Source organism: Ruegeria sp. TASC047 (assembly GCF_059612445.1).
The window spans coordinates 1-57671 of the sequence record NZ_JBXWQP010000054.1 but is presented as its reverse complement, the minus strand read 5'-3'; the positions used below and the strand labels follow the sequence as shown (position 1 = coordinate 57671).

Annotated in this window: 45 protein-coding genes, 1 tRNA gene and 1 pseudogene (1 of these 47 running past the window's edge); 21 read left to right on the top strand and 26 right to left on the bottom strand. The window is 58.6% G+C overall.

All coding sequences use genetic code 11. The features are described 5' to 3' along the window. The 5 genes in view from AC2FLO_RS19210 to AC2FLO_RS19190 are tightly spaced (each overlapping or abutting the next) and all read right to left on the bottom strand, a layout consistent with a single transcriptional unit that may run on beyond the window. Nucleotides 1-679: the 5' portion of a mandelate racemase/muconate lactonizing enzyme family protein gene (locus AC2FLO_RS19210; protein WP_496752111.1), read on the bottom strand. It extends 425 nt beyond the left edge of the window; only the first 679 of its 1104 coding nucleotides appear in the window; its start codon is at nt 677-679; its stop codon lies off the left edge, out of view. Beyond that, entirely contained in the window at nt 676-1782 is a 1107-nt protein-coding gene (locus AC2FLO_RS19205; RefSeq protein ID WP_496752109.1) for a mandelate racemase/muconate lactonizing enzyme family protein, read from the bottom strand. The genes AC2FLO_RS19210 and AC2FLO_RS19205 overlap by 4 nt, the downstream gene beginning before the upstream one ends. Beyond that, the gene (locus tag AC2FLO_RS19200) at nt 1779-2357 is read right to left on the bottom strand and encodes a dimethylsulfonioproprionate lyase family protein (RefSeq protein WP_496752107.1); all 579 of its coding nucleotides are present in this window, start codon (nt 2355-2357) and stop codon (nt 1779-1781) included. Before AC2FLO_RS19200 ends, AC2FLO_RS19205 begins: the two co-directional genes overlap by 4 nt. Beyond that, entirely contained in the window at nt 2354-3436 is a 1083-nt protein-coding gene (locus tag AC2FLO_RS19195; protein ID WP_496752105.1) for an alcohol dehydrogenase family protein, read from the bottom strand. The genes AC2FLO_RS19200 and AC2FLO_RS19195 overlap by 4 nt, the downstream gene beginning before the upstream one ends. Next, nucleotides 3436-5889: an FAD-dependent oxidoreductase gene (locus AC2FLO_RS19190; protein WP_496752103.1), complete on the bottom strand. Its 2454-nt coding sequence runs from the start codon at nt 5887-5889 to the stop codon at nt 3436-3438. The genes AC2FLO_RS19195 and AC2FLO_RS19190 overlap by 1 nt, the downstream gene beginning before the upstream one ends. 68 nt (nt 5890-5957) lie before the next feature. On the opposite strand from AC2FLO_RS19190, the gene AC2FLO_RS19185 reads away from it, so the two are divergent. The 3 genes from AC2FLO_RS19185 to AC2FLO_RS19175 all read left to right on the top strand — a co-directional run bounded on the left by AC2FLO_RS19185 (nt 5958) and on the right by AC2FLO_RS19175 (nt 8550). Continuing rightward, complete coding sequence (locus tag AC2FLO_RS19185) at nt 5958-6845, top strand: MurR/RpiR family transcriptional regulator (RefSeq protein WP_496752101.1); 888 nt, start codon at nt 5958-5960, stop codon at nt 6843-6845. After that, the gene (locus AC2FLO_RS19180) at nt 6842-7930 is read left to right on the top strand and encodes an aromatic ring-hydroxylating oxygenase subunit alpha (protein ID WP_496804018.1); all 1089 of its coding nucleotides are present in this window, start codon (nt 6842-6844) and stop codon (nt 7928-7930) included. The genes AC2FLO_RS19185 and AC2FLO_RS19180 overlap by 4 nt, the downstream gene beginning before the upstream one ends. Nucleotides 7931-8166: 236 nt before the next feature. After that, a complete protein-coding gene (locus AC2FLO_RS19175) occupies nt 8167-8550 on the top strand; it encodes a carboxymuconolactone decarboxylase family protein (RefSeq protein ID WP_480482962.1) in 384 nt (127 codons plus the stop codon). A 6-nt stretch (nt 8551-8556) separates the two neighbouring features. Here the strand turns inward: AC2FLO_RS19175 and AC2FLO_RS19170 are convergent, their stop codons facing one another. After that, nucleotides 8557-10176, bottom strand: a complete 1620-nt coding sequence (locus AC2FLO_RS19170; RefSeq protein WP_496752097.1) for a hypothetical protein — start codon at nt 10174-10176, stop codon at nt 8557-8559. A 32-nt stretch (nt 10177-10208) separates the two neighbouring features. After that, nucleotides 10209-10520 carry a hypothetical protein gene (locus AC2FLO_RS19165; protein WP_496752095.1) on the bottom strand — a complete coding sequence of 104 codons (312 nt, stop codon included), beginning with the start codon at nt 10518-10520 and terminating at the stop codon, nt 10209-10211. Nucleotides 10521-10588: 68 nt separating this feature from the next. Between AC2FLO_RS19165 and AC2FLO_RS19160 the strand changes: the two genes are divergently transcribed. Further along, complete coding sequence (locus AC2FLO_RS19160; RefSeq protein WP_496811742.1) at nt 10589-11530, top strand: YcaO-like family protein; 942 nt, start codon at nt 10589-10591, stop codon at nt 11528-11530. A gap of 8 nt (nt 11531-11538) precedes the next feature. Here AC2FLO_RS19160 and AC2FLO_RS19155 read toward each other — a convergent pair whose 3' ends face one another. Both AC2FLO_RS19155 and AC2FLO_RS19150 read right to left on the bottom strand, forming a co-directional pair. Next, entirely contained in the window at nt 11539-12747 is a 1209-nt protein-coding gene (locus tag AC2FLO_RS19155; protein ID WP_496752092.1) for a DUF8225 domain-containing protein, read from the bottom strand. A gap of 184 nt (nt 12748-12931) precedes the next feature. After that, a complete protein-coding gene (locus tag AC2FLO_RS19150) occupies nt 12932-14914 on the bottom strand; it encodes a phosphatase PAP2 family protein (protein WP_496752090.1) in 1983 nt (660 codons plus the stop codon). A gap of 432 nt (nt 14915-15346) precedes the next feature. Here AC2FLO_RS19150 and AC2FLO_RS19145 point away from each other — a divergent pair. Continuing rightward, nucleotides 15347-15436 (top strand) — tRNA-Ser (locus AC2FLO_RS19145). A 300-nt stretch (nt 15437-15736) separates the two neighbouring features. Here the strand turns inward: AC2FLO_RS19145 and AC2FLO_RS19140 are convergent. From AC2FLO_RS19140 to AC2FLO_RS19110, 7 genes are all read right to left on the bottom strand, one after another. Then, a complete protein-coding gene (locus tag AC2FLO_RS19140) occupies nt 15737-16669 on the bottom strand; it encodes a hypothetical protein (RefSeq protein ID WP_496752038.1) in 933 nt (310 codons plus the stop codon). Next, the gene (locus tag AC2FLO_RS19135) at nt 16669-18468 is read right to left on the bottom strand and encodes an AAA family ATPase (protein ID WP_496752036.1); all 1800 of its coding nucleotides are present in this window, start codon (nt 18466-18468) and stop codon (nt 16669-16671) included. Before AC2FLO_RS19135 ends, AC2FLO_RS19140 begins: the two co-directional genes overlap by 1 nt. A gap of 9 nt (nt 18469-18477) precedes the next feature. Then, nucleotides 18478-19620, bottom strand: a complete 1143-nt coding sequence (locus AC2FLO_RS19130; RefSeq protein ID WP_496752034.1) for a restriction endonuclease subunit S — start codon at nt 19618-19620, stop codon at nt 18478-18480. After that, nucleotides 19617-21143, bottom strand: coding sequence for a type I restriction-modification system subunit M (locus AC2FLO_RS19125; RefSeq protein ID WP_496752032.1), 1527 nt, complete (start codon nt 21141-21143; stop codon nt 19617-19619). The genes AC2FLO_RS19130 and AC2FLO_RS19125 overlap by 4 nt, the downstream gene beginning before the upstream one ends. After that, complete coding sequence (locus AC2FLO_RS19120) at nt 21143-24538, bottom strand: DEAD/DEAH box helicase family protein (protein WP_496752030.1); 3396 nt, start codon at nt 24536-24538, stop codon at nt 21143-21145. Before AC2FLO_RS19120 ends, AC2FLO_RS19125 begins: the two co-directional genes overlap by 1 nt. Beyond that, a complete protein-coding gene (locus AC2FLO_RS19115) occupies nt 24535-25392 on the bottom strand; it encodes a BrxR family helix-turn-helix transcriptional regulator (RefSeq protein WP_496811741.1) in 858 nt (285 codons plus the stop codon). The genes AC2FLO_RS19120 and AC2FLO_RS19115 overlap by 4 nt, the downstream gene beginning before the upstream one ends. Nucleotides 25393-25509: 117 nt before the next feature. After that, nucleotides 25510-25908, bottom strand: coding sequence for a hypothetical protein (locus AC2FLO_RS19110; protein ID WP_496752027.1), 399 nt, complete (start codon nt 25906-25908; stop codon nt 25510-25512). Between the two features lie 44 nt (nt 25909-25952). Here AC2FLO_RS19110 and AC2FLO_RS19105 point away from each other — a divergent pair, with 44 nt between their 5' ends. From AC2FLO_RS19105 to AC2FLO_RS19065, 9 genes are all read left to right on the top strand, one after another. Further along, entirely contained in the window at nt 25953-28142 is a 2190-nt protein-coding gene (locus AC2FLO_RS19105; RefSeq protein ID WP_496811740.1) for a phage tail tape measure C-terminal domain-containing protein, read from the top strand. Next, nucleotides 28142-28768 (top strand): phage distal tail protein, Rcc01695 family, encoded by a 627-nt coding sequence (locus AC2FLO_RS19100; RefSeq protein WP_496752025.1) that lies wholly within the window; start codon nt 28142-28144, stop codon nt 28766-28768. The genes AC2FLO_RS19105 and AC2FLO_RS19100 overlap by 1 nt, the downstream gene beginning before the upstream one ends. After that, nucleotides 28765-29649, top strand: coding sequence for a phage/gene transfer agent baseplate hub protein (locus AC2FLO_RS19095; RefSeq protein ID WP_496752024.1), 885 nt, complete (start codon nt 28765-28767; stop codon nt 29647-29649). Before AC2FLO_RS19100 ends, AC2FLO_RS19095 begins: the two co-directional genes overlap by 4 nt. Continuing rightward, nucleotides 29646-30080 carry an NlpC/P60 family protein gene (locus AC2FLO_RS19090; protein WP_496752022.1) on the top strand — a complete coding sequence of 145 codons (435 nt, stop codon included), beginning with the start codon at nt 29646-29648 and terminating at the stop codon, nt 30078-30080. Before AC2FLO_RS19095 ends, AC2FLO_RS19090 begins: the two co-directional genes overlap by 4 nt. 9 nt (nt 30081-30089) lie before the next feature. Continuing rightward, nucleotides 30090-34058, top strand: a complete 3969-nt coding sequence (locus tag AC2FLO_RS19085; RefSeq protein ID WP_496752020.1) for a baseplate multidomain protein megatron — start codon at nt 30090-30092, stop codon at nt 34056-34058. A 7-nt stretch (nt 34059-34065) separates the two neighbouring features. After that, the gene (locus AC2FLO_RS19080) at nt 34066-35142 is read left to right on the top strand and encodes a DUF2793 domain-containing protein (protein ID WP_496752018.1); all 1077 of its coding nucleotides are present in this window, start codon (nt 34066-34068) and stop codon (nt 35140-35142) included. 19 nt (nt 35143-35161) lie between these two features. Beyond that, entirely contained in the window at nt 35162-35452 is a 291-nt protein-coding gene (locus tag AC2FLO_RS19075) for a DUF6127 family protein (protein ID WP_037207576.1), read from the top strand. A gap of 73 nt (nt 35453-35525) precedes the next feature. Next, nucleotides 35526-36200 carry a D-Ala-D-Ala carboxypeptidase family metallohydrolase gene (locus AC2FLO_RS19070; RefSeq protein ID WP_496752016.1) on the top strand — a complete coding sequence of 225 codons (675 nt, stop codon included), beginning with the start codon at nt 35526-35528 and terminating at the stop codon, nt 36198-36200. After that, nucleotides 36197-36454: a hypothetical protein gene (locus AC2FLO_RS19065; protein WP_496752014.1), complete on the top strand. Its 258-nt coding sequence runs from the start codon at nt 36197-36199 to the stop codon at nt 36452-36454. Before AC2FLO_RS19070 ends, AC2FLO_RS19065 begins: the two co-directional genes overlap by 4 nt. 194 nt (nt 36455-36648) lie before the next feature. Here the strand turns inward: AC2FLO_RS19065 and AC2FLO_RS19060 are convergent, their stop codons facing one another. Together AC2FLO_RS19060 and AC2FLO_RS19055 are read right to left on the bottom strand one after the other, a co-directional pair. Then, a complete protein-coding gene (locus tag AC2FLO_RS19060) occupies nt 36649-37314 on the bottom strand; it encodes a hypothetical protein (RefSeq protein ID WP_496752011.1) in 666 nt (221 codons plus the stop codon). Between the two features lie 22 nt (nt 37315-37336). Next, a complete protein-coding gene (locus tag AC2FLO_RS19055; protein ID WP_496752009.1) occupies nt 37337-38320 on the bottom strand; it encodes a helix-turn-helix transcriptional regulator in 984 nt (327 codons plus the stop codon). A 105-nt stretch (nt 38321-38425) separates the two neighbouring features. Here AC2FLO_RS19055 and AC2FLO_RS19050 point away from each other — a divergent pair, with 105 nt between their 5' ends. The 3 genes from AC2FLO_RS19050 to AC2FLO_RS19040 are packed head-to-tail and all read left to right on the top strand — an operon-like array spanning nt 38426 to nt 46254. Next, complete coding sequence (locus tag AC2FLO_RS19050) at nt 38426-41710, top strand: TM0106 family RecB-like putative nuclease (RefSeq protein WP_496752008.1); 3285 nt, start codon at nt 38426-38428, stop codon at nt 41708-41710. After that, a complete protein-coding gene (locus AC2FLO_RS19045) occupies nt 41711-44941 on the top strand; it encodes a DUF8426 domain-containing protein (protein WP_496752007.1) in 3231 nt (1076 codons plus the stop codon). It abuts the gene before it with no gap. After that, entirely contained in the window at nt 44941-46254 is a 1314-nt protein-coding gene (locus AC2FLO_RS19040) for an McrC family protein (RefSeq protein WP_496752006.1), read from the top strand. The genes AC2FLO_RS19045 and AC2FLO_RS19040 overlap by 1 nt, the downstream gene beginning before the upstream one ends. Before the next feature lie 238 nt (nt 46255-46492). On the opposite strand, the gene AC2FLO_RS19035 is transcribed toward AC2FLO_RS19040, so the two are convergent. From AC2FLO_RS19035 to AC2FLO_RS19005, 7 genes are all read right to left on the bottom strand, one after another. Further along, nucleotides 46493-47233 (bottom strand): outer membrane protein, encoded by a 741-nt coding sequence (locus tag AC2FLO_RS19035; protein WP_496752005.1) that lies wholly within the window; start codon nt 47231-47233, stop codon nt 46493-46495. A 210-nt stretch (nt 47234-47443) separates the two neighbouring features. Beyond that, nucleotides 47444-48199 carry an ABC transporter ATP-binding protein gene (locus AC2FLO_RS19030; protein WP_480585330.1) on the bottom strand — a complete coding sequence of 252 codons (756 nt, stop codon included), beginning with the start codon at nt 48197-48199 and terminating at the stop codon, nt 47444-47446. A gap of 1 nt (nt 48200) precedes the next feature. Further along, the gene (locus AC2FLO_RS19025; protein ID WP_209598734.1) at nt 48201-49049 is read right to left on the bottom strand and encodes an ABC transporter ATP-binding protein; all 849 of its coding nucleotides are present in this window, start codon (nt 49047-49049) and stop codon (nt 48201-48203) included. Next, nucleotides 49046-49957 (bottom strand): ABC transporter permease, encoded by a 912-nt coding sequence (locus tag AC2FLO_RS19020; RefSeq protein WP_480545830.1) that lies wholly within the window; start codon nt 49955-49957, stop codon nt 49046-49048. The genes AC2FLO_RS19025 and AC2FLO_RS19020 overlap by 4 nt, the downstream gene beginning before the upstream one ends. After that, nucleotides 49954-51012, bottom strand: a complete 1059-nt coding sequence (locus AC2FLO_RS19015) for an ABC transporter permease (RefSeq protein ID WP_480506613.1) — start codon at nt 51010-51012, stop codon at nt 49954-49956. The genes AC2FLO_RS19020 and AC2FLO_RS19015 overlap by 4 nt, the downstream gene beginning before the upstream one ends. Continuing rightward, entirely contained in the window at nt 51013-52608 is a 1596-nt protein-coding gene (locus AC2FLO_RS19010; RefSeq protein ID WP_480558694.1) for an ABC transporter substrate-binding protein, read from the bottom strand. Nucleotides 52609-52642: 34 nt separating this feature from the next. Continuing rightward, nucleotides 52643-53698, bottom strand: a complete 1056-nt coding sequence (locus AC2FLO_RS19005) for a dipeptidase (RefSeq protein WP_480486513.1) — start codon at nt 53696-53698, stop codon at nt 52643-52645. Between the two features lie 121 nt (nt 53699-53819). Between AC2FLO_RS19005 and AC2FLO_RS19000 the strand changes: the two are divergent. From AC2FLO_RS19000 to AC2FLO_RS18990, 3 genes and pseudogenes are all read left to right on the top strand, one after another. Beyond that, nucleotides 53820-54011, top strand: a pseudogene (locus AC2FLO_RS19000) (helix-turn-helix domain-containing protein); the annotation flags it as partial. 24 nt (nt 54012-54035) lie between these two features. Further along, complete coding sequence (locus AC2FLO_RS18995) at nt 54036-54731, top strand: LysR substrate-binding domain-containing protein (RefSeq protein WP_480623005.1); 696 nt, start codon at nt 54036-54038, stop codon at nt 54729-54731. Between the two features lie 296 nt (nt 54732-55027). Next, complete coding sequence (locus AC2FLO_RS18990) at nt 55028-55426, top strand: cupin domain-containing protein (protein ID WP_480585319.1); 399 nt, start codon at nt 55028-55030, stop codon at nt 55424-55426. A 435-nt stretch (nt 55427-55861) separates the two neighbouring features. Here AC2FLO_RS18990 and AC2FLO_RS18985 read toward each other — a convergent pair whose 3' ends face one another. Continuing rightward, entirely contained in the window at nt 55862-57040 is a 1179-nt protein-coding gene (locus AC2FLO_RS18985) for an alpha/beta hydrolase (protein WP_496752002.1), read from the bottom strand. 112 nt (nt 57041-57152) lie between these two features. Here AC2FLO_RS18985 and AC2FLO_RS18980 point away from each other — a divergent pair, with 112 nt between their 5' ends. Further along, entirely contained in the window at nt 57153-57389 is a 237-nt protein-coding gene (locus AC2FLO_RS18980) for a hypothetical protein (RefSeq protein ID WP_480585314.1), read from the top strand. The last annotated feature ends 282 nt before the right edge of the window (nt 57390-57671 follow it).

Below are 57671 nucleotides of genomic sequence, written 5' to 3'. Positions count from 1 at the left end.
AGTCTTCCAGTGTTTTACAGGGCTGTTCCAGCATCACATCCAGATGCGCCACCGCGCGCCCGGTTCGCGTTGCCTGAAGGCGCGATGCGCCGCAGTTCCAGTCGCCATACACAAGCGGTCCGGTTCCCACGGCTTCGCGCACTTTGATCAGCCGCTCGGCATCGGCTTGCCAATCACCCTCGACACCCAGCTTGACCTGGAATTGCCGAATGCCCGTCTGGAAGGCTGCCTTTGCAATGCGCGCCATTTCGTCCGGCGCGATACATGTGATCGAATGATAAAGTGGCATATCTGCCCGTGTCCGCCCGCCCAGCAACGCGTAAACCGGCACCCCTGCCACGCGGCCGAACAGATCCCACAGCGCAATGTCGACGATCGATTTCGCGTAGCTGTGGCCTTGCAGAAATCCGTCCAGCTTTCGCATCGGTGCGTCAACCCCAATTGGCGAAATCCCGAGAATCTCGGGACCCATTTCAGCGATGGCCCCCGGTACTCCATTTGCATAGGCGGGCAGATAATGCGGGATCGGGCAGACCTCGCCCCAACCTGTCAGACCTGTATCCGTCTCAAGACGCAGGATATGAGACGTCACGGTCGCGCAGGTCTTGCCGCCGGCCATGTGATAGGTTTCATGGCTGGTCAGATCGACGGACCAGAGCGTTATCTTGTCAATTCTCAAGCATATTCTCCTACTGGATCACCCAATGCGGCTTCGTCCGGATGAACGCCAAGCCCGGGTTCTTCTGGCAGGTGCAAATGGCCATCAACATTCCGAGGCCCACGCCCCCCGGCAATATCGACCGTGATCATGTCCTGACAGGCCCATACTGCAAGGCAGGTGTCATCCGGGATGGTCGCGGCCAGATGCAATGCTTCGGTATCGGCCAGAACCGTACCGCCTGTGGCCATTACAAACATGTCTATCCCATGGGCCAGCGCGATATCCCGCATGCGTGCAGCCTTGGTCAGCCCGCCGACGCGGTTCAACTTGATCCCGAAAATCTGAGCCAGACCATCGCGGGCAATACGGGCCGCATCCTGCAAAGTCACGAGGCTTTCGTCCACTGAAACGGGTGACGTGTGAAGCCCCGAGATTGCAGCAATGTCATCCAGCGTCTCACAAGGTTGTTCGAACATGACATTCAGGTCCGCGCAGGTGCTCATCACGCGCAAAGCTTGCTGACGCGTCCAGCCACGATTGACATCATAAAGAACGATCTCGCCGGGTCGCCGAATACTCTCGACATCGCGAACACGCACGATGTCCCGGTCAACGTCACCACCAATCTTCACGGAATGGGCGATGTAGCCCCGCTGGCGGTACCGCTCTATGACCGCGCGCGTTTCGTCGACGGATTTCGCCCCGACCGAGGACGCAATTGGGCGCGGTGTCCGCGATCCACCCCCCATCAGATCGGCAATCGGCACGCCCGCCGCCTGACCCGCGATATCCCAGCAGGCCATATCAATTGGGCTTTTGGCATAAAGGTGTCCGGGCAAGGCAAGATCCATCGCCCGTTCCACATCCAGAACCCGCCGCGGATCCAGGCCCAGAATGAACGGCGCCATCGTTTCAATTCCGGCGCGGATACCCGGACCATGCGCGGGCACATAGGTATGGCCCCATGGGGTCCCTTCACCCCAGCCAACAAACCCCGCATCGGTTTCGATTTTCACGACTGTCGCGTCAAGCGTTTCGAATTTCAACCGCCCGCCCGACAACCAATATGGATGCTCCAGTGGGAGGTCGACGTGAAATACTGTGATAGATTTGATCTTCATGCGATATCCATCCGGGGCAGATCACCCATGCCTTCACCGCGCCACAGAACATAAGTCAGGATCTGCTGATCTGTGGTGACCATGGCATGACTTTGCCAGCTTGCGTGCAAGCGTGTTTGATTGGCGCCAAGATATGTTTCGTTCCCATTGACCTTGAACAACGCACCTCCGCCAAGAATGAGGTAGAGTTCTTCGGCCTGATGGCTGTGCCAATCGTAATTCAGGCCAGCCCCCCAATATGCGATGTAGCCACGCAGCTGGGTCGAGTGAAAATGTCCGGTAGGACCGAACAGCTCATAATAGCCGTATCGATTCAGGAAATCCGCACCAACTTCGTCTTCGGTGTAGGTATGTTTCCAATGTGCCAGATGCGCCGTCGCATTGACCGCCGCGATCAAGTCACGGGTTGGCGTGTCTTCAACAAGATCGAAGGCTGCCACCAGCCTCGTTGCGGGAATGGGTGCGGCATCCAACCCCGTCGGGATCAGATCACCCGGCCAAGGCGCGAACGCAGCAAGGCCCGGATGCGCATGGTGCATTTGACGGGCAGCTTCGAGAACATCGTCAAGCGTCATGGCATCACCACGATGTTGCCGGTGTGCTCTTTCGCGATGAACGCGGCTTGTGCTTCTCGGAGATCCTCCAGCGCGTATGTCGCGGCAAGCGCTGGCTTGATCTCACCAGCCTCGATGTATGTTGCGAGGTTCTTCATGACCTGAGGGTCAATGACGGTCGAACCGATGAAGGTCAGGTCGCGCAGGTAGAATGTGCGCAGATCAAGTTCGACGATCGGGCCTGCAATAGCGCCCGAACAGGTATAGCGGCCACCCCGTTCCAATATGTCGATCAGGTTCGGCCAGTATGGTCCGCCCACGACATCTGCGACCACACTGATCTTTTCCACGCCCAGCGCCTCGCGCAGGTTCGCAGGAGCGCGTGGCAGAATGACGTCAGGGCCAAGCCTGGCCACGTCCGCGTGTTTGGATTCGGATGCCATCGCGATCACACGCGCGCCGCGCCGTTTGGCCAGTTGCACAAGCGCACCGCCCACACCGCCGGAAGCACCTGGAACCAAAACCGTATCCTCGCCGGTCACATTGGCACGGGTCAACATGCCTTCGGCGGTGGAGTAAGAGCAGGAAAAAGTTGCCAGTTCAGCATCCGTCAGATTCGAGGTGATTGCCACAGCATTCACCGCCAGAGTTGTCGCGTATTCGGCAAAACCACCATCCCGTTCCGAGCCGAAATAACCAGTCTTGTCCATATTGTCGGGTTCCACCGGATCGCGCAGCCAGCCATCCGTGATGACACGCTCGCCAATACGCGCCTGGTCAACACCTTCGCCGACGGAAACGATATGCCCGCAGATATCGGCCCCTTGAATTCGCGGGAAGGTGATCGGATTGCCGCCCCAGGTGGGATCTTCTTCGCCAACCTCTTCAAACGCACCACCGGTCGTTGCGGCTGTGACCGTCTTGGAGTACCAACCCGACCGCGTGTTGACGTCCGTATTGTTCAGGCCACATGCCGCAACCTTGATCAGCACCTCACCCTCCGCAGGTTCAGGACGCGGCCAGTTATCGTGCCAAACTATCTGCTCTAAACCTCCATGGCCCATCGTGACCATGGCTTTCATTGTGGCGGGCAGGCTCATCAGGCGGTCTCCATTACTGCGTCTGTGCGGGGCAGCAGGCTGTCTGGATCGTAGGCGGGCTTATCCAGTACTCGGGCCGAACGCGGCTTGCCGTGAATCACGACCTCCAACTCGGTTCCCGCTTTTGCTGCTTCGGGTTTGATGTATGCAAAGGCCAATATCTTACCTACCGTGTGGCCGAATACGACCGAAGCTGTCGAGCCTATGACACGCCCGTCCAGCGTCACCGCCTCGCCTCCATGGCCATCAATTTCGCCATCCGACTCGACTTGCAGATAGGCACATACCCATGGCAAATCGGTGTTCAACGTCTTGTCCTTGCCCAGGTAATCCTTGTCCGTACGGGCAAAGCGCAGCACATCAGCGTCTGCCAGCGTGACTTCGTTTGTCAGCTCGCCTGCCCCTTTGAAGCCCTTCTCCATCCGCATCACGTTCATGGCGAAACTGCCGTAGTCCGCGATGCCATACGCCTCGCCCGCAGCCCATAGCGCATTGTAGACGTCGAGGCAGGAAGCGTTGGGCATATGCAGCTCCCAACCCAGTTCGCCCGCATAAGACATGCGAAACGCCCAAAGTTTATGATCGGCAATGGTGACCTCTTGCGCCGACAGCCAGCGGAACCCGGCATTGCTCAGATCGGTAGCCGTACAGCGCGCCAGGACTTCGCGTGATCTGGGGCCGTTAAGCGACAAGGCCGACCATTCGGAAGACAGCGCGTTGATCCGCACATCTTCGCCCTTGCGATGATGCGCCAGATGATCAAGCAAGCGCTGTTCGAAGAACGCTGCACAGACCAGATAGAAGCGGTCTTCGGCCATGCGGACAATCGTTGTCTCCAACTCGATCCGGCCACGGCGGTTCAACATATGGGTCAGCGTGATCGAGCCAACCTTTTGCGGCATCCTGTTAGCAGTCAACCGATCCAACAGGGTATAGGCATCGGGCCCCGATACTTCGACTTTGGTGAAGGCGGTGACATCCATTATGCCGACACGTTCGCGCACTGCCTTGACCTCGGCCGCGACCATGTCGTCGGCAGGAGTGCGGCGGAAGGAATAGTGATCGCGTTGTTCCACGCCGTCCCGGGCGAACCAGCGGGGGCGTTCGAAGCCATAGACCTCTTCATGTACCGCGCCCTTGGATTTCAGCAACTCATACAGTGGCGACGGCTTGATCGGACGCCCTGCAAGTCGATTGAAGTGTGGAAACGGGATTTCGTGCCGCAAGCAGTAATCTTCTTCCGCCTTGATCACTTGCCAGTCTTTGGTGGCATAGCTGCCAAAGCGGCGCGGATCGAAATCCCGCATCGAGATATCGGCAGCCCCATGCGCCATCCAGCGCGCCAGTTCTCGGGTCAGACCCGGGCCCCAACCGATCCCAATCTGTGTCCCGCAACAGCACCAGTAATTTCGCACACCCGGAGCAGGCCCGATCAGGGGGTTGCCGTCCGGCGGATGTGATATCGCCCCATGCACATCGCGTTGAATACCCAGTTCCGCAAAGATCGGCATCCGGTTCAGGCTTTCCTCTAGCCATGGCATTACCCGGTCATAATCCGCGTCGAACAACCAGTTCTCGTACTCCCACGGGCAATGATCATGCCAAACCGAGTTGGGATTCTCTTTCTCGTATATTCCGATCAGGCCACGCTGCTGCTCCATCCGGATATAACCCGAGACTTTGCGGTCATCGCGGATCACCGGCAGTTCTTTGTCCAGGTTCTGGAATTCCGGCACCGGTTCAGTCACAAAATAATGGTGCGTCATTGACGTCATGGGCAGTTGCAGCCCGGACCATTCGCCCATCTGGCGCGCGTAGGTGCCACCCGCGTTCACCACATGGTCGCAGATGATTGCACCCCGTTCGGTCTCAACAATCCATTCACCGTTTGCGCCCTGCGTGATGTTCGTCGCCCGGCAACTGCGGAAGATGCGCACGCCTTTCTGGCGTGCCCCGGCTGCCATCGCCATGGTCACGTTAGTCGGGTCCACATGCCCGTCATCCGGCGTGTGCAGCGCGCCAAGAACACCTTCGAGGTTATAAAACGGATGCAGTTCGGCCACCTTCTCGGGACCGACAAGTTCGATATTGAAGCCCAGCGACCAGCCCACCGACAGCGTGTGGCGCAGCCAATCCATCTCATCCTCGGTATAAGCAAGACGGAACGAGCCGCAGCCATGCCATGTGACAGGCTGACCTGTCTCGGCCTCAAGCAGGCCGGAATACAAACCGATGTTATAATCGACGCATTTGCCCAGACCAAAGCTTGAGGTTGAATGCGTAATCTGCCCTGCCGCATGCCATGTACTGCCGCTGGTCAGCTCGGCCTTTTCCAACAGAACGGTCTCTTCGCCCCAGCCTTCATGGGCCAGATGGTAGGCCAGACCAACGCCCATGACGCCGCCCCCGACGATGACCACGCGTGCGTGTGACGGCAGTTCATTCCCGGACATGATTTTTCCTCTTCCCGAGTCGCTTTTCTGCTCGACAGGCTAATTACACATTTGTACCATCGTCAATCATGAATGCCACAAATGTATCATCAACTGTTCTGGACCGTCTGACCGAAGAGTGGGACGCCCTGACCCCTGAGGCACAGAAAGCCGCGCGGTACGTTCTGGAAAACCCTGCGGATGTAGGGGTTTCAACCGTGCGCGAAATCGCCGAGGCGGCAAAGGTCAAGCCCAACACATTTGTGCGCATGGCACGGCAAGTGGGGTTTGAAGGGTACGAAGATTTTCGCGAACCCTTTCGCGATGCAATCCGAAAGGGACGCGTGTCGTTTCCAGATCGCGCCAGATGGCTTCAGGACATCGGCAAATCCGGTGAATTGGGCGGGCTGTATGCCGATATGATCGGTGCCGCGATCCGGAATATCGAGGAAACATTTGCAGGGATCGACGCGAACCGCCTGAAATCTGCTGCCGAAGTCATCTGGAATTGCCGCCAGATTTTCACACTCGGCGTGGGCGTCAACAATTCCAACGCGCGCAACTTTACCTATCTGGCTTCGACCGGGATGAAGCAGTTTCATGCAATCCCCCGCCCCGGTTCAACCCCGGTAGACGATCTGGCCTGGGCCGATGAGCAGGACGTGCTGATTGCGATCACCTGCCATCCCTACCGCACCGAAGTGATCGAGGCGGTCAAACTGGCACGTCAGCAGGGCCTGACTGTCATAGGTATCTCGGACAGTCCGGCCAGCCCTGTGATCCGGAACGCCCATCACGGGTTTGTCGTCGCAGCAGATACCCCACAGTTTTTCCCGTCATCCGTTTCGACCATCGCGCTGCTGGAAACGCTGCTGTCTTTCGTGATCGCGGTATCCAGCGACGAGATCGTCGAACGGGTCGAACGTTTCCATCGTCGTCGCCATCAGCTTGGCATCTATGCGGAGGAACCCGAATGAACGCACCGCTGACCCACTCACTGGACGCGCGATATTATACCGACCCCGCCATTTTCGAGAAGGAGATGCAGGGGCTTTTGGCCCGAACATGGCAGTTCGCAGGCCATGTCGCGCAGGTTCGGGAAACAGGAGATTACTTTGCCTTCGAGATTGCCGGGCAAAGCCTGTTTTGCATTCGCGGGCGCGATGGCGAAATTCGCACTTTCTATAACGTCTGCCAGCACCGTGCGCATGAAATGGTCTCGGGCACAGGCAACACCCGCGTTGTCGTCTGTCCCTATCACGCGTGGACCTATGAATTGTCAGGTCAGTTGCGCGCGGGTCCAAATATCAAATCCGTCCCCGGATTTGACCGCAGTGCAATCTGCCTGACGGCCGTTCGGACCGAAATCTTCAATGGGTTCATCTTCGTCAATCTCGACGACAAGGCAGCCCCGATGGACGACTGGTATCCCGGAGTGCGGCAGGAAATCCGTACATTTGTCCCGCATATCGACGAGCTTGAGCCGCTGGAATGGGTCGAGATTCCGGAAAATTGCAACTGGAAAGTCAGCGTCGAGAATTATTCGGAATGCTATCACTGTCCGAGCAACCACCCGACATTCGCTGAAGGTGTCGTCAAGCCCGAAACCTACGACATCCAACCCGATGCAGGCGGCGGTTTCGTGCTGCGCCACACGACCGAATGTCAGAGCCTCGACAAGATGACTTACCCTATCGACCTGTCGGTGCCTCATGCGGGCGACTACCAGACTTGGTTCCTTTGGCCGATGTTTTCGTTCCAGTGCTACCCGGGCAATGTGCTGAACACCTATCACTGGCGCGCAAGTGACACGGATCACTGCACCGTCTGGCGCGGTTGGTACACCGAAGGTGGTTCGGAAAGCGCGGTGATCAGGCAACTGGCCGTTCAGGACAGGGAAACAACGGTCGAAGAAGACATCCGGCTTGTGGAATCCGTTCATCGCGGCCTCAGATCCCGCGGTTACCGCCCCGGCCCGCTGGTGCTGGATCCGGGTTGCGGTGTGATGTCCGAACATTCAATCGCCAAGTTGCAACAATGGATGCGCGAGGCAGTGGAATGAAACCCGCCTCTGGTAGACATAACCTGTTTGCCCTGTTCTTGAGTGGATAGATCAGCCACCCAGATGCCCAAGGAATGGCACACTTGCGAAATCGACCGGTCCTGGCCTAAAGCCACATAGGTATATCGACATAATGGATCAGCCAGACCGGTAAAACAGATGCGCCACTGGATAATATCGCACTACGATACCGCATAGAAGCACCGCCTGACACGCTGACAAACCGGAGACCCGCAATGGCCGACTTATTTGACGAAGACCTGTTCCTGAAAGGGTTGGAACAACGGAAGAATACACTGGGCGCGGACTATGTGGAAAAGAACCTTGCAGCAGCAGATGATTTCACCCGCCCGTTTCAGGAAGCCATGACCGCCTGGTGCTGGGGTTTTGGCTGGGGGGATGACGTGATCGACGCAAAAACGCGGTCAATGATGAACCTGTCCATGATCGGAGCACTGGGAAAGATGCATGAATGGGAAATCCACTGCCGGGGCGCCATCACCAACGGAGTGACTAAAGAAGAAATACGCGCCATCATCCACGTGGTCGGGATTTATTGCGGCGTTCCGCAGGCGTTGGAGTGTTTCCGCGTCGCCCGCAAAGTGCTGGACGACAATTAGACGCCATCACAGACCTGCTTCGGCCAACAGCCGTGCACCTTTGTCATAGTATTTTCTGTTTTTGAAACAGCCAGGCCAGGCCCAGCGCTCTGCCGTGAAACCGGGCTGCAATTCCAGGATGCGACGGGCGTGCCGGCGTGCCAGTGACTGGTTGCCAGCGGCGGCGGACAACATGCATAACACAACCCGCGCCCGCACGCTGCCGGGGTCCACTCGCAAGACATTATGCGCGTGCTGCCATGCTGCCTTGTCTCCGGAGAGGGCAAGGGTCATGGACAGGTTCGCCTCGATCCAGATTGGCGGGTGCGGCGTTAACGCAAGGGCCTGCCGATACGTGGCTATTCCGTCCTCAAGCCGGTCATCATACATCAACAAGACACCATAATAGCCCAGCAATTCGGGGCTGCTGTGGAACCGCTCAAGTACCTTGCGCATCAGCTGGCAAGCCTCGGCAGTATGGCCAGCAACACTGTGGGTAAACGCTTCGAGTGCGGCGCAATAAGGATCCGCCGGGTGTTTTTCACGCATGACGGCGCAGTCGGCCTCGACCAGAGCCAGCGTTTTTTCCGGCGAGTCTTCCATGCCCAACCGGATCAGATCCAGGCGGCAGAATCCGACAGCGATCCGCGCAGGCAGATAGTCCGGATCGCGCTGCAAACAGACCTCATACTGGCGGATGGCACGAAACAGGCCGTCCTTGGTCGTAAGGCTTTCCTGAATGCGACCATTCTGAAATGCCGTCCAAACTTCGGTGGATGTGGCGCGTGCTGACCAGATTTCGGACCAGTGACCATCCCGCAGCCGTAGCTGAAGCGCTTCGACAACTTTCATTGCGATTTCTTCAACGGCGTCAAACGTATCCTTTTCCCGAAACCGGAAACGTTCGGTCCATAGGCACACCTGATCCACGGTTGATGTCAATTGTGCCGCCACCCGCAACCCTTCGGCCGCTACCACGCTGCCGCTTAGCATATAGCCGTCGACAGGCCCTTCTTGCCTGCGCGCATCACGCAATTCGATGACATCCGACAACGTACCCAAGAGGAAAAGCAACTCGTCCCGTATCGAAGCCGCCGCAACGTTGATATTGTTATCGTCACCAATTACTTCAAACGGCTCGACTACAATTGCAGGTCTCTGGTGCCCCCAATGGGATGGAAAGCGCGCGCCAACCGGGACAGGCGCATTCTCATCAAAACCAACGTCCCAATACGCTTGCCGTTCAACTGCCAACCAGTCTTCAAATTCCGGGTCTGCAACATCCAACCCTTCCAGAAGCTCGGCGCGATCCGGTTGAAGCGGTTCATCAAACAAATCAATTTCAAGCGCTTTCAGGTCGATGGAGACATTCTCGCGCCCGATGTCCAAAAACCCCAGACCGAACCCGGCCAGATGCTTGGTCAGGACACTAAGTTCCTTGCGCAACGAGGCCGCACCCTGTGCGGGTGAGCTTTTGCTCCAAAGCTTGTCTTGCAGCCAGGCCCTGCTGCGAACAGCATTTTTAGACAACAACACCAAGGCGAGAAGCGCTTTCGCCTTGGTGCCGCGTGGTGTTGCATCCTGGCCGTTGTCGCAAATCACCTGAAACGGACCGGTCAGGAATATCTTGGTTTTTGCCTTACTCAAATAAACTCCTCAGGCAAGTTCAGATACTGCGATCAGGAACCACAGCCATAAACGACAATGCCACCCATCGCTTCATAGGCCAGCTTGCAGCACCATGACTCGTGATCGGGATTTGGGTCTGGCTCTTTATCGCTCAGATCAGGGATTACGATATGAACCTTGTTCATGGAATCATAAACAAACTCCACCGCAGGATTACCGACATCAGCAAGGATTTCATGAATCTGTCGCTCAGCCGCGTCGCGACCCTCTTGTGACCCCAGCGCGTTGCTCCGGGCGGCGTTCAGAACTTCACACCCAAGATCCTTAAGTGTGTATTTCGGATTAATAATCAAACGAGCCATACTAAAAGTCCTTTCTTAACAACCACAACCATTTGTATAACCCGTTACATACCTATCCGGAAACAAAAATGACCGACGCGCTGATTGAACTGGCCGAAAACGCTGGGCTAATTTCAGGACCTTCTTTTGCTGAATTTCCCAAAGGTGCTCCGATCCACACCGCCTTTCGCATGATCAATTTGCGAAATGGAACAGTGCCACCCGCTGGCGCAATGAAACATCGAGTGTCCTTTGGCACAGCGCGCAACCGGAACGAAGCCGCGCGGCTTTCGGGTTTCGAGGCGATCGAACGTTATGCGCTGCAATACAGCACGGATTCACCCCAAACCCGCGAAAGCCTGATTTCATCGGATGGTGCCACGCATGTTCTGCCACGTGATGCCCTTGCTCTGGGTGCGCCGGACAGCGATGGGCAGATCACGTCGAAGGGGGCCGCAGCCGGACCAACGCATGAGGCCGCTGCGCTATGGGCCGCATTTGAATGCCTGGAACATGCGCTTGGACCACACGGTTTCGACCAAGTGTTGCCCGAAACAGCGTTGCCGCGTGATCTGACCCACTGGCTGAACACCTACCTGCGCAATCTGAGCGTTCACGTTCGCGTGGTTCCGGAGGTCGGACTGCTACTGCGTGCGGTCTGCACCGATGCGGATGGCGGGCGGCCAACCTATGGAACGGCTTTTTCCGCCGATCTGGCGACAGGTGTCTGGCACGCGGCATGCGAAGCGGTTGTGTCCTGGCGCAATATGGTGACGCTTGACCACACCGGCGTGACAGATGACGCGATGAATGAGGAACAGGCGCGCTTGTTCCGACTGTATCGCGGCGCGCGAACCGATCGCCCGGCAACTCCGGCATCCTCTTTCGATGCGGATGCCTGGCAGACTCCCGACCCGACGCTGATGACTGTATTGACAGCGGCGGCCAACGCTGCCGGTCGCCCGATTGCCATATTCGATATGACCGCGCCGGAAATACCTTTGCCCATTGTCAAAGCCGTGCCAGTTTGAAACCTTTGTCAGTGACTGAATTGGCGAGTTAGCGCCAGTTTGCCAGAGACCTCGGTTTCAGTCCGGTCCGCAAATTCAGAAATCTGTTTGCATCGTTGGGTTTCCGGCAGTCCACAAACGATGTCGCTTGGATCAACAGGCGGGACTTCAACAAACTCGACCCTTGTGATCGCGCGTGAATTGGCCGCTACTGTTATCAAAGGGCCAACCTCGATCAGGCTGGCAAGCGCATAACCCGACGCAGGCCGTGCGGTCGACCCTGTTCCCATGGTGATATCGTCCAGAAACCGCGGATCATCATCGCCCGGCCCGAACTCAAGGCGCATGGGCATTCCCGCTTCACCGCGCGGATAACGCACCCAATCTGTCGGCACATTCACCGCATCCACGAAGAGTTCGGACATGTGAAACGCCCGAATATAAAGCCCCATAGGATTCGCGAACGCCATCGCGCGCCCTGTCGGTGTTGCTGTGCCTCTGGAGAAGGCCAGATCAAGGGCTTCACCTGCCAACCCAGATCCCGCATGGCGACAATACAAATCCTGTCGGTCGGCAAAATGTAACACTTCATCAAGCCGCGCGGGCCTTCTGTTTTCACCATTGCCGACAACATATGGGAATGAGGAAAGATGCATTGTAGCGATCAGGTCGCTCAGGCTGTTCGTCTCTCTGATCATGAACAAAGCATGTTCGATATTCAACGGATGCTCTGGTGGATGGGCAAAATCTGTTCCCACCAGGCTTTTGTGAAAACGAGCAATGCGTTGAGGCACATCCAATGCGCACCAATCTGATTTCGAAGCCTCGAACAACTCTTCGCAGGAATATGAACATCTGGATACGGTTTCAACGACCGAAAGGAAGTGATCCAGATCGAACACTGCCATGGTTCTCCACCACTCCATCAGTTCGGTCGTGGCGACAAAGCGCTTCGGCCGCATTTTGCCGTCGGAATCGGGCCGTAAAATCAGCGCATATTCCAGAAATTCATTGTGCAGCTCAGCCCTGCTTGCCCAACCCTGATCCGAAAGACTGGCGGCCAGATCCTCGCCCAGACAATCCCGGGGCTCGCGCGGGTTGGCAGACCATTTGAACCCCGTCGATATCTGACCATCGACGATGTCGTCTGGGTCCATGACCAGGAACGGGCTCACTCCATTGCCATCAAAGAACCCTTCAATTCTCGAGTTCCAGTCCGACAGGGCGGCTTCACTCACCCCCCTATCGGCGCAACCTGGAGATTGAAAAACAGCCATCACCGAACACCGATCTGTATCTGAAATGCAGGGCTGATCTGCCATCAATACTTGCCACGGCAGTTCCAGCCTGGTTCGAGAGATCATCATCGTTGACGGGTACGTAAGCATCATGAAAAATCTCCCTCCGAAAAAATCTGAAACCTCATCCGCCCCAACCTGCCTGCTCTGGCAGGTGGCGGGTCCACCACAATTCAGGCGAACTATTGGCTACGTGGATTTCACTGCCAGAAGACCGTTTTCCCGAGATGCTGAGATGATCGCCGTCAAAAGTCTCCAGCGACACTTTCGATGACGTCGGTGATTTTGCCATATGCTCCGCCAGTATTCCGACCGCGATACGCTCACCCATCCGGATACTGTCGAAATAATCGCTATAGAAATGAACCCCTGCCAGATTGCGCCCAAGTGCAATATTCGCAGCCAGCTTGTTCAGCTCGCCATTCAGCGTCAGGCAGTCTGCACTGTCTTCCGGTCGGGTCGAGTCGATCAGGGTCTTACCCCCCGCAGCTGGCACAAGGACCCGAGGCAGACCAGCCGCAGTCAAAGAAACCCGTGATCCATCCAAAGCGTGCGTTCTGAAGAAAGCTTTGAGCACTGTGACGCATGCCCCGGCAACGGCACCATGAGCCGCGCCATAAGAAGGGTGCATTGGCGAGCCTTCGGGGTAAGCAACCGGAAGCAGCAAGTTACGGTCATTTCGCGGCAAGCCCTTATGGGAAATGGCGTTATGCGCAAACCTCTTCGCCGAAGGCGAGGCGGCGATTGCATCCATAAGGCTGAAACCTTCGCTTGTCGCCGCTTCGAGTTTTCCCAGATGGGTCGCGGCAAAAGGCTCGGCCGCGCCAAGGGTTGCGCCGTGACCGTTCGCCATCAAACTCGTAACACTGCCCAGCTTTTCAGGCCGGGCACGATTATGCACCTGAAACGTCTGGCGTTTCGCGGCCCTCAGGGCCCGTGCCCCGGCTTCCGTCAACAGGGACAGTACGTGCGCGCCGCCCCAGGCAGAGCCTGGATCACGCACACCGGCATATCCATCCTCGGGCAAACATTCATCTGTCGGCGTGCCCTGTCCTAGCATCAGCTGGCAGGCATTGAAAAAAGCCTGATAAATTTTGTCAAAATGCACGTAAGAGGCAAGGTCGCGCGGTGTTTCAATGAATTTCGTTCCCTCGCTCTCAAAGGCTTGTTCAGCTGACGTGTCCGCCCCGTTCTGAACGTCCAGCCACTCAGCCCAATCCCGCAGATAGTCCACGCCCGCCGCCTGCGGCTGGATCTTCTGGTCGATCCTCAAAGCGCCGAAGGGAACAGCCCCGACGGCCATTGCCTGCGTCAGCTTTTGCTTTTGTCGGCGCGCTTGATCTGCTGTCAGTGGATCGTGGCCCTGTACCAGGAACTGCGACAGATACGGTCCCTGTGCACAGCCCTGTGAGCAACCGCGAAACAGGGTTTGAGGGGTCAGGCCGCCACCGTCCCGAACCCGCCGCGCCGCCGAAACCTTTCCAATCTCTGCGCCATCAGCGTCCCGAGGGCTACCATCGCGCCGGAACCATTCCATCTGACAAAGGGCACTCGCCACGTTGGCCGCATCACCGGCACCATCTCTGAGGGATTCGAACGGCACATCCCGCAGATAGGCCATCGCGTAAATCTCCGCCATCTCCGCCGCCAACTCGTCCGATCCCAGCCGGGGCGCGGGTGCAATTCCCACCACCCCCGCGTCACATCCGTTGAGACCAAGCCGATGGCCCAGGATTGGCCCTTCCCACGCACGCCACCTATATTCACCACCCTCTGATGGCGCGGTGCGGAAGGGCCCGGAATAGGCTGGCGTGTCGAACAACGCCAACCGATTGCCAAGATTGTCGGTGCAGGTCGGATCAGCCACTTCATCCAGAAACTCGGTATAGACCTGCGCGTCGACAATTCCGTTTACGTCATGACGCAAACCCTTCGAGAAATTCGTGGGCCATGTCCCTTCAAAAAGGTCCGATTCACCGTTGTGATCCTTTAAAACCTCCTGAGTGGAACGCGCCAACACACTCAAACGGCGCCGACCCCGGCCTACCTTTTGATTGGCTTCATCAGGGTTCTGCCATGGTTCAGACGGAACGGTATGTTGCGACATGATGTTCTCCTCATCGACGAAAGAACGATTCGCATCACGGCGTTACCGGATCGTGACTTCCAAAAAGAGAATGTGTTTTCAGTGTTTTTTCAACGTGTTGCCCGTTTCATGCCGAAGTACGGAACGCAATCACGCAAAAACTCGTGACCCGGTTTCACGTTGCAAAGCCAACCGAGCACTTGAACTCCGCTGTAGACTTGCCACGTTCAAATTCTCGTACATCAGGCCAGATGCCACAGGCAAGGCCCGCAATTCTAAGGATATTACGAACTGCATTGGGTCTGAAGAAAGTGAACCAAGTCTTGCCAATGGTGGATGCAAACCGGCGCGATTCCGTTCTATTTCAAAGAGTTCGGACAGATCTGCAAAAAAAACCAAACTTTGCGGAATTGACCTTGTATTTCCGTTGCTTGCACGGATATACCCGTCGGCGGAGACGTGGCCGAGTGGTCGAAGGCGCTCCCCTGCTAAGGGAGTAGGCCCGGAAGGGTCTCGAGGGTTCGAATCCCTTCGTCTCCGCCACTTGCCCCCGCGAAAGCGTTCTCCCGATCCGGATGCAGCCGGATTTTCCCGTTGTTTTCGAGGGTTATGCGGGAGGTGCTGAGCACCGGCCCCTGCGCACGGAGGCCCGGAAGCGGTCTCTCCGGGCAGATATTCTCTGGACCTCATGACTGCGTCTGTTTGGTGTTCAGGTTGTAAGTGTCTGATCCCAGTGTCGTTTATCGAAGAGCGGCTGAGTGCTTCGACGTTGGTGGCGTTTTCCCAAAAGGGACCGAAATCAAACACCTTTCCCACATTTACAATGCCGCTCGGGCTCTCGGGTCAAAAGAGATCGACGTTGCCGTTGGCATCAACCCGAACCGCAGATCCAACCCGGTTGTAAACTGTTGAGTTTGAAGAAAACCGGCTCCGAAGTTGCTGCGCATGGGTATTATCCAAAAGTGTAAATGTAGCAGTCTCGCCAGCCCCCGCGGCGGCTAGACCCGCTCCGACCATCAGACCGCCGACATCAGTTAGGAAGAAGCGATCGTGAAGATCCTCTCCTCCTGGAACCTCTGTCCACTCATAGAGTTCCAGAGAATATCCTTGCGGCAAAATCCCATTGGTAAGAGCAGGAGCATTCTGCGCGAGAATATTCGGCGGAGGACGAGAGTCGTGTGACCGGAAGTGTACCTTAATGACTTTCGGTGTCGGCGTCGCAGCGGCGAGCTTGCTCAGCAGTGATGTCAATGGACCAGTGTAGTTACCTCTTGCTGGACGTAGGTCAAAATAGGGGTCGACGATGTCAATTTCGTCAGCCACCAGCGCGATCAATAATAGGGCATCGGCGATATCATCCGAGGTTCTTGCTACGTCACGGCTGATCGGTGCATTGAAGAACGCGTTCTCGTCAAAACAATCATCAGGTACGAGTGCTTCTGCGCAGTTCACGGCTCCCTCGCCGCAGACGATTGCGCGAAATGGTCTATGTCCATGCTCGCGGATGGCGTTATCAACCCAACTCGTCTCGTGATTGTAGGTTCGGTTGAAGCCCACCACTTTGTGCCTGCCACTATGCAAACGCTCGACAACGCTGGCCAATTTCACTTCTGAGAGACCAGCATCCTTCGCCGCTTGAATGACCTTCCTTTCCCATTTGTTGGGAAATCGGGATATCAGCCTGCCTTTGTCGGCTCCGAATTTCTCGATCAGATATCGAAATGTGTTCCAATCTGCGCCGATCACTGCAGGCTCTACTGCGTACTCCGACAGCATCAGAATAGTTCCTCGGCCCGTTCCGCGAAGAAGCCGTTTGGCCATCGGTCTGCGAAATCACCATCGGGACTCACCCGGAGAGGACGGAAGCGGACCCCATCAACCGAATTCTCCACATAGACAACGGACAAATCGTCGGCTGTGAGACCGAGAACGCCTGGCGGTATCTCATTCTCCGTCTGCTCTCTCACGCGACGCAGCAACCGCAACATTATGTGCTCGCTGTGCGTCTCGATCAAAAGGCTGCGCTCGGGACCAACTGCCGGCTGTGGGCCTTGCGTCGCTTCGATGAAGAGATCACCAAGTCCGACCTGGATGGCCGGGTGAATATGAAGTTCGGGCTGCTCAATCGCGATCAGGCCGTCAGGGTCCATCAGGCACGCGACAACGACTGGCACCATCTGAGAAATGCCCACACCAACGTCGCTTGGGGCAACCAGCACCCCTTTGTTCAGATCGAGCAACCGGAACTCCTTGACGGTCTTCAACGAAGCGTAGAGCTCCTGCAGGTCGCCAAGGTCATCTTCATCGATGCCCCGCTGAAATAGTTGGTGGAACCGGCTGGTGTTGGGGACCTGCTTGAAGACGGTTTGCTGCAGCTGGTAGCCGGTCCTCAGCTTCAGATCGGAGGAGAGCCAGTCATTCACGCTTTCAAGCAGGTGCTCCGTGGTCTGGTTATGCAGCACGTCCCAGGCAGCAAGGCCCTGTGCCCAGCGGGACTCGTCGGGCGAAAGGCGTGGACGGTAGCCGCGGCCGGGTATGTCGCGGAGCGGCCCGATGTAGGTCAGCGACTTTAGATAGTCGCGCAGGATCCGGACAGGGCCGAGAACCATCTCGTCCAGAAGCGCGCTCAACCCGGCACGGCGATATGTCTCGAGGTCGAGTTCGTCGGCGGCGCGCAGTTCGTCGCTGTCGGACAAGCGGGGAATGGAAGCTCCGCGCACGTAGCGCATCCGGATCAGGTTCTTGTCGAGCTCAACCAGGTCGAGCGCAAGCGGACGATCCAGATCGGGCAAGGCTCCGAATACGGTATCGACCTTTACCCGAAACCGCACGCGGTCGTTGACTTGTGCATCCGCCACGATCTGGCGGGAAAGTTCATAGAGCTCGTTACCGAGCGGTGACTTGAAGGGGTCGCCCTTTTCGGCTTCTGGATCATATCCGAGCGCGGTCGGCAAACCCTCATCCCAGTCTTCCGGCTCGTCGTCTGGATCGACCAGCTTTTCCAGCATAGGGTGCTGCCAGTTGATGTCGATCAGCTCGGCCTGGCCCTCCTGTGGGGGTGAACGGAGAACGGCCAGTTCCTCGCCGTTATGTTCGACCGACATCTTCGCGACATAGGGACCTTGGATCAGGTCGCTCCAGGCAACCTCGATGCCGATGCCCACCTCCTGCACGACGGCGTAGGTTTTCAGTTCCGTGTTTTCACCCGCAATGTATTGCACCGGCAGGCTTGTGAACTGTGGGTCTTGAAGGTTGCCGCCAGAGTTAAGCGGCAGCCGATCACTGCCTTGATCATCCCCGATATGGAGATGGACCTTGATATGGATGGACCGGTTTGTCTCATGTCCATGGACGAGGTTGGCAAAGCCGCCGAGGTCAGTGAGGCCCCCGGCGATCGTCTGGTCCGGGTCTGGGTTGTTGCGCTCGATTACTTCGCGCAGGTAGTGCAGTGCCTGCAGGATCGTGCTTTTGCCTGCGCTGTTCGGGCCGAAGAGCAGCGTGATAGGCTTCAAGTCGATCGCTTGGCGAGCACCTATGCCCTTGAAGTTCTCAATTTCGATCTTGGTCAGACGCATCTAAAAACCTCACAATTCGCCGCGGAACGCGCGTTGAGAGAGCGCCGAGAAGAACTGTTCTGAAGCCGTAAGATCAGCGTCTAACGAACGCGCCATTGAAATCACCCGTGAGAAAAACAGCCCAAACTGACGTTGCTCATCATATGGCGGCTTGAGAAAAGAGATTTCTTGGAATTTCCCTTTACTTACCATTCCCTTCATCGAGTTGGTTGAGCCGGCTTGAATTAGAGCCTTTCCAACAAGGAGCTGACAGTAAAGGAAAAACGGATCGGTTTCCTTGTTTGGGATGATTGCGTTGATCTGCTGGTTAAACGCAACTTCGCGGTCTGCGAGCGCAGCGTTTCCGATCACGCGAGGGCTTCCAGCAATGCATGTCACAAGGGTAGACCCTGAAGGCGCAAGGCGACCTAGACTCTTACCTCGCTCGCTCAGGAATTCTGAGGAGCGGGTCAAAAAATGGCTTGGCGTGTTGATATTATCTGATTTTATCCACTCAATTGCATTGCCGTAATTCCCGGGCTCCTTTCTGGGCGGGGTGTTTCCCGTAACAACCTGGCCTAAACTCTTGATGGGTGCGGTCGGCAAATCCCTGGAGTTTTTGAGCGGAGTGCCAAAACGCGCTACGAACTCCGATCTGATAAGTTGGTCCACGTGCTCGAGGACAAGTTTGCGCTTGCTCCGAATACCATCAGCCCTTGCTAGGAGGGATGCAATCCGCTGTTGCTCGGACCTATCAATCTTAGGCAGCTCAATCGCTTCCAATTTTGATTTATCGACGTGTGGAATCGTGGCTCCACGGGCCTGCGCCTCATCATTGAGCTGACGAAATCTGCTTTGAAGCAGCCTGCCGACGAACTCTGCGTCCCAATCCTCTGGTGCGTTGAGCCGCATTCTTGCAACGGTGCTGCCGATCAGGCCATTGATCCCATATCCGACAGTACCTGCATTCGCGCCATCCCAGACAATGCAGAGATCGGCCGAGGTTACATCCACGCCCTTCGCATCAGAAGCAAATTTCTGGGGTGCAGCCCCCCGCACCTCGTCAATTTGGATGTATGGCTTAGCACCATTGACGCGCTGCTCATGAACTTCCGAAGCCTTCTTGCCTTTTCGAAGTTCCATGATTTCGCCCAGTTGAACTGCATTGGTCATCCGAGCATTTCCTCAAGCTCGGCGAGATCGTCGGCTATTTCACTATTCAACGCCTTCATTCTGCCAAGAATTACGTGAGGTGGATCATAGTCCTCCTCCTCATAGACGCGTTGCTCGTACCGACTGGGAGAGAGATCGTAGCCAGCCTCCTTGATCTCAGCAGCCGAAACGAAGAACGCCTTCGAGGTTCGGTCCGTATCCTTCGCCGGGTCGCGAGAATGCCAGCGATCTAGACAGTCCGGTAGATCGTTCTCGACTACCGGATCGCGTTTGTCGTCGAGCGACAAACCATCCGCTTCAACCTTGTAGAAGAAGACGTCATCGGTGCGACCGCCCTTTGTGAAAACGAAGATACCGGTAGACACGCCCGCATAGGGTCTGAAAACACCGCTGGGCAGAGAAATCACGGCTTCCAACTGGTTATTGTCGACCAAAAGTTGACGCAGCTGACGGTGCGCGCCGGAGGAGCCGAACAGCACGCCATCGGGCACGATGGTCGCCGACCGTCCGCCGGTGTTCAGCATACGCAGGATCAGCGCAAGGAAGAGCAGCTCAGTCTTCTTCGTCTTGACCTGGCGCAGGAGCCCCGAGTGCACGTCCTCGAAATCCAGACTGCCCTTGAAGGGCGGATTGGCGAGAATGACGTCAAAACCCTCGGTCGCTTGGCTCGGGTACTTGTCTGTGAAACCGGTGCTGAGTGTATCCTGATAATGGATGTCTGGGTCATCCACTCCGTGCAGCATCAGGTTCATCGCCGCGATACGCAGCATGGTCGCGTCGAAGTCGAAGCCATGGAACATGTTGCTGCGGATATGCGCGCGGTCCTCGTCGCTGAGCTTGTCGCCGATGTAGATTTTCTCGACATTTCCGGTGTCGGGATCGGTCTCCTCGATCACCGCCTCTGGCGAGGTATAGGTTTCGAGCAGGTATTCCATGACGCTGACAAGGAAACCGCCGGTGCCGCAGGACGGATCGCCCACGACATCTGTCGGCTTTGGTTCGAGCAGATCGACCATCAGCCGGATGATGTGGCGCGGCGTGCGGAACTGTCCGTTGATACCAGCTGTCGTGAGCTTGCTGAGTAGGTACTCATAGAGGTCGCCCTTGGTGTCGCCCTCGGTCAGCGGCAACTCGTGGATCATATTGACCGCCTTCACCAGAAGGCCGGGCTTCTGGATCATCAGCTGCGCGTCCTTCATGAACTCGGCAAAGGCCGTGCCGCTGGCAACGGTGCTGCGGAAATGCGGGAACACTTGATCGCGCACCATGGGCAGCATCTGGTCGGAGCCAAGGTGCCGGAACTGCGACCAGCGCAAGTGCTGCTCGTCCTCCTTGAAGCGGCGCGTGAACGGCTTGCCGGACCGCTTTTCACGGTTTTCGTCCCGCGCCTCGTTGATGTCGAGGAGGCGCGCGTACATCAGGAACGTGATCTGCTCGATTACAGTCAGCGGGTTGGTGATCCCGCCCTGCCAGAATTCCGTCCAGAGCGCGTCGACACGCCGCTTGAGATCACCCGTGATCATTATTGTTTCCTCTCGTTCGGGTTTTCGTCTTCGCGCTCTTCGACCTCGGTGCCGAAGGAGCGCACGATGTTGATGAGATCGGCAATGTCGGCTTCGTCCTCGAACACGCCGTCCGGTCCGTCGGCATCGACCACGGTGAAGGGGTCGTCATAGAGCCGTTCAACCTCGATCGTGCCGTAGCGCGCGATGTGGTTTTGCAGGAGCGCGAGAAAGCGTGTCTGCTTTGCGCTCAGCTTTGGATGCTTTTGGACAAAGGTTGTGAACTTTTCCCGCACCGCCTCGGAGTCCATCCCAACGATCATGCGGATGGCGAGATATAGCGGACCGGCGGTCTCGCTAAAGAACTCCTCAAGGTGCTCTCGGCGCACATCCGGATGCTGGGTGAGTATGAGAGACACGAGCGAGTCTATTTCTCGGTCGGACACGGCTTCACCGGCACGGACTTTCTTCAAGACTGGATTGGTCTCGAAGTGCTTCTTAAGCTCCGCCTCGACGATCTGCTGATAGGCCTTCATGTCGACGGATTTCAGGGTCGCAGAACGACGTGCCAGATGCATCTGACTGGCATCCTCGGTGATATCGACCACTTTTGGAGGAACGCCCTGCGAGCCACCCTTCGCCCGGTGATGCATAATCCCGCGAAGCTGGAGACGCGCGTCCTCAAGGTCAGCGACAGTTACTTCCTGCCAGAACGCATCCAATTTCACGCGCTTGATGACTTCCGCCTTCTCGCGGACCGGGTTCAGGTGCATCTGGAGGGATGACAGTCGGTCAAGGAGCTCGATTTTCAGGTCGGCAATCTCACCTGAGCCACGCAGCACCGCGATCTGCATGCGAGCAATGAGAAGATCGAGCGAAAGAGCGTCGCCGAAGCCACGGATGTTCCGCCACTGCATCAGCGGTGCGATTTCTTGGCGTAGTCTGGCGACGGTCGCCGGTGCGAATGCCTTCAAGACCTCGGGGCGTGATAGCGCGCGCTTCTCCTTCCATTTCTCTCGAACCGCAATCGACTCCTCCGGCAAGGCGTTAATGTCTTGCTCGACAAGTCCGATGGCGGTGTCGAAGGCCGCGATCTCGCTCTTCTGAAGGGCGACATCGGCAACGTTCAGCCGCTCCTCGAAGACCAGCTGGGCAAGCGGCTTGCTCTGCGTGGGTTCGGCGGGTCGATAGCCCATCTCGAAGCGGGCAAAGTTGCCCCAATGGTCGAAGATGCGAAACACGCTCTTGTTTTGGCCTGGTCCGAAGAGGTCTGGACAGAGACGCGTACCGCGGCCGATCATTTGCCAGAACTTTACGGGCGATTTGACTGGCCTTGCGAAAACAAGGTTCACGATTTCGGGTATGTCGATCCCGGTGTCGAGCATGTCGACCGAGATCGCGATGGTCAGATCGTTGTTGGTGCCCTCACCCTTGAAGTCGTCGATCAGTTGCTCGGCTCGGGGGTCATAGTTGTCGATCACCTGGCAAAATTTGCCGGCGTACTGCGGATACATTTCGTCGAAGATCTGGCCCATCAGCATCGCATGTTGGTGGTTGCGCGCGAATACGATGGTCTTTCCAAGAATCTGCCCCGTTGCATCCTTGATCCCGTTTTCCATAAGGTTTCTCAGGATCGTGCGGTTTGTATCCTTATTGTAGATGACCTTGTCGATCTGTTCCGAAGAGAAGTCATACTGTGCCGGGTCCTCTCCCTGGTCTTCCAGTTCCTGAATCTGCTGAGGAGAAAGGCCGTCGAGGGTGATGCCGTCGCGGAGAAACTGGGTCGTGTGCTCATAGACCTCGAAGGGGGTCAGGTAGCCTGCCTGTACCGCCTGTTCGAGATCATAATTCGACGTCGGAAGCTGTCCCTCGCATCCAAAGAGACGGAAGGTGTTGCGAGTGACGAAGTCGACCGGGGTCGCGGTCAGCCCGACTTGATGACAATCGAAATAGTGAAAGATGTCTCCGTAGACGTTGTAAATGCTCCGATGGGACTCATCAGCGATGATGAGGTCGAAGAAGCCGGGGTCGAACGACTGAAAGACCTTTTGCATCGCGGGATAGGTCGCGAGGAAGACGCGCTCGTTGGCATTCGTCTTGACGCGCGAAGTGATGATCCGGGTGGGCTCGGAAAGGAAATCGTTGAAGGCGTTCTTAGCCTGCTTTCGAAGTTCCTTCCTGTCACAGAGGAACAAGACTCGCTTGACCCAACCGGCCCTTATCAGAAGGTCAGTTAGAGCGATCGCAACGCGCGTTTTGCCTGTACCCGTAGCTTGCACCACCAGTGCCCGACGGTGCTTCTGGGAGAACCGCTCGGAAACCCTCTTGATCGCTTCGAGCTGGTACAGACGATCAACGATCTGATCACTGATCTCGATCGTGTCGAGAGGCTGTTTCTGGCTCCGCTGGTAGTTTGCCAGGTGCTGAAGACTGTCCTTCGAGTAGAAGCCGAATAGCTTGCGCGGAGGGAAGTCCTGGGCGTCGTCCCAAATCCAGATGTCGAAGCCATTCGTGTAGAAAATGACCGGACGGTGGCCATACCGGTTCTCGAGGCTATCGGCATAGAGCTTCGCCTGATGGCGACCGAGCTCGGCATCGGTCGAGGTTTTCTTTGCCTCGACAACGGCCAGAGGGTTCCCGTTGTCATCCCAGAGCACATAATCGGCGTAACCGATACCCGTGGCTGTGGGCTGGCCATCTACCTCGACCTCCTTGCCAACCTGTGCCGTGCTCTTGACGCCCTCTGCAATGTCCCAGCCGACACTCGCCAGCATGCTGTCGATGAGCCGCGTCCGGGTTTCTGCCTCGCTGAACTGAAGCTCATCGGCCGCCGCCTGTGCCGAGCCTGCGAGCTGTTTCAGCTCATCTGCTTCCTTCTGGGCTGCGGTCGCTTTCGAGCGGGCTTCGTCGAGCTCCGAAAGCAATGCATCCATCTGCGCTTCCTGAGCCGCCAACTTCTCGAGGATTTGGCGCCGTTCCCGTTCCTCGACTTGGCCCGGATTAGCCGGTTGCTGGAAGGAGGGTAGCTGGTCTGCTTTCGCTTGCCCGTATCTGACACACATCCAGCGGGCCAGATCGTGTGCCTCCTTGAGCAGCCATAGCGCGTGTTGGCTCCTTACAGGCTCGCCATGAGCGGCTTTGTTGCCGTGCATCCGCAACGCGTGAAGTTTGTCGAGTACAACCTTCGGCGTGATCGCGATAAAGGCGTCGTTCTTCAAGAGATCAACAAGCGTCGGCAAGTCCGGCTTTGGCAGGCGGAGCTCGCGATAGATATCTTTTGTCAGGTTCTCCGCGAAAAGGCGGAGCTTGACGAGTGCGCTTGCTGGGTCAGCGTGAGCATACGACTCTGCAAACGCGCCTAGACCAGCAAGTTCAGGCCAGCCGTCACGTAGTATTTCAAAGTTGATCGATTTCATGCCATCGCCTCCGCAAGCGCGGCGTCAAAGGCAGCTCGGTTGGCAACCACGACTGGGGCTTCGTGGGGATTGTCCAGCTTGTCTGCGACATCTAGACGGAGACGCTTCAGGAAGTAGTAGAGCAGCGCCTTCCGAACCAAGACTTCGCAGCGCTCGTTCGTCATCTCATAGTCTTGAGCGATGATCGAGCGCTGGCTCTCGCTCAGGGCTGGATTCGGTGCAAGCGCCACCGCGAAGCGATCATGCCAAAGCTTGTCGTCATTCGAAGACGCGCCAGGCAACCCGTGCTTTCGGGTCTGCATGCATCGCGAGAGGATGAAGTCTTTGTACTTGTTGTCGATGTGACAGAAAGCACGAACATGCCACCGCAGTCCGTCATTGCCGAGGGCGTGGGGAGAAATCCGCCTCCATTCAGGGGTGGGCTTCTTGGCGCTCATAGACTGGTAGAAGACCTCGATGGAATGCCCTTCTCTTACGGTTTTGAGTACATCGCGAAGGACTTCGGGCTCCACGCGCCGGTTCGGAATAGGCAGGGCATCATGCTCCGGCGCCGATGCAAGCCAGGCGTCGGTCACACCAGACGCTCCTCCGTTGGTCTCGCGCAGATGAGCGAGGTACGCGGATGCATTGGGCTGCATGAATACTGGCCTGAAATCATCTGCTGCTTTGTAGCGTTTGGCGCTCTTGTCGTAGATCAGGTTTCCCGGTGCCTTATCCTCGTAGAGTGTCAGGTCCTTGGAGGCTTGGGGCACGGATACGCCGAACTGGTCTACGATATCGGCACGATTGATGCCGCCCTCCCAAAAGAGGCGGAATTCAATGAACTCCAATCGTTTTTCGACACCCCAGCGCATATCACGTCCTCGTTGAGCAGGTGGAGCGAGATCGTCCACCAGAATCGTTTGATGATGGGTATATAAACTATACACATCTTGTCGATCAACCCCTCGCGCGGACTTTTCGGATGGAGTTCAAAGGTCAGTATCTGTCTGGAAGTGCTGGCGCTGCTCCTCCCACGCCATAGGAAACGGCTCGAGCGCGCGCGCCAGTGTCACTTCCAGCCCTTGCTTCCCGTCCAAGATCGCCTCGACGATGTCAGGCGGGAGCAGCGTGAGTCGCAGAACCCGCGTCATGTAAGAGGGAGCGATACCTTCGCGCTCGGCAAGTTCGGCGATGGTGGCGAACTCGCCCGACTCCAGCAACCTCTTCCAACGGAATGCACGGGCAAGCGCCTTGACCAGCGTGTTATCGGTCCGCCGTGAGTGCGCAGTGCCTTCTGGCAACTGCATCTCCTTCCGTCCGCCGCGCTTCACGATGCGGAATGGCACCTGCAGCGTCACGGTGTCCGGGATCGGCACCCTGCTGTTCATGCAGCTACCTCAATGCCGCCTGCAAGCATCTCGCGCGCAAGGCTATGGAGACCGTCGACGCGCAGGCCAAGCTCGCCCAGTCCCTCGGCACCACCGTCGCCTCGATCCAGACGCTGGAGCGCGCGGGCGAACTGGCGGGCGTGTCGATGTCCGGAATCGAGCAGGCGACGAAAGACATGACACGACGGCTGAGCCAGGCTGCCGCCAGGACCGGTCCCGCCGCCGACGCGCTCGACCGGCTGGGGCTCTCGGCCAGCGAGGTGATCGCTCTGCCGCTGGACCAGCGCGTCGGTGCGATCAACGCCGCCATCGAGGACTTCGTGCCTGCCGCTGAACGCGCAGCAGTCGCGGGCCAGCTGTTCGGCGAGGAAGGTTCGATCGCCATGTCGCGGATCGACACGGCGACGCTGCGCCAGGCGACCGAGGACGTGCGCGCCTTCGGGGTCGTGGTCTCCGAGCAGGACGCCGACCAGATCGAGCGGACCAACGATGCGATGTCCCGGCTCGGTCTGATCTGGCGCGGGCTGTCCAACCAGCTCGCGGTCGCCTCGGCACCCGCGCTGGAGGCCGTCGCCAACGCCATGGCGGCCGTGGCAAGCCGCACGGGTCCGCTGGGCACCTCGATCCGCGGGCTCTTCGACAACATCGGCCGCCTGACCACCTACGCCGCCACCTTCGCGGCCTTTCTCGCGAGCCGCTGGGTGGCGGGAATGGCCGCTGCGGCGCTTTCAGTCCGTGGCCTTGCAACCGCGCTCGTCGTTTTGCGCGGCGCGCTGATCCGGACCGGTATCGGGGCGCTGATCGTCGGCGCTGGCGAACTCGTCTACCAGTTCACCCGGCTTGTGTCGGGAGCTGGCGGCTTTGGCGAGGCAATGTCGCTCCTAAAGGACCTTGCCGTCGAAGTTTGGGATCGGATCAAGATGGGGGCTGCGGCGGCGGGCGCTGCGACCACGGCGATGTCCTTCGATCTGAAGGCCGATGCCGCCTCCGGCATGCAGAGCGCCATCGAGAGCGTGGTGGCTTTTGGCAACACGGCCGCGAACACTTTTGAGGGTGCCTATGAGGCGATCAAGGCGATCTGGGGAATGCTGCCCGCCGCCATCGGTGATCTCGCGTTTCAGGCGGCGAACAGCCTGATCGACGGTGTCGAAGCGATGCTGAACGGCGTTGTTTCTCGCATCAACACATTCATCGGCGGGATCAATCAGGGGCTGGAAGCGCTCGGGTCGGAGCGACGCATCTCGATCATCCCCGATCTCGACCTCGGTGAGATCGAGAACCGCTTCGAGGGCGCGGCGACCGCCGCAACCACCGCAGCGCAGGCGGCCTTCGACCGAGCCTTCGAGGACAGCCCGCTCACTGCGCCAGACCTTGGTCTGACCGAGGCGGCGAACAGGGCGCTCGAGTCCGCGAACGTCTATCGCGGTGCCGCGCGCGATCTGGCCGAAGGGGCCCGCGCGCCGCTCGAAAGCTGGCAGGCGCTGCGCGACGCAGTCCGAGGCACAGACGAGGACGGCGCCGGCGCTTTGGCCGAGACGACCGCTGCGGCGGAGCGGCTGGAGACGGCGCTCGGCGATGCCGGCCGCGCCGCCACTGGTGCGGGTGCGGCGGCCGGAGCTGCTGGCGCTGCGGCAGAGCCCGCGACCGAGGCCGCCGTCACTGGGTGGAAGGCCGTTACCGCCGCTCTGTCGGACTACGCCAGCAAGGCACGCGCGATCGGCGGCGATATCGGCCAGAGCCTCGTCGGCGCCTTCCAGTCTGCCGAGAACGCGGTGGGCCAGTTCGTGCGGACCGGCAAGCTGAACTTTCGCGATCTCGTCACCTCGCTGCTGGCCGATCTCGCCCAGCTGGCGGCACGGCGGTTCATCCTCGGGCCGATCGCAAACGCGCTCTCCGGCGTCTTCTCCGGAGCTGGCGGGATTTTCGCCAACATTCTGCATGCGGGCGGGATGGTCGGATCGGCCGTACCTTCGCGGATGGTGCCCGCCATGGCCTTCGCCGCCGCGCCACGGATGCATGCTGGCGGCATGGCAGGACTTCGCCACGACGAGGTGCCAGCGATCCTCCAGCGCGGCGAGCGGGTTCTGTCACGGCGGGAGGCGCAGGCCTACGGCGCGGGCGGCGGCGTCAACGTCACAATCATGGCCCGTGACGCGGAGAGCTTCCGGCAGTCGCGGACGCAGGTCGCGGCCGACATCGCCCGTGCGGTCTCGCTCGGGCGGAGGGGCATGTGATGGCGTTTCACGAGGTGCGGTTCCCCGACAACATCAGCCGCGGCGCGCGGGGCGGGCCCGAGCGGCGCACCCAGATCGTTGAACTTGCCTCGGGTGACGAGGAACGCAACGCCAGCTGGGCCAATTCGCGCCGCCGCTATGACATCGCCTATGGCATCCGCCGCGCGGACGATCTCGCCGCCGTGGTCGCCTTCTTCGAGGCACGCAACGGACGGCTCCACGGCTTCCGCTTCAAGGACTGGGGCGACCACAAGTCCTGCCTGCCCTCGGGCGCGCCGTCGCCGACCGACCAGGCGATCGGCACCGGCGATGGCACGGCGACCTCCTTCCAGTTGGTGAAGCACTACGCCTCCGGCGCGCAATCCTGGACGCGTGCCATCGCCAAGCCGGTGAACGGAACTGTGCGCATCGCGCTGTCAGGCGTCGAGCAGCCCTCCGGCTGGTCGGTCGACACCACGACCGGCATCGTCACCTTCAGCGCGGCGCCGGGCCCCGGCGTCGCGATCACCGCGGGGTTCGAGTTCGACGTGCCGGTCCGCTTCGACACCGATGCGCTCGACGTGACGCTCGACCTCGAGCGGCTCGGCTCGATCACCTCCATCCCGCTGCTGGAACTGCGCCGATGAAGACCTTTGGCCCCGCCTTGCAGGCCCATCTCGACGACGGCACGACGACGCTGGCCTGGTGCTGGCGGATCGCGCGCGCCGATGGCGCGAGTTTCGGCTTCACCGATCACGACCGGACACTCAGCTTCGACGGCACGGACTTCGAGCCCGAGAGCGGGCTCACGGCATCCGAGGTGCGCTCGGGATCGGACCTGTCGGTCGATGCGCAGGACGCCGAGGGCGTGCTGACCTCTGAGCGCATCACCGAGACCGATATTCTCGACGGGCGCTGGGACAACGCCGAAATCGAGGTCTGGCAAGTGAACTGGCAGATGACCTCCCAGCGCGTACTCATGCGCCGCGGCGCCATCGGCCAGATCAGGCGCGGGCGGCTGGCCTTCGTCGCCGAGGTCCGCTCGCTCGCGCATGTGCTCGGCCAGACGGTCGGGCGGACCTTCCAGGCGACCTGTGACGCCGCGCTCGGCGATACGTGCTGCCGCGTCGATCTGGAGAACACGGCCTTCAAGGGTACCGGGGTCCTGATCGATCTCCTGCGCGACCGGGCCTTCACAGCCTCGGGGCTCGGCGGTTTCGCCTCCGGCTGGTTCACCTTCGGGACCATCGAGTGGACCAGTGGCGCGAATGTGGGGAGGCGCACCGAGGTGCTGGGCCATGACGTCAACGACGGCATCGCGGTGCTGACGCTACTCGAAGCGCCAGTGCGCGAGATCTCCGAGGGCGACGGCTTCACCATCCGCGCCGGCTGCGACAAGCGGATGGAGACCTGCGGAGCCAAGTTCACGAACATCGTTAACTTCCGCGGCTTCCCGCACATCCCCGGCCAGGACGCGGTCCTGCGCTACGCCACCAAGGATGGCGGGCATGAGGGGTCTGTGCTTTGACCTCCGCTGATCCAGCATGTGTCATTGCCATTGCCCGGTCTTGGCTCGGCTCGCCGTATCACGATCAGGCGAGCCTGCGCGGTGTCGGCTGCGACTGCCTCGGGCTGGCACGCGGCGTCTGGCGCGAGGTGGTGGGCCCCGAGCCGTTCCCGATCCCGCCTTATAGCCGCGACTGGGGCGAGACTGGCCCGCGCGAGGTGCTTGCCGAGGGTGCGCGGCGCATGATGATCGAGGTGCCGTCCGCCGAGGTCGGGCCTGGCGCGCTGGTGCTGTTCCGCATGATGCCGCGCGCCATCGCCAAGCATGTCGGGATCCTCACCGGGCCCGACAGTTTCCTCCATGCCTACGATCGGCTCGGCGTCATCGAGGAACCGCTCACCCCATCCTGGCGGCGACGCATCGCCTTCGCCTTCCTGTTTCCGCAACGTTGAGACCCCGACATGGCCACGCTTGTCCTCGGCGCCGCAGGTGCCGCCATTGGCGGCAGCATTGGTGGTGCGATACTTGGCGTCAGCGCCGCCACCATCGGTGGCTTTATCGGCTCCACCATCGGATCGGTTGTCGACAGCTGGATCATCTCTTCGCTTGCGCCGACCCAGCGGATCGAAGGTGCGCGGATGGACAATCTGCGCATCACTTCGGCTACCGAAGGGGCGGTGATCCCGCGTCTCTATGGCCGCATGCGGATCGGCGGCAACATCATCTGGGCGACCGACTTCCGCGAGGAGACCAAGACCACGACGCAGGGCGGCGGCAAGGGTGGCGGGGGTGGCGGCAAGGTCAAGACGACCGAATACTTCTACTATGCCAGCTTCGCGGTCGCGCTCTGCGAGGGGCCGATCACCGGCATCGGCCGCATCTGGGCGGACGGGAAGCTGCTGGACACCGCCGGGATCACGTGGCGCTGGTATCCGGGCGACGAGAGTCAGATGGCCGATCCGTTTATTTCCGCGAAGATGGGCGTGGCGAACACGCCCGCCTATCGCGGCACGGCCTATGTGGTGTTCGAGGACTTGCCGCTAGGGAACTACGGCAACCGCATCCCGCAGCTGAGTTTCGAAGTTTTCCGTCCGCTGGCCGATCCGGACACGGCCGAGGGTCTCACGCAAGCGGTCACCATGATCCCGGCCTCGGGCGAGTTCGCCTATGCCACGCAGGGCATCCGGAAGGGCGGAGGCGGCTCGTCCGAGCCCGAAAACCTCAATGCCCTGACCGACACCGCCGACATGGTGGTGGCGCTGGATCGGCTGCAAGCTATGGCCCCAAAGGTCGAAAGCGTTTCGCTGGTCGTGGCCTGGTTCGGAGGCGATCTGCGCGCTGGAAACTGCGAGGTGCGGCCCGGCGTCGAGGTCACCGCGAAATCGACCACGCCGTCGACGTGGTCCGTGAATGGCGTCAGCCGGGCGAATGCATTTCTGGTCAGCCGCGATGATCAGGATCGCCCGGTTTATGGCGGCACGCCCGCCGACTTCGCTGTCGTGCAGGCGATCCAGGAGATGAAGGCGCGTGGCCTGCGCGTGACCTTCTATCCCTTCATCCTGATGGACGTGCCGCCGGACAACACCCTGCCGAACCCATATTCGGACAACGCCGCCCTTACGGGTCAGCCAATCTTCCCGTGGCGCGGGCGGATCACCTGTTCACCTGCAGCAGGATACGCTGGGACCGTGGACAAGACCGCTACGGCTGCAAGCCAAGTCGCGGCGTTGTTCGGCGCGGCAACGCCCGCCAGCTTCAGCGTTTCGGGTCAGTCTGTCTCGTGGACTGGCGCTGCGAACGACTGGGGTCTGCGGCGCATGGTGCTGCACTACGCCCATCTCTGCGCGGCGGCGGGCGGGGTCGATGCGTTCCTGATCGGCACCGAGATGCCGGGGCTGACGACGATCCGCTCGGGCGCATCCACCTATCCGGCGGTGCAGGCCTATCGGAACCTCCTGGGCGATGTCCGCTCGATCCTAGGGGCCAGCACCAAAATCGGGTACGCGGCGGACTGGAGCGAGTATTTCGGGCACCAGCCGGGCGACGGCTCGGACGACGTGTTCTTCCATCTCGATCCGCTCTGGGCCGATCCGGAGATCGATTTCGTCGGCATCGACAACTACATGCCGCTGTCGGATTGGCGCGACGGGTTCGACCATGCCGACGCGGCCCAGGGTTGGCCCGCGATCTACGACCGCGCCTACCTGCAGGGGAACATTGCGGGCGGGGAAGGTTTCGACTGGTTCTACGCCAGCGCGGCGGATCGCTCCGCACAGGTACGCACCGCGATCACGGATGGCGCCGCCAGCAAACCATGGGTCTTCCGCTACAAGGATCTGCGCGCCTGGTGGTCGAACGCGCACTACGACCGCCCGGGCGGGGTGGAGAGCGGGACGCCCACGGCGTGGGTGCCGCAGTCGAAGCCCATCTGGTTCACAGAACTCGGCTGCCCCGCAATCGACCGGGGCACGAACCAGCCGAATGTCTTCTTCGACCCGAAGTCATCGGAGAGCTTCACGCCGCATTTCTCGCGGGGCTGGCGGGATGACGCGATCCAGCGCGCCTATCTCGAGGCGACGTACCTCTGGTGGGGCGATGCCGCGAACAACCCGCTGTCCTCGGTCTACGGCGGCCGGATGGTGCTCGTCCCCGAATGCGCCGCCTGGACATGGGACGCGCGGCCGTATCCCTTCTTCCCGGCGCTGGCCGACGTCTGGACGGACGGCGCGAACTGGCGACTCGGCCACTGGCTGACCGGGCGGCTGGGCGCGGTGTCGCTGGCGGCGCTGGTCCGGCACCTCTGCTTGCGGACGGGCATGCCCGAGTCCCGGATCGACGTCTCGGGGCTTTGGGGCGCGGTCGAGGGCTACGCCATTGGCGCGCTGGAAAGCCCGCGCGCCTCGATCACCACGTTGTCGCGGCACTTTGGCTTCGACGCTGTCGAGACCGAGGGCATGATCCGTTTTGTCATGCGTGGGCGGGCGTCCATCACCAGCCTGACGCACGACGATCTTGTCGCAGCCCGCGAGGGCGACCTACTGGAACTTACGCGTGCGCAGGAAACCGAACTGCCGCAGGCGCTCAAATGGCAGGTGGCGCGTGCGGACGAAGATTACGACGCCGCTCTTGTTGAGGCGCAACGGATCACGGTGGATACGACGCGGATTGCCTCGGAGAGCTTTCCGATGGCGGTCCCGCCCGAGGAAGCCGAACGGCGCTGCCGCCGCGCGCTGATGGAAGCCTGGACCGGGCGCGAGACAACTGCATTCCGCCTGCCGCCCTCGCGGCTGGCATTGGATCCAGCAGACGTCGTGACGCTGGCACATGACGGGAGGCACATTCCGCTGCGGCTGGTCTCCATCGCCGACGCAGAGGCACGCGGGATCGAAGCGGTCCGCCAGGATCGCGAGGCCCACGACCTGCCGCCAGGATCGCCACGGCCCTCATCGCTTTCGCAAACCGTGGTGTTCGGCGCACCCGAGGTGGTGTTGCTGGACCTGCCGCAACTGACAGAGGATCAACCCGCGCATCGGCCCTTCGCCGCAGCGCACGCCGTTCCCTGGCCGGGCGAAATGGCGGTGTTCCGCAGTCCCTCTACCGATGGCTTCGAGCTGCTGACGACATTTGGCGGCCGTGCCCGGATCGGAACGCTGGTCTCGGATTTCTTCGCGGGCCCGACCTCGCGCTTCGATCTTGGCAATGCGCTGGTGATCGATCTGCTCTCTGGCACACTGGAAAGCGTCACCGACCTGACGCTGTTCGGCGGGGCCAATGCGCTGGCCATCGAGAGCGCACCCGGCACGTGGGAAATCGTGCAGGCCGGCGTGGCAGACCTGATTGCGCCGGGCCGTTATCGAATGATGCGCCTGCTTCGTGGCCAGCGCGGCACGGAAACGGCCATGGCTAATCCGGCTCTTGCAGGCGCTCGAGTGGTAGTGCTCGACGAGGCTCTTGCGTCCCTCCCGATCGCCGAGGCCGATCTCGGGCTGCCGTGGAACTGGCGCATCGGTCCTGCAAGCCGGTCTGTCAGCGACGAGACATATGTCGCGGCCTCCTTCAACCCGGTTGGCGTGGGTCTGCGGCCGTTTTCAGTCGCCCATGTCGAGCAGCCATGGCGCAAACCACGTGCGACGGGCGATCTGACCATCCGCTGGACTCGCCGGTCCCGCGCACTCGCGGCCGACAACTGGGGCGCGGTCGACGTGCCGCTTGTCGAGGAGACTGAAGCCTACGAGGTCGAGATCCTCGACGGCGCGACGGTCAAGCGGGTGCTGAGCGTGACCACCACCAGCGCCGTCTACACGGCCGCCCAGCAGACCGCCGACTGGGGTGCGATGCTCGGGCCCGGCGACACGCTCGACGTCCGCATCTCCCAGCTCTCCGCCCTCGTGGGGCGGGGCGCGCCGAAAACCATCACGCTCACATTCTGAGGGCCCCATGTCCGACACCACTACGCATCTTCTGCTTCCGTACATCCTCGCGGCGCAGGCCCAGAAGCACGTCACCCACAACGAGGCGCTGCGCATCCTCGACGGGCTCATTCAGCTCTCGGTTCTCGACCGGGACCTGACAGCGCCGCCAGGCAGTCCCGCCGATGGCGACCGTTACATCGTCGCATCAGGCGCGACGGGAGACTGGGCGGGCTGGGACCTGAACGTCGCGCTCTGGACCGACGGAGCCTGGCTGCGCCTGACACCGCGGACTGGCTGGCGCGTATGGGTCCAGGACGAAGGTCTGCTGTTGGTCTACGACGGTGCAGGCTGGGTCGGCTCGACCCCAGACGCTCTGCAGAACCTCGCGCTGCTGGGACTTGGCACCACGGCGGACGCGTCGAACCCGTTCTCGGCCAAGCTGAATGCTGCGCTCTGGACGGCGAAGACCGTCGCCGAGGGCGGCACCGGAGATCTGTTCTACACCATGAATAAGGAGGCCGCAGGCGACGATCTCGGGCTCACGCTGCAGACCGGCTTCGTCACGAAGGCGCTGTTCGGGCTGTTCGGCTCCGACAGGTTCCGGCTTGCGGTCTCCGCCGACGGCAGCACCTTCTTCGACGGGCTCAGCGTCGACAACGCGAACGGCATCGTCGATCAGCCGCAATTGCCGCGCTTCAAGGCGTACACCAACTACGACAACTATGTCGGCGTCGGGAGCTGGACGAAGATCGGCCTCAACAACACCGACTATAACGATCAGGGTGCCTTTGATGCCGGGACCAACCTGTTCACAGCGCCCGTGGACGGCACCTACCTCTTCGGCGCGACGCTGCTCTACAAGGTCAATTCCAGCACCTCGGCCCGGATGCGCGGGCGGCTCGTGCTAAACGGCGGGACCGAAATCCGAGGGTCTTACGGCGAGATCAGTGGCGCGCATGTCTCGGAAGCCACGGCCCTCTGGCTGCAGACGATGGTGCCGCTGGTGGCGGGCGATACCATTGAGCTCCATGGGTATTTCCGCGCGCAGGATGGGTATTTCGCGGCCGATCACACGTCCCTTTGGGGCTGCAAGATCGGCTGATCGGAGAGAGGATTACCTCATGACACCACCCCGATCCGATCAGGGTTTCGTGCGCATGCCCGACGCCGAGTTCGAGGCGATGCTGGCACGGGCCGCCGAGAAAGGCGCCAAGCGCGCGCTCGCCGATGTTGGTCTCGACGGTGAAGAAGCGGCGCTCGATATACGGGATCTGCGATCATTGCTCGACTGCGTCCGGCTGGTGCGCCGCACCGCGATGCAGACCGCCGTCCGCATGATCACCACCGGCGTGATGCTGGCGCTGCTCGCGGGCATCGCGATCAAGCTCAAAATCTTCGGTGGCGGTCCATAGCCGCTCGCCACTCCAAACTATCAGTCCAATCGACCCGCCTCCTAGGCGGGTCTTTTCGTTTCTGGAGGATACCATGACGACGACCTTTTACGACCATTGGCGCGATGTGCCGGAGAAAGCCTGGCGCTGGCCGAATTTCAGCCCGGCCGAAATTGCGTGCCGCGGCACCGGCAAGCTGCTTGTCAACGAACCCGCACTCGACAAGCTGCAGGCACTGCGCGACCGGCTGGGCAAGCCGCTGATCGTCCGTTCTGCCTTTCGCAGTCCCGAACACAACCGCTCCGTCGGCGGCGCAACCCGGTCGAAGCACATGGACGGTGCGGCCTTCGACATCGCCATGACGAACCACGATCCGGCGGCGTTCGAGACGGCGGCACGTGCGGTTGGTTTCCTCGGGTTTGGATTTTATCCGCGCTCGGGGTTCATGCATGTCGACCTCGGACCCACGCGCCAATGGGGCGAGCGCTTCCCAGTCCGCGCGACTGCATTCGCCGAAGAAACTCCACCAGCGCGCGAAGTGCTGGCCGACAGCCGCACCATGAAGGGCGGTGGCGCGGCTGGCGTGGCAACGTTGGGCGCAGCCGGGGTCGAGGTGGCGCAAGGCGTCCTGGCAGAGACCCAGACCGCCATCCTGCCGCTCGTGCCGTATCTCGACACGCTCCGCTGGATGTTCATCGCCGTCGCGCTCGGCGGTATCGCGGTCACCATCTATGCCCGCCTCGACGACTGGAAGCGGGGGCGGCGATGATCGGCGACCTCCTCGCTGCGCTCGTTGGATCGGCATGGGCACGCGCAACGCTTCGCTACGGCGTCACAGTTTTTGCGATCTTTCTGTTCTTGCTGACCCTGCGCCGCTCCGGCGAACGCGCTGGTCGCCTCGCGGAACGCCTCGACACCAGGGAGAAAGCCAATGAAGTTCAGCGAACGATGCTGGAGGCTGCGGCTCGCCGTCCTCGCAATCGCGACGAGCTTGTTGACCGGTTGCGCGACGGCGGGTTTTGAAACAGGCGGCGTGGCCATGTGTCCGCCGGTTGTGGAATACAGCAGGGAGTTTCAGTCTAGGGCGGCCGCGGAACTGGCGACGCTGCCAGACGGATCGGCTGTTGTCGAGATGATGGCGGACTATGCTGTTATGAGAGACCAAGCTCAGGCCTGCACATCCAATTGAAACGTGATGAGCAAAGGCCGTTTCGAACCTATTCGACGACGGGATAAAATGGCTTGCCCCAGTTTTCATTTGGGTTGTCCATCATGATGTCGATGAAAACAGGCATCAGAAACCCAAGAATCTCAGCGCCATCCCGAACCTGCGCCCGGTTGACGCCGCTGTTCCAGGTCGATCCTCCGTGGACGAGTTGATTTCGCAGGACGTACAATCGGTCGAAGACGAAGCTCAGGACGCGCGCGGTGTCACCCGCTTGGAATGATGTCGCGAATGATCGGGCTGAGGTCTTGAAGCGTTCCTCCCAATCCTCAAACCCGCCAATCCCATTGTGGTATTGCCAGAAGGGATTGAAGACGTACCGGTTTTCCATGAGCATCCGAACAGGACCGGAAAACCGCTGCCACAGTGCCTTGTAGATGCGTTGGTCTTGATCAAGGGCGACCAGTCGAGCGAAGTACTCGACGAAAGCAGCGCGTTCTCCCGGGGCGACAGCCTGAAACTCCTGCTCGTCGGCGTATGCCGCGTTGAATGCGATCCAAAGGAAAATGAAACGCGCATCATCATCCTCGCCACAAGCTTCTGCACGGCCGATCCAACTGATGGCGCGGTGAGCGCGCAGCCCCATAGTTTCGGGGAAGCCTTCGCGAATGGCGCGTTGTTTTGCTTTCAAGGCTGCATGGTCGAGACCGTTTTTCATAGTAAATTCCTATTCAATATCGTCATGGCAGAGCGTCGAAGTCCGACCTCTGGTGGCCCGCAATCAATTCGCGCAAGCCTTGGGGCGCCAACACGTCTACCTTGTCGCCCCATTGATAGAGGTGCCATGCCATTTCCAGCCAGCCCGCCGCCTTGAACCTGACGATCAGGCTGCCATCGTCCTGAGGCTCGACAACTTGGGTTGGGTGGAAAAGGAATTCGGCGGCTCGCTCAGCGGCTTCCGGTGAGAAGCGCCACACGACTTCGCCGTATTGTTCGGGGTCTTGATAGACACCAAACGCCTGAGCGGCATAGGTCACTAAGGAAAAACCCGAGGCCAGTTGGAAGCTTTCGTTCAGAACCTCCGCTTCATGAATCCGATCCATGCGGAAGTTCAGGATGTCTACTCCACGCGTGGGTTGCCGTGCGACGAGATAGCTGCGGTGCCCCAGTAGCATGCCATGCGGCTCGATCACACGCGGCGCAGCGCCCTGCGCGCCATAGCTGACGCGCAGCCTGAAGGGACCGCGCAGCGCTTCGATGACAGCATCTGTCACGGCAGGCTTCAGCGTAACGGTAGGGCCCGGGCGCGTGACCTGGCCTAATCCAGCCAGCACTGCCTCTGCATCGGCCTCCGACCGAAGCGCGTCCCTTGGATTCAATCGCGCCAGCAGCCCGTCACGGAGATCCTCCAGAGCGCGTGAATGTCGTATACGCCCTTCATCGCGCGCGGTACGCGCCGCAATTTCCAGCGCCTCGATCGCCGTTTCCTGTCGGGGCTGCAGTCGGTCCGGCAAGGGTGCGTCCATTCGCCAGTAACGCCGTCTTTCGGCATCGTCGGCGGTCGAAACGTTCACGAAAGTTGCTTCGAGAGCCTCAGTCATCCGTTGAGCAGTGCGATGCGACACATCGAACTCGGCGCAGATGTCCTCAAGGCTAACACCACCTCGGCGGGACGCCGCCATCTGGGCAAGGCGAAGCAAATCCTGCGCTTTTGCAAAAGACATTTGATCTCCATGCCAGAAATTGACACCCTCGAACGGTATTGATGACCTCGCGGTCTGTCGAGGTGATTCCCTTGGAGATTGATTTGCATAGGTAATGGAGTAGCCATGAGGGATCTCGACGGTCGCATATTCTTGTCCGCCACGGATCTCATGCGCTTCACAGGCTGCGCACATGCGACCACCCTTGATCTGGCACATATGCGCGGAACGGGCCCGGAGCCGGGCGACAACACCGAGGACGCAGCGCTTTTGCAAAAGCAGGGCGATGCCCATGAGGCGGCGCATCTCGCCCACCTGAAGGAGGCCGGGCGCACCGTCATTGAAATCGAGCGCGGCAAGCTTGGCGAAAACGCCGAAGCCACGCGCTCGGCGCTAGCCGCTGGTCCGGATGTTGTGTTTCAGGGCGCGTTTCTGTCGGGAAACTGGGGCGGCTGGTCTGACTTCCTGGAGCGTGTCGAGACACCCTCGGCGCTTGGATCGTTCAACTATGAAGTGGCCGACACCAAGCTGAAACGTCGGGCTGATCCCAAACATGTGCTTCAGCTGGTTCTGTATTCCGACCTGTTGGCGGAAATTCAGGGGGTGGTGCCCGAGTTCGCACATGTCGAATTGGGAGACGGTACCCGCGCGACGCTGCGTCTGGCAGACTACGCGGCCTATGCTCGGATGGCGCGCGCGCGGCTGGAAGCCTTCGTCGCTGACCCACAGCCGACACGCCCGGTGCCCTGTTCTGATTGCGGTCTGTGCCGCTGGGCTGATCATTGCAACAGTGTCTGGCAGGTCGAAGACAGCTTGTTCAACGTCGCCAACATCAGCCGTGGTCAGGTCAAAAAGCTTGAATCAGCGGGTGTTCACACATTGGAGGCTCTCTCGACGCTGGATCACCCAGTGCGCGGAATGGCCGAAAACACCCAAGCCCGTTTGGTCACTCAAGCCCGCCTGCAGCAGGCTCGCAAAACCGGGGAGCCAGATTTCGAACTGCGTGCACTGGAGCCTGGCAAAGGCTTCGACCTCCTGCCGGAACCCCAGCCCGGCGACCTGTTCTACGACATTGAAGGCGATCCACACTACGAGGGCGGCCTCGAATACCTGCATGGCATCTGGTTCGACGGGGCGTTCAAGGCGTTCTGGGCCCATGACCACGATGCCGAAGCGCGGGCATTGTCCGACTTGCTGGCCTTCTTTCGCGCACGGATTTCGCAATATCCCACTGCGCGCATCTATCACTACGCGCCATACGAGATCACAGCGCTCAAACGCCTGACCACGAAATATGGGATCGGAGAGGCTTTCCTTGACCGGCTGCTAAGGGAACGCCGTTTCGTCGATCTATTCGCCGTGGTCCGCGGCGGGCTGATCGGATCGGAGCCGAACTATTCCATCAAATCGATGGAAGCATTTTACGACCGCAAGCGCGACGGCGAGGTCAAGACAGCGGGTGGCTCGGTCGTGGCATATGAGCGCTGGCGCGAAACGCAGGACCAGCAGATTCTGGACGAGATCGAGGATTACAACCGCGTCGACTGTATCTCGACCGAGGAATTGCGCGACTGGCTGGTCGGAATCCGGCCTGCTGGCCCTTGGCCGACACTTGCCCCGGATGCAGGTGATAAAGAGGTCGAAGAGGACGCCGATACGCAAGCTCTGCGCAACCTGCTGGCAGCATCAGGTTTGCCGGAGGCGCGGCAGGATATGTTGTTCAACCTCGGCGTTTTTCACAGCCGCGAGGTGAAGCCCGCGCAATGGGCCGTATTCGATAGCGCTGCGAAGGACGTAGATGATCTGCTCGACGATCTCGATGCGCTTGGCGGGCTTGAGGCAGCGGGCCCTGTCGAACCCGTCAAGCGATCCTTTGCGCGCCGATACACCTATCCCGAACAGGAAACGAAACTGCGGAGCGGTAAGAAGGCGACGGTTCCGGTGTTCGACAGTCCCCCGACAACGGTCGGAATCGAGACCATGGATCGCCGCGCCCGCCAGATCACGGTCAAAGCAGGTCCCGGCAAGGCCGACCTTCTGGCGGATCAGCTAACGCTGCATCCGGACTGGCCGATCCAGACGGGTGTCATTGCCGGTGCTTTGCGCGATGTGATCGCCGATCAGTGCGGGGCGCGCCGGTACACGGCGGTGGACGACCTGCTGTCGCGCGCTGCACCGCGTCTGGGCTCAGGCCCACGAGGCGATCTTTTGGGCGGGGCAGAACCTGTAGCGGGCACTATTGCCGTGGTGAATGACATGGATGGAACGGTCCTGCCGATTCAGGGGCCACCTGGTACCGGCAAGACCTATGTGAGTGCACGCGCGATCCTGTCTTTGGTGCGCAAGGGCCATCGCGTCGGCGTCGCATCCAACAGCCACGAGGCTATCAGGAATGTGCTGATGGGCTGTCTTTCAGCGTTGGAAGACGAAGACCTGCCGATCAATCTCGAACTCGTGCACAAGGTTTCTGGCAGCGAGGATGGTTATCCCGAAGGTTGCGATGTTCATCGTACGACCGACAACGCAGAGGCCGCCAACGGCGGGCATGTCGTGGGCGGCACCGCGTGGTTCTTCTCGCGCGACGAAAATGTTCAGGCCTTTGATTGGCTGTTCGTGGACGAGGCAGGCCAGGTCGGACTTGCCAACATGGCCGCCATGGGGCGTGCCGCGCGAAACATTGTGCTTGTGGGCGACCCACGCCAGTTGCCGCAGGTCATTCAAGGAGCGCATCCCGAGCCTGCGAACCTGTCGTGCCTGGATTGGATGCTCGGTGAGCATGCGACGGTTCCAGCCGACCGGGGAATTTTCCTTCCCACATCCCGGCGTATGCATCCTGAAGTCTGTCGGTTCATCTCGGAACAGGTCTATGAAGGCCGACTGAGCAGCCATCCTGATACTGCTCACCAGTGCGTGACAGGCACGGCGCTTCCCGAAGCCGGAGCTTTCTGGGTGCCGGTCCCGCATGAGGGTAATGCACAGATTGCACAGGAAGAAGTCGCCGCTATTGGCAAAACCGTCACTGAGCTCCTTGGCGGAAGCTGGACGGAGAAGGACGGCAGCACGCGGGCGATGCGCGAGACGGACATCATTGTCGTCGCTCCGTACAACGCTCAGGTGAACGCTCTGCGGGATGCCCTTCCATTGGGTGTTCGCGTCGGAACTGTGGACAAGTTTCAGGGGCAGGAGGCGCCGGTCTGCCTCGTTTCCATGACCGCATCCTCCGCAGAAGAAACCTCGCGCGGGATGGAATTTCTGTTTTCCCTCAACCGGATCAACGTGGCGGTCTCACGTGCCAAGGGGCTGGCGCTGGTCTTCGGCGCACCGCGTCTACGCGAGGCGAAATGCGAAACCGTCGAGCAGATGCGATTGGTGAACACGCTCTGCGCATTGTCTAAACTCGGAGATTTTTGAATGTGGGAGAGTTTCGAGGCACGGCTCGATGAAAATGAACGCGACCGCCCCCTACCGCTGCGCAGGGCGCTTTTCGACGTGCTGCGCGGCTCGGGCCTGCGCCCGGGTGGAGGGGTCACCAAGAAAATGGTGTCCTTTGAATTTGGCGGTGGTGAGCGCCTACTGTGGGAGATGCAGAATCCGGCCAACATCTTTCTTCATGCAAAGTGGCGCAATCGCGCCGAGGCGAGCGGCTTTACCAGCGAGCTGCGACCCTATCAGAGCGGCATGAAGGATGGTGGGCGGCATTCCGCCCTCAGCCGTGACTGGTCCTTTGGCAATACTGACTGCATTGTCGTTCGGGTCGATAACGCCGAGGCCCTGCGCCGACTGCTGGGGGCCTTGTTAAACTCTGAAGATGAGTTGGTTTTGAACCCGGCGGCGATCACGCGCTGGATCGAGCGCCTTCGCCATTTCTTTCCCGCCCTTGATCGCTTTGATCTTCCCGACCCACGTTTCGACGAGGCGGAGCGAACCTATAAGCTTGAGATAGCAGCCGAGCTCAAGGCAGCAATCACGCAACCCGGATCCGATCAGGATCTCGCAGATGCCGTGCACACCGCGCTCGCCAAAAGCAATCTGCTGCAATGGCGCGCCTATTGGCCGATGTCGCCGAAGGGTGATGCGGATCGTGAAAAGCTCTGGCCCGCCTTGCGCGAACTCGTCGATGCCGCGCTTGGCGCAGCTGACGGCCACGCTGCGGCGCTGGAGGCCTTCGTCAACGCCTGGATTGCGGCTGTGCCGAACGGTAAGCCCGATCCGGCCCGTCAGATCGGCGAATTCCTACTCATGCATCTCGCCCCCAACGAGGGCATCTATATCCGTCATTCCGTACGTCAGGATCTATGGCTGCAAGCTGTGGGCAGTCGGTTCCCCGATCACTCGTCTATGGCTGATACCTATCGTGACGAATGGCGCTTCATGAAGGCGGTCCGCAGCGCTTTCGAGTCTCAGGGGCTGGCGCCACGCGACATGATCGATGTGCAAGGCGCACTGTGGGTCGTCCACAATTACAAGGAAGAGGACACAGCATCCTTTTCGCGCGAGGCGATCGAGGGGGCGATGGACGCCTACGACAGCTATCGCCAATCGGGCGAGCACGCCGCGATTTTCGACGCCTTCGGCGAGCCGCGCGATTACTGGGTGCGATCGACACGCGAGCGGCCCAACAGGATCTATCCCTCAAAGCCGATCGTCGGCTTTTTGCGCGGCAAAACGGAACTCAATGGAGGCTGGGGGCAAAAGTCCGATGCCGCGGCCCAGCTCCACAATGCGGGCTACATCATCGTCGATGCGGAAGGCGCGCCGGTTGCCTCGCCTGAGCGCTACGAACACCTGATCGTAGGTGCCAACCGCATCCGCCTGTGCGCACGCAACTACTATATCGAACCGGCTCGCGAGAACGGCGAAGCAGAAGTTGCCATCCGAGCAGGCGACCTCGGTCGCGACATCGGTCTGAACGATCGGCATCCGGCAATTTGTAGCGCGCTCGGGAGCGAGGATTTCCAGAAACTCGCGGAGGTTCCGCCCCCGAACCACACCCTGCCAAATCCCAGCAGTTCCACCGTCTTCACCTATAAGCTCACCTCGGCGGAAGGGCACGAACCCATGACCTTTGAACCAATGACCGCAATGCCCACCGCCACCAATCTCATCCTCTACGGCCCGCCGGGAACCGGGAAAACCTACGCCACGGCTTGGGAGGCGGTGCGCCTATGCTTGGGCGGGAACGCGGCAGAGCCTTTGCGCCATGATCGCGATGCCCTGATGACCGAGTACCGCCGCCTTGCTGGTGAAGGTCGGATCGAGTTCGTGACGTTCCACCAGTCATTTTCCTATGAGGATTTTGTTGAAGGGCTTCGGCCGACGACAGGAAGCGAACAGGAAGGTGACGACGATGGCGCCAGCACTTCTGGCGGATTCAGCCTCAAGCCCCATTCCGGCGTATTCAAGATCATCAGCGAAAGGGCAAGACTCGACACAGGCGATGCGCCGGCAAAGCGGCTCGACCGTTCGCGCCCGATCTACAAGATTGCTCTTGGTCAGCGCGGTAGCCAGGAAAGCCGAATTCGCGAAGGCCTCGATGGCGGATTGATCCATCTCGGCTGGGGCGGTGATATCGACTGGTCGGACGAGCGGTTCGACGATTTCGAAGAAATCCGAAAGGAGTGGAACGACCAAAAGGATGCTGATGCATCTGGCAAGGATCCCAATATCGAAATGCTCTTCGCGTTTCGTTCCGGCCTTCAGGTCGGCGACTATGTTGTCATCTCCGATGGCCGTGACAGTTATCGCGCCTTCGGACGCGTGAGCGGCGAGTATTATTTTGATGCCGACGCCGACTTCCATCCGCATCGTCGCAACGTTGAATGGATCTGGCGGGACGACAACGGAGCGGAGCGCGCACCTTTCTACGCCCGGAACTTCCGCCGTCAGTCAGCCTATCGTCTCGATCCGAACAGGATCGATTGGGATGCGCTGGAATCGGTGGTGATCGATCCTAATGCCGAGCGGCCGGTGGCCAGTGCGCGGCCGCATGTCCTCATAATCGACGAGATCAACCGCGCAAATATCTCCAAAGTCTTTGGCGAACTGATCACGCTGCTCGAAATTGATAAGCGGCTCGGTTGCGAAAACGAAGTCAGAGTTCGGCTTCCCTATTCTGGGACGAGTTTCGGCGTGCCGGCCAACCTGCACATTATCGGCACAATGAACACTGCAGACCGATCAATTGCGCTGCTCGATACCGCCTTGCGTCGCCGGTTCACCTTCCGCGAGCTGATGCCCGACGTTGAAGAACTGCGGCGGGCGCTGGCGGCGCGGCAGCTTGATGCCGAAAATCTCGACGGGGTCGATCTGTGCAAGCTTCTGCGCACCCTCAACGAGCGGATCGAGTATCTTTTCGATCGGGAACACCAGATCGGCCATGCTTACTTCACCGGTTGCACTACCCGCGCCGATTTGGATGACGTCATGCGCCACAAGGTCATCCCGCTGTTGGCGGAGTACTTTTACGAGGACTGGTCAAAGGTTGCCGCAGTGCTCGGTGACGGTGATGGTGCCAACTGCTCCCGCTTCCTCGAATCCAGACGATTGGAGGCGCCAGCCGGCTTCGGCGACGATGATCTCGGCGGAGACAAGCGGCGTTGGAGCGTGAAGACCAGCTTTGATTTCTCGGACTTCGCAGCCTGATGCCCGCCTACACGGTTCGTGAGTGGGAAAAGATAGCCTATGGCGAGACTGAGGGTCAGATTGCGGTGCACCATGCCGACCGACTGGCGGCGCTGGCGGCCCGCTCGGCCTTCGCCGGACGCCGCGGCAGCGGGGTACTCGAGCATGGCAGGAACGCCTTGCGTGCTCGCGGCGTAGTTGGAATTCTGGCGGTGGGCGATGCAAGCTTAGAGATCCTGCCAAAGATCGATGTGGCGCCCGGTGAAACACCCAATCACGACAACGCCGCGATCCGGAAACGCCTAGTGCATATGCTTGCCGTAGCGCTTGACCTCAAGATCGACCTCGGTGGCATTACCGATCTCGCCTGGCAGCGCGAAACGCTCTTGGAAATCTTGATCCGCATCTTTTGCGACAAGCTGACCGAAACTCTGCGTAAGGGCATGCCGCGGCGTTATATCGGGCGCGAAGAAGATCTGCCGACTTTGCGTGGTCAGCTCGATTTGAACCGTCAATTCACCCGTCATGCTGTCAATGCTTCACGCCTCGCCTGCCGTTTCGATCTTCTATCGGAAGACACGCCGCTCAATCGGATCATGAAGGCGGCAGTGGTTCACCTGTTTCGCCTCTCGCGGCGCAGCGCCAACCAGAAGCGCTTGCGCGAGCTAGCGTTTGTTTACGCCGACATCGCCGATGTTCCGGTTCCTGCTCTGCGATGGGACGAGGTCGTCATCGACCGGACCAACCAGTCTTGGCGAGAGTTGTTCGCCATGGCGCGTCTCTTCCTGCATGATCGCTACCAAACGACGACAGGCGGAACGGGTGAGGGAACCGCTATGCTGTTCGAGATGAACGCACTGTTCGAAGAATATGTCGGACGGCTGATCTCTCGAGCATTAGCAGGAACTGGACAGACCGTTTCGCTTCAAGGTGGACGCCTGTTCTGCCTCAGCGCGCAGGACAGCGAACGTGGGCTGTTCCAGACCAAGCCCGACATCCTGATCCGCAGGGGTGGAACTGTAAGCCATGTCATCGATACCAAGTGGAAGCGCATATCCTCACGGATTGATGATCCTAAGCAGGGCGTCTCACAGGCCGACGTCTATCAGATGATGGCCTATGCGCAGCTCTACCACGCTCCCCGCTTGACCCTTCTCTATCCCCATCACCCAGGCCTTGGAACCGAAGACGTTGTTCACGCCCGCCATCGCATAACCGGGCATGCCACGATCCTTGAGACCGCCAGCATTGACGTGGCGAACAGTGAGAAAATACTAGACCGCATCCGACGGCTACTTTTCGACGTGGAGACCATAGTCGAAGCCACTGGCTGACCGAGCTAGAGACCCGCTCTGCAAGAGAAACGACGTCTTGGAAAGTGGAGAAGGTTGGATATCAGTCCCGTCCCCACCGCCACTTACCAAAGTCAAATAATAATCATAAAAAGCAAAAGCTTATTTGAAATCAGACTGTACGTTTCTGGACTATCGAGCGACGACACCCCTTAGAAACAACCGCGCTCCGCCGCTGTTGCAACATAGGTTAGTATCAGGGATGCGCCTGACGTTGTCTTCAGAACCTGTACGTTGCGCCCAGCAGCGGACCTGATTGGTCAAACCTGAAATCATTGCCGTTGATCTCATGATCGAAGGAAATATACCGGTAGCCGCCGCGGATCAGCCATCTGTCATTGATTTCATAATCTGCAGTCAGCAAAACTTGCCAGGTTTCGCTACCGCTCCGAAACCCGCCATAATCCACGAACCCGGTCCCTGACCAATTGTCAGAAATCCGAACTCTTGCACGGGCAGCGACGACCGGATCAGTCCAGTTGTCGTCGGTCGTCACACTTCGCCCAGCAGCGACCCCAGGTTGCAATCGGAACGTGGTTTCCGTGCTGAACCACCTGAACCCGCCTGCTAAGGCCACGCTGATCGCGGGTGTCTCATAAACATGGTAACCGACATAGCCGCTGAGAAACTGCGTGGTGGCAGAGGTATCCAAACTCGAAAACGCCGGGCCGGGAGTTGAGTTACTAAACGCCAAATCGGTGTAGTTGTAATCAGCAAGCAACAACCAGCGCCCGTTAGACGCTGAAATACTGCCCATAAACGCAAGATCCAGGTTTTCGAGAGCGTCTGAAAAACTCAACGTACCGTCGATTGGTCCACTTGGTGTTGCAAGAGAAATATCTGTTTCGGCCATGAACAGATAAGCTGTGCCCGAAAAAGACCAATCAGATTGCTGGGCTGAAACAGGCGGTGCGATCAGTAACGCTACCGCAATCGCCAAGTATTGCACCTTGCTTTTCATCAGTGACCTCGTAGCTGGAATTCATATTGCATTACCTGCATGCTTCACGGTTACACAATTTGTAGCCGTTTCCAATATCTCGATTGCTGCAGTGCCAACACGGTCCTTATCAATCAAAAGGTGCGTTCACACCGGAAAAGCTAAAGGACGCTGTCGTGCGTCCCCCGAAATGATCATACGAAGAATAATCCTGCTTCTAACGAACAGTCGCTACTGGTTTGGGGCAACAGAGGCGGTCAACAATTGCTTGGAATACTCGTGGCTTGGGTTCCCAAAACGCAGTGTTTCCGAGGACATGACCTCAACAATTTCACCATTTCTCATGACCGCCAACTGCTCGCACATATGTGCGATAACCGGAAGATCGTGAGACACCATCAGATAGGTCAATCCGCGCTGTTTGCGCAGGTCAGTCAACAGGTTGAGAACCTCGGCCTGAACGCTGACATCCAAAGCTGACGTGGGTTCGTCCAAAAGCAGGATGTCCGGCTCACCTGCCAAGGCCCTTGCGATTGCCACGCGTTGTCTTTGACCACCGGAAAGCTGGTGTGGATACCGAAACCGGAATCTTTGCCCAAGTCCGACGTCGTTGAGCAAATCGCTCACGCGTTTATCGATATCACCAAACCCATGCAGATGAATTGTTTCACTGAGGACCTGGTCGACAGTATGTCGGGGATGTAACGATGCATACGGGTCCTGAAACACCATCTGGACGGTTCGAAAGAATGACCGATCCCGCCGGGACCCGGATATCGCCTGACCTTCCACGCGGATTGTGCCCGACCATTGCGGTGCAAGTCCCGTTATTGCCCTCAGAATTGTCGACTTGCCGGACCCGCTTTCGCCCACAAGGCCAAAACTCTCGCCTTGAGAGACTTCAAGATTTGCGTCTTTCACCGCATCGACCCGGTCGTGTGCATGACCAAACCAGACATTCAGATGGTTGATTTCCAGTGCCTTCATTTCAGCCCCTCACGCTCGGGGCTTCGGACCAAGACGGATCGCGTGTGAGAACACTCAGGTGGGTACATTTTTCATCAAGGCGCGGCAGCGAGTTCAGCAAGCCCTGGGTATAGGGATGTTGGGCCTGATGCAGCTTGTCAGCCTCGCAAACTTCGACGATCCGACCTGAATACATGATGAGGACACGGTCGCAGAATTCAGACACCAGATTCAGGTCGTGGCTGATGAATATCAGACCCATCCCCCGCTCCTTGACCAATCCATCCATGATGTTCAGCACCTGCCGCTGAACGCTGACATCAAGCGCCGAAGTTGGTTCATCGGCAATCAGTATCTTGGGATTGGGAATCAACATCATCGCAATCATAATGCGCTGCCCCATACCCCCAGACACCTCATGCGGGTACGTTCGCATCACCCGCTCAGGATCACGGATTGAGACGTTATCCAACATCTCGATAGCCATCTTCTTAGCATGGGCCTTTGAGCCGGAATTGTGCTGAAGGTATGCTTCCATGAGTTGCTCGCCAACGGTGACCACCGGGTTCAGAGAAAACTTGGGGTCCTGCATCACCATGGAGATCTGCTTCCCTCGCACCTCACGCATCTCGCGCTCGCTGAGCTTCATCAGATCTCGGCCTTCCAAATTGATGTGTTTGGCCTCCACGATACCCGGATTTCGGATCAGGCGCAGAATGGCCCGTCCCGTCATCGACTTGCCCGAGCCGCTTTCGCCGACGATCCCCAGACGCTCGCGCCCCAGCGAAAACGACACGCCCCGCACGGCGTCAAACACGCCCTGACGGGTTGGGAAACGAACCCACAGATCTTCGATGTCGAGTAAGTTCATTGCCCACCGTCCTTTGGATCAAGCGCGTCCCGCAGCCCGTCACCCAACAGGTTGAAGGCCAGCGAAACCGTGAAAATTGCGAGCCCCGGCACCGTGGCCACCCACCAGTGGTCAAGGATGAACCTTCGACCCTCGGATATCATGGCACCCCATTCCGGGCTTGGAGGTTGTGCCCCCAACCCCAGAAAACCAAGGCCGGCGGCAGCCAAAATGATCCCGGCCATATCCAGCGTGACACGCACGATCAAAGATGAGATGCAAAGCGGCCAGATATGCCGGGTGATGATGCGCAGCGGCCCGGCACCCTGAAGGCGTATCGCGTTGATATAGTCGGTTGACCGGATAGTCAGGGTTTCTGCACGCGCCATACGTGCATAGGGCGGCCACGCCGTGAGTGAGATAGCCAGAACAGCGTTTTCAATCCCTGCCCCAAGCGCCGCGACAAACGCCAACGCCAGAACAAGTCGTGGAAAAGCGAGGAAAATATCCGTGATGCGCATAAGGATCACATCCGTCCATCCCCCCACATATCCCGCAACAGTCCCGACCAGAAGCCCCGCAATCGGTGCGATGAGCGCCACAAGAGCTACGATGTACAGTGTAATTCGCGCCCCAAAGATCAGGCGTGACAGAATATCCCGCCCCAAGCTGTCGGTTCCCAACAGGTGCCCTTCAGCCCCGATGGGGAGAAGTCGGCTGGACAGGCTCTGAACAAAGGGATCGTGCGGCGCGAGAAAAGGCGCAAAGACCGCTGTCAGAACAAGGACGACAAGAATCGCCAACCCGACCATTGCCATCGAGTTTGATCGCAAAGTCAGCCAGCCTTTGTAGAAGCTGGCCAATCTGGCATGGCGGCGCGAAGTCGGCTCGTCGGTCAGCAGCCACTGGCGCAAGGTCATGTCGCTCATTTCGACCTCGGATCAAAGAAACGGTAAAGAAGGTCCGAGAATATGTTCAGGCAGATAAAGATCAGCCCGACCACAACGGTTCCTCCAAGAACGGCATTCATATCGGCGCTCAGCAAAGCCGTCGTGATATAGCTGCCGATCCCCGGCCAGCTAAAGATGATCTCGGTCAGAACTGATCCTTCCAACAAGTTGGCATAGCTGAGTGCGATCACTGTGATCAGCTGCACCCGGATATTCTTGAAGGCGTGGCGCCAGATAACTTGTCTTTCAGACAGCCCTTTGACGCGGGCGGTGATGACATACTCGGCTGACAACTGTTCCAGCATGAAGGATCGGGTCATCCGGCTGATGTAGGCAAGCGAGTAGTACCCCAGCAATGCCGCGGGCAGGATGATATGGGACAACGCATTGCGGAAGACATCCCAATCCTGGGCCAAGGCACTGTCTACCAAAATCAGCCCAGTGCGTGAGGGCACTATGTCCTCGTAGAAGATATCCAGGCGGCCCGGGCCACCAACCCAGCCGAGTATCCCGTAGAAGACCAGAAGCCCCATGAGCCCCAGCCAGAAGATTGGCATTGAATACCCGACAAGCGCGACCACACGGGCGATCTGATCGATCCACGATCCGCGCTTGACTGCGGCGATCACACCAAGCGGAACACCCAGAAAGATTCCAATCAGAACGCCTAAAGTCGCCAATTCCAGCGTGGCAGGGAAGACGCGGGCAATATCCTGAGAAACCGGGCGGGCATTCAGAAGTGAATCGCCAAAATCGCCGTGCAGAACATCCCAAAGGTAATATCCAAACTGAACCAACAGCGGTTTATCAAGACCAAGCTGTTGATAGACCGCATCATAAGTCGATTGCGATGCGCGTTCACCGACGATTGCCAGTACCGGGTCGATCGGCATCACGCGACCGATGATGAAGGTCACGAAAAGCAGACCCAGCATTGTAATTGCGATAGTGCCAAGAGTTTTTAGGATACTCTTGATCCAATGGATAAGAGGCGCCGAGCGGCGCCCCTCAGTTGGTCTTTCGGCCAGTGCCATTTACTTGGTCACCTGCCAATACGACGCCGATGTAATCGCCTGACCGGTTGAGAAATTCGTCACGTTTTCACGCAGGGCCGATTGCTCAATCTGCTGGAACATGATGACAAACGGCGAAGTCTCGCGGAACTCGGCCTGGATTTCCTTGTACATGTCAGCGCGTTTCGCGGTGTCGTTTTCGATAACGGCCGCGTCCGTTTTCTCGGTCAGCCCGCCGGTATCCCAAGAATTCCGCCACGCCAGCAATCCTGTGGCATTGGCTTCGTCCGAATTATCCGGGTTATAGGCAAAGGTACCGGCGTTCGTCTGCGGGTCAGGATAGTCCGGCCCCCATGCGCCAAGGTAAACATCCAGTTCCCGCGCACGATACCGCGCCAAAATTTGTTTGGCGGTCCCCACGGTGATGTTCATCGTGATGCCAACCTGACTCAGCGCATTCTGGAGCGACTGGGCGATTTCGATCCGTTCCTGCGCTTCACGCACACCAACTTCGATCTCAAGCCCGCTTACACCTGCTTCATCCAGCAGGGCCTTGGCCTTTTCCACATCAAAGCTAAACGGCGTCTCGTCAGAGGCACCGAGATAGGTTTGGGGCAGGAAATTCTGGTGGATCGTGTATTGCCCCTTCAGGAAGCTGTCGCGCATCCCTTCATAGTCAACCAGATATTTGAACGCCTGCCGAACCTGAGGCTTGCTAAGCTCGGGATGTTTCTGGCTCAGCGAAACATACATCAGGCGGCCCTTAAGCTCGTCTGCAATCTTTACGCCGGCAACAGATGAAGCGCCGGCAACATCTTCTGGATTCAGGTTGCGCGCGACATCGATATCACCACGTTCCAGCAACAGGCGCTGGCTGGCGCTTTCCTGAACGTGACGGACAACCACACGCTCCATGGCCGGAGCACCCAAGTAGAAATCGGGGTTCGACTTCAGTGTTACGCTTTCATTGGGTTTCCAGCTGACCAGGCTATAAGCCCCAGATCCAGCAGTATTGGTCTTGAGCCATTCATTGCCCAAGTCGCCATCCTTGTCGTGTTCCATCACCGTCTTCTTATCGACAATGCCGCCGATGGTAGCGGTCAGACAGTTCAGAACGAAGGATGTCGCATAGGGTTTGTCCGTCGTGATCGTCAGAGTGTTGCCGTCCGCGACAATCGTTTGTTCGACGTTTTCCGGCGTGAACCCAAACTGGGTCAGGATAAAGGCCGGGGTCTTGTTTAGAATGATCGCCCGACGCAGTGAAAATTCAACATCTTCGGCCGTCACCGGATTTCCGGAGTGAAAGGTCAACCCTTCCCTGATATTGAAGGTAATCGATTTGCCGTCTTCAGACACATCCCAACTTTCAGCGATGTCGGGCTGATAGCCAGCATCCAGATTGAGCGGGTCGAAGTTCACCAGCTTCTGATAGACATTCCGGCTGACATCCGAACCCGCAAACTCAAAGCTTTCGGCCGGGTCCAACGTCGTGATGTCGTCGATACGATGCGCGATAACCAACATGTTCGGCGGCGTTTCGGCCATTGCCGAAGTCGAGGTCACGGCCAGCGCCAATCCTAGCGCCGCACCGGTAAGCAATCTGTTAAATGCGTTCATTTTGTCCTCTCTGTCATCAAGTCTTCACTAACGGTTACGAGCCCCAGGTCTTCTCAAGAACACGCAACCAGTTTTCGTGGCAGAGCTTCTTGATGAGCTCTTCGCCGTATCCATGGGTCACCATGGCATCTCTCAATCGAGGCAGCATCGAGATGTCCTTCACGTCGTCCGGCACGACCGCCCCGTCATAATCGGACCCAAGCCCGACCCGGTCTTCACCCATTATCCCGATCAGGTGGTCAAGGTGCTTCAGAACCTGCATCAACGGCACATCGGACAGCATCCGACCATCCTCACGCAGAAACGCAGTGGCAAAGTTCAACCCGACCATCCCGTCGCTTTCCGCGATGGTGCGAAGCTGATCATCGGTCAGATTTCGCGCGTGCGGACAGATGGCGTGGGCATTCGAATGCGTTGCGACCAAAGGCGCATCCGAATACCGCGCTACATCCCAGAAACCTTTTTCATTGAGGTGGGACAAATCCAACATGATACCCAGCGCATTGCATCGCTGCACAAGCCGCAGTCCATGATCCGTCAATCCAAGGCCAGTGTCCGGCCCCGATGGATATCTAAACGGCACACCATGGCCAAAAATGTTGGGTCGGCTCCACACGGGCCCCAATGATCGCAACCCCGCCGCATGAAACACGTCAAGCGAATGCAGATCGGCATCAATCGGCTCGGCGCCCTCGATGTGAAAAATGGCCGCAATCTGGCCTAGCGCCATGCTGTTTCGAATATCCGAAACTGATCGAACCACTTTCAACGCCCCCAAACGTTCCAGTTCCAGCAATATGGCAATCTGCCCCAGCGCTGAGGGCAGAGCATCTTCGGCGTCTATATGATTGGGAAGCGGCAGGTCATAGCTAGGCTGGACCATTTCTTCCATTTTAGCATCGGCATCGATAGGCGAAGGGACCCAGACGGCAAAGAAGCCTCCGCCAAATCCACCGGCCTTGGATTTAACAGAGTCGATTGCACCTTCGAGCCCGGTCAGGAAGCGGCCCGCTTCGGGCAGACCGCCTGACGAGGCCAGTTTTGACAGAACATCATTGTGCCCATCAAAGATAAGAGGGGAGGTGCTCAAACTCGTTTTTCCCAGGTTAGTGTCATTTCGACACACGCTAACAGACGCAATCATCATGATTGCAAAAAATCTTGATGAGTTTTACTCATAGAGCTAGTCGGAATCATGCGGGCGCCCAGCGATGAAGAAACCTCGCAACTGGCATTCTCTGCCGGAATACCAGGCGCTCCGTGCGCTCATGCAGTCTGGAACAACAGCCGCCGCCGCCCGACAGCTTGGCTTATCTCAATCCGCGGTCAGTCGCTCGGTCAGCAGCCTGGAGGATCGATTGGGCAGAACACTGTTCGAACGGGATGCAGGCAGATTGCGACCGACGCAAGAAGCCGTGAGGCTGAATATGCGATTGGATCCTTTGTTCGAGGCATTGGACAGGATCGATGGTCCGGGCGAAACTGTGCAGGAAACACTGCGCCTCGTTGCACCGCCCAGCTATGCTCATCGATACATCGTTTCCCTCATCGCCAGTTTCATTCGCGGGAATCCCGGGTTTTTCGTGAACCTTGAGGTGACAACGTCGGATATGGTCACACTTGGCGTGCTTGAGAACCGATTTGATCTTGCCGTGACCGGGATTGAACAAAGCCGCGCTGGCATCAAACTTATACCATTTCGCGAGTCACCAGCCGTTTGCGTCATGCGACCCGAACATCCTCTGTCTGAACGCACCGTTCTGACGCCTTCAGACTTGCATGAGCAAGAGTTGATCGCACTGACGTATCGACATGGGCGGCGCGGGCAGCTGGACCGGTTGCTTCATCAAGTGCGCGCTAAACCGAGGATCGTTGCCGAAGTTTCAACCTCATTCGCCGCCGCCGACATGGCGCGCGAAGGATTGGGGCTGTCTGTTATCAATCCCTTTCCCGTCTACCATTACCGATCTCCCGACCTGGCATTTGTCCGATTTGAATCTCCAATGCGGTACCGGGGCCATTTTGTGGTCTCTGATCAAAAACCGGTTCCAAGGATCGCACGGGCATTCATGCGGCATCTGCGATTGAATACCCCTCCGGACCCTTTCTCTGACCCGAGGTAATGAAATCTTTCCAAAGGTCTTCAATGGCAACACGCCATGTGACCGCCCAACAGGGAAGATTTTGGAGGGGGGGCGAGGTACGGATCTGTCATGGCTACGTGCACAGTTTGGTATGAGTAACGTCCGCAAACGTGGTTTTCTTCGTCCTTATGTATCTCAGGCCGTATCACCCGGTATGCGGTTCGTTCATAAGGCTCGTTAGAATCTCCGCCCAAAACCCGCTTCTGATTTCCCTACGTTTCCAGGCGAAGCTGGCGTATCATTCTCTCGCTCAAATCTTAGGAAGGAATACCTAGATGGCGGATTGTGCGAAACTGCGCCCCGGCGAAACCTATTCCGGGAAACAGGGGTTCGATTACTTCGAAGGCATCGCCAGACAGACGGTAGGAAGCCAAGCTATCTGCATGCATCTGCTCACGGTCCCGCCCGGAGGGCGCGCCAGGGCGCATAAACATGAGACACATGAAACCGCGATTTATGTGATTTCCGGGTCTGCTAAGATGTATTGGGGCGACAGGCTAGAACACGTTATGGAAACGCAAGCAGGAGACCTGATCTATATTCCATCAAACACTCCGCACCTTCCGTTCAACGATGGGAATGAACCCGCAGTTGCAGTTATCGCACGCACGGACCCGAACGAACAGGAAAGCGTTGTTCTGATGCCGGAACTTGAAGACCTTGTACCAGAGTGACGCAAAATACCGTTGGGGACCAGCGGCGTATTTTTTAATCCCTTTTGCTTCCAGAGTGCTTCCAGCTGTGATGGCACAAATAGAAACACCGCCCCTGGGGCGGCCTGTAAGTTATTGATATCTGAATGGAAGTGTTGGTTGCGGGAGCAGGGTTTGGCCTATATCGAACGTTAACGGAACTACTAATCCTAAAAAGCCATCTCTACGTATTTCCTGTCTGTTTGAAATAATGGCGGCTTTGGACGGAAAAAGTGACAATCAAGAAATCCGTTTCAAGGTCCGCACCGGAGCCCATTGTAGTCATCGCCGCCTGCCTTGGAAGCTGCAAGCGCATTAGACTGCTTGCAGGCCTATGCGGACACTCAATGTACGTGACACGAAAGGTTGCACCACGGGCAGCGGACTATCAGCATAGGCGGACCGGAGAATTGCAGGCTAAGTTCGAATGAAGTCGTCGATACTTGCTATCATTCTGTCAAAATCCGGCTCTGTCGCAAAGAGCAGGTGATTGGGGCTGTTCAGTTGCACAAAGGATGCCCCTGGGATTTCAGACGCCAGTAGTTTTCCCTCAGAAAGTGGAGCTATGGCATCCCTGTTGCTGTGAAGAACCAATGTGGGCACAGAAACTTTGGGTAGCAAACTGGCAACGTTTATGTCGTCAAACAAGGCACGAAACTTGGCGATGTTTTCAGCCGGCCCGCATATCCTTTGAAATTCGTTGAACCAATGCATTTCTTCTTTGGTGGCGTCCGGCATGAACATGGAAGTTAATATTTGCCGGATCGCAGGGTTTTCGTTTCCCCAGCTATTTCGTATCAAATTGACGAGAGCTTTGCTTTCTTCAATTTCCGACTCATTGCCGCGCTGCCTGCGTCCTCTTGAGTAACCCCCACTTAACAAAAGATGGGAAACTCGCCCCGGGTGCCGAAGAGCATATGCCACCGACACAGATGCACCTTGTGACAAGCCTAATATGGCCACCTTTTCGTAACCGTAAGTATCGATCACGACTTCCATGTCGTCGACCATGCGCTCAAAACTAATGTCAACATCTACCCATTCAGACAACCCATTTCCGCGCTTGTCATAACGGATGACAGAAAAACTGTCTGAAAGATGCCGTATGTAGTCTCCGTAGGCCGGATTGCTCCAGTCCTGTTCCAGATGTGTCATCCAGCTTCCGGAAATCAGCAATGGATAACCTTCGCCAGAAACAGTGTGTGCAATTGAAGTGCCGTCGTTCGAGTGGCAGAACTTCACAGGTGGCAGTTTATTGGACCGTGCAGGAGAAGGTTTTGTGGAAGACGTCGGAACGGGCAGAGTGGAGATGCCTCCAATGAGACGAAATCCGCGCCGGCCTACAGTTTCGATGTAAACTGGCTTTTTAGCATCGTCGCCAAGAGCCTTTCTGATCTCAAATATGTACTCTCGTACCAGGTCAGGGTTCACGAACGAGCCTTGCCAAACAGCCTGAAGTATTTCCTCTCGAGACAACAACACCCCTGTCTCAGATATCAGGTAGTCCAGAACCTCGGTTGCTTTTGGCGACAGTTTTGAGTGGTTCGTTCCCGATGACAAAATCCCGTCCTTCAGATTCAACACCCAAGGTCTCATGCATGCCTCCAACACCGCCTGCAAAATTCAACGATACGTCAACGATAAGTCCACGGTATCGCGGTTCGCGTACAGATAGGCTTGAACATGAAGACAAACCGGAAAATGGACAATGCCACAGATATCCACAAACAGACTGGGAAGAGCCACGACTATTGATGATAACACGACTAGCGCGGAAGCCGCTTATCTATTGCTGCAACTAGCAAACGATCTAGAGGAAGAAATTTGCCTCGCGCTGTTAGAGGAAAATGTTGCTTTAGCCGAGCGCTTGGTAGCACCACAGGCACAGCTCAAGAGATTGTCGCAAATCTTTGGTTTACCGACACCTAAAATATCCGCCAGTTAAGAGCAGAAAACATGCGCTCTCACATTGAGCCTGCTGTTTGCGAATTCGTAGACACCTAGGAGCAGCGGAACACTTGGCTGAAGGGCAGTTGCTTCAGCCACAGGTTATCCGGGGCTTGATCGAACGTGTTATGATCCAACATGAACGGGATGGTGTGCAGATCGAACTGGAGGGTGCCCTGGCAGCAATGATTGGGCTGGCCCTGAACGCAGAAAGCGCCCCTTTGGGCGCTAAGTGCTTGATATCTGACTGGAAGTATTGGTTGCGGGAGCAGGATTTGAA

Bases quoted from the DNA above. Each gene is read 5' to 3' on its own strand.
- AC2FLO_RS19205 (WP_496752109.1), bottom strand. From the start codon at position 1,782: ATGAAGATCAAATCTATCACAGTATTTCACGTCGACCTCCCACTGGAG.
- AC2FLO_RS19200 (WP_496752107.1), bottom strand. From the start codon at position 2,357: ATGACGCTTGACGATGTTCTCGAAGCTGCCCGTCAAATGCACCATGCG.
- AC2FLO_RS19195 (WP_496752105.1), bottom strand. From the start codon at position 3,436: ATGAGCCTGCCCGCCACAATGAAAGCCATGGTCACGATGGGCCATGGA.
- AC2FLO_RS19190 (WP_496752103.1), bottom strand. From the start codon at position 5,889: ATGTCCGGGAATGAACTGCCGTCACACGCACGCGTGGTCATCGTCGGG.
- AC2FLO_RS19185 (WP_496752101.1), top strand. From the start codon at position 5,958: ATGAATGCCACAAATGTATCATCAACTGTTCTGGACCGTCTGACCGAA.
- AC2FLO_RS19180 (WP_496804018.1), top strand. From the start codon at position 6,842: ATGAACGCACCGCTGACCCACTCACTGGACGCGCGATATTATACCGAC.
- AC2FLO_RS19175 (WP_480482962.1), top strand. From the start codon at position 8,167: ATGGCCGACTTATTTGACGAAGACCTGTTCCTGAAAGGGTTGGAACAA.
- AC2FLO_RS19165 (WP_496752095.1), bottom strand. From the start codon at position 10,520: ATGGCTCGTTTGATTATTAATCCGAAATACACACTTAAGGATCTTGGG.
- AC2FLO_RS19160 (WP_496811742.1), top strand. From the start codon at position 10,589: ATGACCGACGCGCTGATTGAACTGGCCGAAAACGCTGGGCTAATTTCA.
- AC2FLO_RS19150 (WP_496752090.1), bottom strand. From the start codon at position 14,914: ATGTCGCAACATACCGTTCCGTCTGAACCATGGCAGAACCCTGATGAA.
- AC2FLO_RS19140 (WP_496752038.1), bottom strand. From the start codon at position 16,669: ATGCTGTCGGAGTACGCAGTAGAGCCTGCAGTGATCGGCGCAGATTGG.
- AC2FLO_RS19135 (WP_496752036.1), bottom strand. From the start codon at position 18,468: ATGCGTCTGACCAAGATCGAAATTGAGAACTTCAAGGGCATAGGTGCT.
- AC2FLO_RS19130 (WP_496752034.1), bottom strand. From the start codon at position 19,620: ATGACCAATGCAGTTCAACTGGGCGAAATCATGGAACTTCGAAAAGGC.
- AC2FLO_RS19125 (WP_496752032.1), bottom strand. From the start codon at position 21,143: ATGATCACGGGTGATCTCAAGCGGCGTGTCGACGCGCTCTGGACGGAA.
- AC2FLO_RS19120 (WP_496752030.1), bottom strand. From the start codon at position 24,538: ATGAAATCGATCAACTTTGAAATACTACGTGACGGCTGGCCTGAACTT.
- AC2FLO_RS19115 (WP_496811741.1), bottom strand. From the start codon at position 25,392: ATGCGCTGGGGTGTCGAAAAACGATTGGAGTTCATTGAATTCCGCCTC.
- AC2FLO_RS19110 (WP_496752027.1), bottom strand. From the start codon at position 25,908: ATGAACAGCAGGGTGCCGATCCCGGACACCGTGACGCTGCAGGTGCCA.
- AC2FLO_RS19105 (WP_496811740.1), top strand. From the start codon at position 25,953: ATGGAGACCGTCGACGCGCAGGCCAAGCTCGCCCAGTCCCTCGGCACC.
- AC2FLO_RS19100 (WP_496752025.1), top strand. From the start codon at position 28,142: ATGGCGTTTCACGAGGTGCGGTTCCCCGACAACATCAGCCGCGGCGCG.
- AC2FLO_RS19095 (WP_496752024.1), top strand. From the start codon at position 28,765: ATGAAGACCTTTGGCCCCGCCTTGCAGGCCCATCTCGACGACGGCACG.
- AC2FLO_RS19085 (WP_496752020.1), top strand. From the start codon at position 30,090: ATGGCCACGCTTGTCCTCGGCGCCGCAGGTGCCGCCATTGGCGGCAGC.
- AC2FLO_RS19080 (WP_496752018.1), top strand. From the start codon at position 34,066: ATGTCCGACACCACTACGCATCTTCTGCTTCCGTACATCCTCGCGGCG.
- AC2FLO_RS19075 (WP_037207576.1), top strand. From the start codon at position 35,162: ATGACACCACCCCGATCCGATCAGGGTTTCGTGCGCATGCCCGACGCC.
- AC2FLO_RS19070 (WP_496752016.1), top strand. From the start codon at position 35,526: ATGACGACGACCTTTTACGACCATTGGCGCGATGTGCCGGAGAAAGCC.
- AC2FLO_RS19065 (WP_496752014.1), top strand. From the start codon at position 36,197: ATGATCGGCGACCTCCTCGCTGCGCTCGTTGGATCGGCATGGGCACGC.
- AC2FLO_RS19060 (WP_496752011.1), bottom strand. From the start codon at position 37,314: ATGAAAAACGGTCTCGACCATGCAGCCTTGAAAGCAAAACAACGCGCC.
- AC2FLO_RS19055 (WP_496752009.1), bottom strand. From the start codon at position 38,320: ATGTCTTTTGCAAAAGCGCAGGATTTGCTTCGCCTTGCCCAGATGGCG.
- AC2FLO_RS19050 (WP_496752008.1), top strand. From the start codon at position 38,426: ATGAGGGATCTCGACGGTCGCATATTCTTGTCCGCCACGGATCTCATG.
- AC2FLO_RS19045 (WP_496752007.1), top strand. From the start codon at position 41,711: ATGTGGGAGAGTTTCGAGGCACGGCTCGATGAAAATGAACGCGACCGC.
- AC2FLO_RS19040 (WP_496752006.1), top strand. From the start codon at position 44,941: ATGCCCGCCTACACGGTTCGTGAGTGGGAAAAGATAGCCTATGGCGAG.
- AC2FLO_RS19035 (WP_496752005.1), bottom strand. From the start codon at position 47,233: ATGAAAAGCAAGGTGCAATACTTGGCGATTGCGGTAGCGTTACTGATC.
- AC2FLO_RS19030 (WP_480585330.1), bottom strand. From the start codon at position 48,199: ATGAAGGCACTGGAAATCAACCATCTGAATGTCTGGTTTGGTCATGCA.
- AC2FLO_RS19025 (WP_209598734.1), bottom strand. From the start codon at position 49,049: ATGAACTTACTCGACATCGAAGATCTGTGGGTTCGTTTCCCAACCCGT.
- AC2FLO_RS19020 (WP_480545830.1), bottom strand. From the start codon at position 49,957: ATGAGCGACATGACCTTGCGCCAGTGGCTGCTGACCGACGAGCCGACT.
- AC2FLO_RS19015 (WP_480506613.1), bottom strand. From the start codon at position 51,012: ATGGCACTGGCCGAAAGACCAACTGAGGGGCGCCGCTCGGCGCCTCTT.
- AC2FLO_RS19010 (WP_480558694.1), bottom strand. From the start codon at position 52,608: ATGAACGCATTTAACAGATTGCTTACCGGTGCGGCGCTAGGATTGGCG.
- AC2FLO_RS18995 (WP_480623005.1), top strand. From the start codon at position 54,036: ATGCGATTGGATCCTTTGTTCGAGGCATTGGACAGGATCGATGGTCCG.
- AC2FLO_RS18990 (WP_480585319.1), top strand. From the start codon at position 55,028: ATGGCGGATTGTGCGAAACTGCGCCCCGGCGAAACCTATTCCGGGAAA.
- AC2FLO_RS18985 (WP_496752002.1), bottom strand. From the start codon at position 57,040: ATGAGACCTTGGGTGTTGAATCTGAAGGACGGGATTTTGTCATCGGGA.
- AC2FLO_RS18980 (WP_480585314.1), top strand. From the start codon at position 57,153: ATGCCACAGATATCCACAAACAGACTGGGAAGAGCCACGACTATTGAT.